Source organism: Peribacillus sp. Bi134, assembly GCF_918698065.1.
Lineage (GTDB): Bacteria > Bacillota > Bacilli > Bacillales > DSM-1321 > Peribacillus.
In genome coordinates, this window is the sequence record NZ_CAKKLN010000005.1 from 403,700 (window position 1) to 461,370 (window position 57,671).

General features: G+C 42.4%; 60 protein-coding genes and 1 other annotated feature (2 of these 61 running past the window's edge). Of the genes, 7 read left to right on the plus strand and 53 right to left on the minus strand.

Annotation, left to right across the window (positions count from 1 at the left end):
* Positions 1-33, plus strand: partial view of a DUF2624 family protein gene (locus LQ188_RS13260; RefSeq protein WP_063233031.1) — the final stretch only. It extends 228 nt beyond the left edge of the window; only the last 33 of its 261 coding nucleotides appear in the window; its start codon lies off the left edge, out of view; the stop codon is at positions 31-33.
* A gap of 89 nt (positions 34-122) precedes the next feature.
* Here the strand turns inward: LQ188_RS13260 and LQ188_RS13265 are convergent, their stop codons facing one another.
* Positions 123-1,019 (minus strand): deoxyribonuclease IV, encoded by an 897-nt coding sequence (locus LQ188_RS13265; protein WP_230177023.1) that lies wholly within the window; start codon positions 1,017-1,019, stop codon positions 123-125.
* Positions 1,020-1,031: 12 nt separating this feature from the next.
* A complete protein-coding gene (locus LQ188_RS13270; RefSeq protein ID WP_101222587.1) occupies positions 1,032-2,345 on the minus strand; it encodes a DEAD/DEAH box helicase in 1,314 nt (437 codons plus the stop codon).
* 638 nt (positions 2,346-2,983) lie between these two features.
* Here LQ188_RS13270 and LQ188_RS13275 point away from each other — a divergent pair.
* Complete coding sequence (locus LQ188_RS13275) at positions 2,984-3,670, plus strand: YqfQ family protein (protein ID WP_230177024.1); 687 nt, start codon at positions 2,984-2,986, stop codon at positions 3,668-3,670.
* 126 nt (positions 3,671-3,796) lie between these two features.
* Positions 3,797-4,741 (plus strand): 4-hydroxy-3-methylbut-2-enyl diphosphate reductase, encoded by a 945-nt coding sequence (locus LQ188_RS13280; protein ID WP_101222589.1) that lies wholly within the window; start codon positions 3,797-3,799, stop codon positions 4,739-4,741.
* 48 nt (positions 4,742-4,789) lie between these two features.
* On the opposite strand, the gene LQ188_RS13285 is transcribed toward LQ188_RS13280, so the two are convergent.
* The 26 genes from LQ188_RS13285 to rpsU all read right to left on the minus strand — a co-directional run bounded on the left by LQ188_RS13285 (position 4,790) and on the right by rpsU (position 28,997).
* On the minus strand, positions 4,790-5,908 hold the full coding sequence (locus LQ188_RS13285; RefSeq protein ID WP_101222590.1) for a Nif3-like dinuclear metal center hexameric protein: 1,119 nt from the start codon (positions 5,906-5,908) through the stop codon (positions 4,790-4,792).
* Positions 5,905-6,612: a tRNA (adenine(22)-N(1))-methyltransferase TrmK gene (locus LQ188_RS13290; protein WP_101223467.1), complete on the minus strand. Its 708-nt coding sequence runs from the start codon at positions 6,610-6,612 to the stop codon at positions 5,905-5,907. The genes LQ188_RS13285 and LQ188_RS13290 overlap by 4 nt, the downstream gene beginning before the upstream one ends.
* Before the next feature lie 214 nt (positions 6,613-6,826).
* Entirely contained in the window at positions 6,827-7,195 is a 369-nt protein-coding gene (gene cccA, locus LQ188_RS13295; RefSeq protein ID WP_101222591.1) for a cytochrome c550, read from the minus strand.
* 219 nt (positions 7,196-7,414) lie between these two features.
* On the minus strand, positions 7,415-7,951 hold the full coding sequence (locus tag LQ188_RS13300) for a hypothetical protein (RefSeq protein WP_101222592.1): 537 nt from the start codon (positions 7,949-7,951) through the stop codon (positions 7,415-7,417).
* A gap of 169 nt (positions 7,952-8,120) precedes the next feature.
* On the minus strand, positions 8,121-9,254 hold the full coding sequence (gene rpoD / locus LQ188_RS13305) for an RNA polymerase sigma factor RpoD (RefSeq protein ID WP_034308477.1): 1,134 nt from the start codon (positions 9,252-9,254) through the stop codon (positions 8,121-8,123).
* Between the two features lie 35 nt (positions 9,255-9,289).
* Positions 9,290-11,095 carry a DNA primase gene (gene dnaG, locus LQ188_RS13310; RefSeq protein ID WP_101223468.1) on the minus strand — a complete coding sequence of 602 codons (1,806 nt, stop codon included), beginning with the start codon at positions 11,093-11,095 and terminating at the stop codon, positions 9,290-9,292.
* A 51-nt stretch (positions 11,096-11,146) separates the two neighbouring features.
* On the minus strand, positions 11,147-11,602 hold the full coding sequence (locus LQ188_RS13315) for a YaiI/YqxD family protein (protein WP_101223469.1): 456 nt from the start codon (positions 11,600-11,602) through the stop codon (positions 11,147-11,149).
* A gap of 512 nt (positions 11,603-12,114) precedes the next feature.
* Positions 12,115-12,924 (minus strand): pyruvate, water dikinase regulatory protein, encoded by an 810-nt coding sequence (locus tag LQ188_RS13320; RefSeq protein ID WP_101223470.1) that lies wholly within the window; start codon positions 12,922-12,924, stop codon positions 12,115-12,117.
* Between the two features lie 28 nt (positions 12,925-12,952).
* A complete protein-coding gene (locus LQ188_RS13325) occupies positions 12,953-13,591 on the minus strand; it encodes a helix-turn-helix transcriptional regulator (RefSeq protein WP_034308483.1) in 639 nt (212 codons plus the stop codon).
* Between the two features lie 160 nt (positions 13,592-13,751).
* Entirely contained in the window at positions 13,752-15,821 is a 2,070-nt protein-coding gene (gene glyS / locus LQ188_RS13330; protein WP_230177025.1) for a glycine--tRNA ligase subunit beta, read from the minus strand.
* A complete protein-coding gene (glyQ, locus tag LQ188_RS13335) occupies positions 15,808-16,704 on the minus strand; it encodes a glycine--tRNA ligase subunit alpha (protein WP_034308488.1) in 897 nt (298 codons plus the stop codon). Before glyQ ends, glyS begins: the two co-directional genes overlap by 14 nt.
* Positions 16,705-16,801: 97 nt before the next feature.
* Positions 16,802-16,978 (minus strand) — a binding site (T-box leader).
* A 58-nt stretch (positions 16,979-17,036) separates the two neighbouring features.
* Positions 17,037-17,789, minus strand: coding sequence for a DNA repair protein RecO (gene recO, locus LQ188_RS13340; protein WP_101222595.1), 753 nt, complete (start codon positions 17,787-17,789; stop codon positions 17,037-17,039).
* A gap of 33 nt (positions 17,790-17,822) precedes the next feature.
* Entirely contained in the window at positions 17,823-17,966 is a 144-nt protein-coding gene (locus LQ188_RS13345; RefSeq protein WP_101222596.1) for a YqzL family protein, read from the minus strand.
* A 99-nt stretch (positions 17,967-18,065) separates the two neighbouring features.
* Complete coding sequence (gene era, locus LQ188_RS13350; protein ID WP_101222597.1) at positions 18,066-18,995, minus strand: GTPase Era; 930 nt, start codon at positions 18,993-18,995, stop codon at positions 18,066-18,068.
* The gene (locus LQ188_RS13355; RefSeq protein ID WP_101222598.1) at positions 18,988-19,386 is read right to left on the minus strand and encodes a cytidine deaminase; all 399 of its coding nucleotides are present in this window, start codon (positions 19,384-19,386) and stop codon (positions 18,988-18,990) included. The genes era and LQ188_RS13355 overlap by 8 nt, the downstream gene beginning before the upstream one ends.
* 39 nt (positions 19,387-19,425) lie before the next feature.
* Positions 19,426-19,803 (minus strand): diacylglycerol kinase family protein, encoded by a 378-nt coding sequence (locus LQ188_RS13360; RefSeq protein ID WP_137019114.1) that lies wholly within the window; start codon positions 19,801-19,803, stop codon positions 19,426-19,428.
* On the minus strand, positions 19,781-20,257 hold the full coding sequence (ybeY, locus tag LQ188_RS13365; RefSeq protein ID WP_101222600.1) for an rRNA maturation RNase YbeY: 477 nt from the start codon (positions 20,255-20,257) through the stop codon (positions 19,781-19,783). Before ybeY ends, LQ188_RS13360 begins: the two co-directional genes overlap by 23 nt.
* A complete protein-coding gene (locus tag LQ188_RS13370; RefSeq protein ID WP_230177026.1) occupies positions 20,254-22,428 on the minus strand; it encodes an HD family phosphohydrolase in 2,175 nt (724 codons plus the stop codon). The genes ybeY and LQ188_RS13370 overlap by 4 nt, the downstream gene beginning before the upstream one ends.
* A gap of 190 nt (positions 22,429-22,618) precedes the next feature.
* On the minus strand, positions 22,619-23,581 hold the full coding sequence (locus tag LQ188_RS13375; RefSeq protein ID WP_034308506.1) for a PhoH family protein: 963 nt from the start codon (positions 23,579-23,581) through the stop codon (positions 22,619-22,621).
* 3 nt (positions 23,582-23,584) lie between these two features.
* A complete protein-coding gene (yqfD, locus tag LQ188_RS13380) occupies positions 23,585-24,772 on the minus strand; it encodes a sporulation protein YqfD (RefSeq protein WP_230177027.1) in 1,188 nt (395 codons plus the stop codon).
* A gap of 15 nt (positions 24,773-24,787) precedes the next feature.
* Positions 24,788-25,072, minus strand: a complete 285-nt coding sequence (gene yqfC, locus LQ188_RS13385) for a sporulation protein YqfC (RefSeq protein ID WP_034308511.1) — start codon at positions 25,070-25,072, stop codon at positions 24,788-24,790.
* Between the two features lie 112 nt (positions 25,073-25,184).
* Entirely contained in the window at positions 25,185-25,679 is a 495-nt protein-coding gene (locus tag LQ188_RS13390; RefSeq protein WP_230177028.1) for a hypothetical protein, read from the minus strand.
* A gap of 22 nt (positions 25,680-25,701) precedes the next feature.
* Complete coding sequence (floA, locus tag LQ188_RS13395) at positions 25,702-26,706, minus strand: flotillin-like protein FloA (protein ID WP_202190593.1); 1,005 nt, start codon at positions 26,704-26,706, stop codon at positions 25,702-25,704.
* Between the two features lie 35 nt (positions 26,707-26,741).
* Positions 26,742-28,067 (minus strand): nodulation protein NfeD, encoded by a 1,326-nt coding sequence (locus LQ188_RS13400; protein ID WP_230177029.1) that lies wholly within the window; start codon positions 28,065-28,067, stop codon positions 26,742-26,744.
* A 298-nt stretch (positions 28,068-28,365) separates the two neighbouring features.
* Positions 28,366-28,809, minus strand: coding sequence for a GatB/YqeY domain-containing protein (locus LQ188_RS13405; protein WP_101222605.1), 444 nt, complete (start codon positions 28,807-28,809; stop codon positions 28,366-28,368).
* Positions 28,810-28,823: 14 nt separating this feature from the next.
* Positions 28,824-28,997 (minus strand): 30S ribosomal protein S21, encoded by a 174-nt coding sequence (rpsU, locus tag LQ188_RS13410; protein WP_028391853.1) that lies wholly within the window; start codon positions 28,995-28,997, stop codon positions 28,824-28,826.
* 236 nt (positions 28,998-29,233) lie between these two features.
* Here rpsU and LQ188_RS13415 point away from each other — a divergent pair, with 236 nt between their 5' ends.
* Positions 29,234-30,166 (plus strand): Na/Pi symporter, encoded by a 933-nt coding sequence (locus LQ188_RS13415; RefSeq protein ID WP_230177030.1) that lies wholly within the window; start codon positions 29,234-29,236, stop codon positions 30,164-30,166.
* A 570-nt stretch (positions 30,167-30,736) separates the two neighbouring features.
* On the opposite strand, the gene deoC is transcribed toward LQ188_RS13415, so the two are convergent.
* From deoC to gpr, 13 genes are all read right to left on the minus strand, one after another.
* Positions 30,737-31,408: a deoxyribose-phosphate aldolase gene (deoC, locus tag LQ188_RS13420; protein WP_230177031.1), complete on the minus strand. Its 672-nt coding sequence runs from the start codon at positions 31,406-31,408 to the stop codon at positions 30,737-30,739.
* Between the two features lie 162 nt (positions 31,409-31,570).
* Positions 31,571-32,908 carry a tRNA (N(6)-L-threonylcarbamoyladenosine(37)-C(2))-methylthiotransferase MtaB gene (gene mtaB, locus LQ188_RS13425; protein WP_230177032.1) on the minus strand — a complete coding sequence of 446 codons (1,338 nt, stop codon included), beginning with the start codon at positions 32,906-32,908 and terminating at the stop codon, positions 31,571-31,573.
* Between the two features lie 6 nt (positions 32,909-32,914).
* Entirely contained in the window at positions 32,915-33,667 is a 753-nt protein-coding gene (locus LQ188_RS13430; protein WP_230177033.1) for a 16S rRNA (uracil(1498)-N(3))-methyltransferase, read from the minus strand.
* A gap of 138 nt (positions 33,668-33,805) precedes the next feature.
* A complete protein-coding gene (gene prmA, locus LQ188_RS13435) occupies positions 33,806-34,747 on the minus strand; it encodes a 50S ribosomal protein L11 methyltransferase (protein WP_101222610.1) in 942 nt (313 codons plus the stop codon).
* 36 nt (positions 34,748-34,783) lie between these two features.
* Positions 34,784-35,899 carry a molecular chaperone DnaJ gene (dnaJ, locus tag LQ188_RS13440; RefSeq protein WP_101222611.1) on the minus strand — a complete coding sequence of 372 codons (1,116 nt, stop codon included), beginning with the start codon at positions 35,897-35,899 and terminating at the stop codon, positions 34,784-34,786.
* Between the two features lie 302 nt (positions 35,900-36,201).
* On the minus strand, positions 36,202-38,034 hold the full coding sequence (gene dnaK / locus LQ188_RS13445; protein ID WP_101222612.1) for a molecular chaperone DnaK: 1,833 nt from the start codon (positions 38,032-38,034) through the stop codon (positions 36,202-36,204).
* 36 nt (positions 38,035-38,070) lie between these two features.
* Positions 38,071-38,661: a nucleotide exchange factor GrpE gene (gene grpE, locus LQ188_RS13450; RefSeq protein WP_290370118.1), complete on the minus strand. Its 591-nt coding sequence runs from the start codon at positions 38,659-38,661 to the stop codon at positions 38,071-38,073.
* 99 nt (positions 38,662-38,760) lie between these two features.
* Positions 38,761-39,789, minus strand: coding sequence for a heat-inducible transcriptional repressor HrcA (gene hrcA, locus LQ188_RS13455; RefSeq protein ID WP_101222614.1), 1,029 nt, complete (start codon positions 39,787-39,789; stop codon positions 38,761-38,763).
* Positions 39,790-39,913: 124 nt separating this feature from the next.
* Positions 39,914-41,065, minus strand: a complete 1,152-nt coding sequence (hemW, locus tag LQ188_RS13460; RefSeq protein WP_101222615.1) for a radical SAM family heme chaperone HemW — start codon at positions 41,063-41,065, stop codon at positions 39,914-39,916.
* Between the two features lie 89 nt (positions 41,066-41,154).
* Positions 41,155-42,990 carry a translation elongation factor 4 gene (lepA, locus tag LQ188_RS13465; RefSeq protein WP_095389815.1) on the minus strand — a complete coding sequence of 612 codons (1,836 nt, stop codon included), beginning with the start codon at positions 42,988-42,990 and terminating at the stop codon, positions 41,155-41,157.
* A 176-nt stretch (positions 42,991-43,166) separates the two neighbouring features.
* Positions 43,167-43,490 carry a YqxA family protein gene (locus tag LQ188_RS13470; RefSeq protein ID WP_053535740.1) on the minus strand — a complete coding sequence of 108 codons (324 nt, stop codon included), beginning with the start codon at positions 43,488-43,490 and terminating at the stop codon, positions 43,167-43,169.
* 21 nt (positions 43,491-43,511) lie between these two features.
* A complete protein-coding gene (locus tag LQ188_RS13475; RefSeq protein WP_101222616.1) occupies positions 43,512-44,711 on the minus strand; it encodes a stage II sporulation protein P in 1,200 nt (399 codons plus the stop codon).
* Positions 44,712-44,797: 86 nt separating this feature from the next.
* The gene (gene gpr, locus LQ188_RS13480; protein ID WP_230177034.1) at positions 44,798-45,916 is read right to left on the minus strand and encodes a GPR endopeptidase; all 1,119 of its coding nucleotides are present in this window, start codon (positions 45,914-45,916) and stop codon (positions 44,798-44,800) included.
* Positions 45,917-46,190: 274 nt separating this feature from the next.
* Here gpr and rpsT point away from each other — a divergent pair, with 274 nt between their 5' ends.
* Entirely contained in the window at positions 46,191-46,457 is a 267-nt protein-coding gene (gene rpsT, locus LQ188_RS13485; RefSeq protein ID WP_034308554.1) for a 30S ribosomal protein S20, read from the plus strand.
* An 88-nt stretch (positions 46,458-46,545) separates the two neighbouring features.
* On the opposite strand, the gene holA is transcribed toward rpsT, so the two are convergent.
* On the minus strand, positions 46,546-47,559 hold the full coding sequence (gene holA / locus LQ188_RS13490) for a DNA polymerase III subunit delta (RefSeq protein WP_230177035.1): 1,014 nt from the start codon (positions 47,557-47,559) through the stop codon (positions 46,546-46,548).
* 343 nt (positions 47,560-47,902) lie between these two features.
* Here holA and LQ188_RS13495 point away from each other — a divergent pair, with 343 nt between their 5' ends.
* A complete protein-coding gene (locus tag LQ188_RS13495; protein WP_081108861.1) occupies positions 47,903-48,037 on the plus strand; it encodes a YqzM family protein in 135 nt (44 codons plus the stop codon).
* Between the two features lie 76 nt (positions 48,038-48,113).
* Here LQ188_RS13495 and LQ188_RS13500 read toward each other — a convergent pair whose 3' ends face one another.
* The 3 genes from LQ188_RS13500 to LQ188_RS13510 form a co-directional block, all read right to left on the minus strand.
* Positions 48,114-50,420 (minus strand): DNA internalization-related competence protein ComEC/Rec2, encoded by a 2,307-nt coding sequence (locus LQ188_RS13500; protein WP_230177036.1) that lies wholly within the window; start codon positions 50,418-50,420, stop codon positions 48,114-48,116.
* Positions 50,421-50,438: 18 nt separating this feature from the next.
* The gene (locus LQ188_RS13505) at positions 50,439-50,999 is read right to left on the minus strand and encodes a ComE operon protein 2 (RefSeq protein ID WP_230177037.1); all 561 of its coding nucleotides are present in this window, start codon (positions 50,997-50,999) and stop codon (positions 50,439-50,441) included.
* Between the two features lie 78 nt (positions 51,000-51,077).
* Positions 51,078-51,713, minus strand: a complete 636-nt coding sequence (locus tag LQ188_RS13510) for a helix-hairpin-helix domain-containing protein (RefSeq protein WP_230177038.1) — start codon at positions 51,711-51,713, stop codon at positions 51,078-51,080.
* Positions 51,714-51,824: 111 nt separating this feature from the next.
* On the opposite strand from LQ188_RS13510, the gene comER reads away from it, so the two are divergent.
* The gene (comER, locus tag LQ188_RS13515) at positions 51,825-52,655 is read left to right on the plus strand and encodes a late competence protein ComER (RefSeq protein WP_290370119.1); all 831 of its coding nucleotides are present in this window, start codon (positions 51,825-51,827) and stop codon (positions 52,653-52,655) included.
* Between the two features lie 102 nt (positions 52,656-52,757).
* Here comER and LQ188_RS13520 read toward each other — a convergent pair whose 3' ends face one another.
* The 8 genes in view from LQ188_RS13520 to LQ188_RS13555 are tightly spaced (at most 20 nt apart) and all read right to left on the minus strand, a layout consistent with a single transcriptional unit that may run on beyond the window.
* On the minus strand, positions 52,758-53,501 hold the full coding sequence (locus LQ188_RS13520) for a class I SAM-dependent methyltransferase (protein WP_230177039.1): 744 nt from the start codon (positions 53,499-53,501) through the stop codon (positions 52,758-52,760).
* Positions 53,498-53,854, minus strand: coding sequence for a ribosome silencing factor (gene rsfS / locus LQ188_RS13525; protein WP_101222622.1), 357 nt, complete (start codon positions 53,852-53,854; stop codon positions 53,498-53,500). The genes LQ188_RS13520 and rsfS overlap by 4 nt, the downstream gene beginning before the upstream one ends.
* Positions 53,854-54,426 (minus strand): bis(5'-nucleosyl)-tetraphosphatase (symmetrical) YqeK, encoded by a 573-nt coding sequence (yqeK, locus tag LQ188_RS13530; RefSeq protein ID WP_101222623.1) that lies wholly within the window; start codon positions 54,424-54,426, stop codon positions 53,854-53,856. The genes rsfS and yqeK overlap by 1 nt, the downstream gene beginning before the upstream one ends.
* Positions 54,416-54,985 (minus strand): nicotinate-nucleotide adenylyltransferase, encoded by a 570-nt coding sequence (locus LQ188_RS13535; RefSeq protein WP_101222624.1) that lies wholly within the window; start codon positions 54,983-54,985, stop codon positions 54,416-54,418. Before LQ188_RS13535 ends, yqeK begins: the two co-directional genes overlap by 11 nt.
* 11 nt (positions 54,986-54,996) lie before the next feature.
* On the minus strand, positions 54,997-55,287 hold the full coding sequence (gene yhbY, locus LQ188_RS13540; RefSeq protein WP_230177040.1) for a ribosome assembly RNA-binding protein YhbY: 291 nt from the start codon (positions 55,285-55,287) through the stop codon (positions 54,997-54,999).
* Positions 55,281-56,123: a shikimate dehydrogenase gene (gene aroE, locus LQ188_RS13545; RefSeq protein WP_101222625.1), complete on the minus strand. Its 843-nt coding sequence runs from the start codon at positions 56,121-56,123 to the stop codon at positions 55,281-55,283. The genes yhbY and aroE overlap by 7 nt, the downstream gene beginning before the upstream one ends.
* Before the next feature lie 20 nt (positions 56,124-56,143).
* Complete coding sequence (gene yqeH, locus LQ188_RS13550) at positions 56,144-57,268, minus strand: ribosome biogenesis GTPase YqeH (protein WP_101222626.1); 1,125 nt, start codon at positions 57,266-57,268, stop codon at positions 56,144-56,146.
* Positions 57,250-57,671: the 3' portion of a YqeG family HAD IIIA-type phosphatase gene (locus LQ188_RS13555; protein ID WP_101222627.1), read on the minus strand. It continues 100 nt past the right edge of the window; the window shows 422 of its 522 coding nt (coding positions 101-522); the start codon falls outside the window, past its right edge — the gene reads right to left on this strand; the stop codon is at positions 57,250-57,252. The genes yqeH and LQ188_RS13555 overlap by 19 nt, the downstream gene beginning before the upstream one ends.

Genomic DNA, 57,671 nt, shown 5'->3' on the forward strand with positions numbered 1-57,671 from the left:
TCCCTCTTCAACAACCTTACTTCCACTTTTTAGAGATCTTAAGCCAGCTGCAGCTTTATCTGAGCATACTTATGCAAATGAAAGGACGATTCATCTTTTTCGATGAATCGTCCCTATTATGATTATTGTTGAGATCTGATCTTATCCAATAAATCTTCATCAAATTGATTATTCTTGAACATATCAATTTCAAATTTATATGGTGCCTTTTTGTCTTTTTTGTCTTCCCCTACATAAGGTGTTTCCAGGATTTTCGGAACACTGCTTAATTGCGGATGGTGAACAATAGCATTCAACGCCTTAAAACCAATATGACCAAATCCAATGTTTTCATGGCGGTCCTTGCGCATGCCGCGTTCATTTTTGCTATCGTTTATGTGAAGGACCTTGATGCGGTCAACACCGACCAATTTATCAAATTCATTCAGTACGCCATCAAAATCCTCGATGATATTATATCCGGCATCGTGAGCATGGCAAGTATCGAAGCAAACCGATAGTTTTTCATTATGGGTAACACCATCAATGATCATCGCCAGCTCTTCGAAAGACCTGCCACATTCAGACCCTTTGCCTGCCATCGTTTCAAGGGCAATCTGAACTTTATCGTCGGCAGTCAGCACCTCATTCAAACCTTCGATGATTCTCTTGATACCCAGTTCACTGCCTGCACCAACATGCGCACCTGGATGTAGTACGATCTGCCTTGCGCCAATGGCTTCGGTCCGATCGATTTCGCTGCGTAAGAAGTTGACTCCAAGCTCGTATGTGGCTGGATTCGTTGTATTTCCTATATTAATGATATACGGGGCATGGACTACGATATCGCTGATTCCATTCTCCTCCATATGCAGTCTTCCGGCTTCGATATTTAAATCCTCGATTTTTTTACGTCTTGTGTTTTGAGGGGCCCCTGTATAGATCATGAATGTGTTGGAGCCATACGAAGCCGCTTCTTGACTCGCAGCAAGTAGCATACCTTTCCCGCTCATTGAAACATGCGATCCGATCTTCAGCATCTGATTTCTCCCCTATTTCTTTCTCTGTATACGACGTTCACGTTTTTTAAAGTTTTCCACATCTCGTTGAATTTTCTTCTTGTATCCTGGCTTGACTTTAGTTGGCTTCTTGACGTGCCTGCTCGCTTTAACATCGATATCAGATTTTTGTTTTTTACGGTTTTTCCGTTTATTACGTTCATCGATATCAACCCAATCACCGTTTTGGATATCCGCATCACGGAATTCAATGCCCATTTTTTCAAGGCGGTTCAGTGAATCTTCATCGGATGTATCGTAAATGGTAGTGGCAATGCCTGAATATCCGGCACGAGCCGTCCTTCCCGTCCTATGGATATAAAAATCCAAATCTGAAGGCAATTCATAGTTAATGATATGACTTACACCTTCAATATCGATTCCACGGGAAGCCAGATCTGTCGCAACGATGAATTGATACTCCAGATCATTGATTTGCTTCATCATTTTTTTACGCTCACGAGGCGATAAATCACCATGAATACGGCCGACATTCAACCCTTTTTCAATCAAGGAGTTAGCCACATGATCCGCCATTTTTTTTGTGTTTGTGAAAATAATCGCCAAATATGGATTATAACGAACGATGATATCATGAAGTAACTGCTCTCTGTTACGGTGACGAATCGGTACGAGAACATGTTCAATTTTCGAAGCGGTCGCCTGCTTGGGATTCACTTGAACATACTTTGGATTCTCCATATATTTATTTAAAAACGGCTTCAATTTTTCTGGGATGGTTGCCGAAAAGACAAGCATTTGAATTTTTTCAGCCATACGTGATGCAAATATATCGACATCTTCAATGAAGCCCATGTCTAGCATAAGGTCCGCTTCATCGACTACAAGCATTTTTGCTGTATAAACCTGTAATGCCTGAGCTGCAACCAAGTCCTTGATCCGGCCCGGTGTACCGATTACCAATTGCGGCTGTGTCTTCAATTTATCTATCATTCGCTGTTTATCAGTACCACCGATGAAACAACGGACTTGAATCTGCTCATCCTCAGGGAAATGGTCAGCAATTTTCAAAGCTTCTTTGTAGATTTGGTTCGCTAACTCACGGGTTGGTGCGGAAATAATCGCTTGAACCTCATTCTTACCGGCATCAAGCCTGTTCATGATCGGCAGCAAATAGGAATGTGTCTTCCCTGTTCCTGTCTGCGACTGTCCAATTAAGCTACTTCCCTTTAAAAGCGACGGAAGCACGCGCTCTTGAATTTCCGTCGGCTTATCGAACCCTAAAGTACGAACCGCATCTAGAATGTAGCTTTTCAAATTAAATCGTTCAAATTGATTTTGTTTCATCAAAAAACTCCTTTATCCTGTCAGTCATTAGACATGTCCTGTTATTATAATAAATTTCACACAAAAAGCGCAAGCGCCTGGGTTGCTCGTGAAGAAAATAGGGATTGACCCATAAGGCGCTTTTTGCCTTATGAGGGCGATCATCTTTTTCACAACGAGCTAGGTGCTGAAGCTGGATTACACAAAAAGCGCAAGCGCCTGGGTTGCTCGTGAAGAAAATAGGGATTGACCCATAAGGCGCTTTTTGCCTTATGAGGGCGATCATCTTTTTCACAACGAGCTAGGCGCTGAAGCTGGATTACACAAAAAGCGCAAGCGCCTGGGTTGCTCGTGAAGAAAATAGGGATTGACCCATATTGGGGCAGGCCATCTACTTTTTTCAATGTGTCCCATTTACTTAACAAAAGCGCAAGCGCTGAGGTTTTCTCTTAAAATGGACTCTTGCAAACGAAAAGCCCCTGTCCTGGTCATAGCGTATCCCCCGCAGACATGGAGCTAAAAGACTACCGTTACCATCTTACCTTCTTTCCGGTTACTTCACAACTGCCCAGTCACTCTTTCCTCAAACCTTTTTTGTCGAGTTGCATAATTTATATAGAAGATTACACCAGCATATAAAATCTGAGGAGGTGAAACCTATGTTCCCAAATAGAAATCGTCAACCCGGACCCGGTTTTCAGCCACCCAATGGCCGAAGGATGCAGCAGCACCCTGCTCCATTGAGACAGTCACCGCAAATCCCCCACCCTTATCAGCAGATGCAGCGGCCGATGGTACAAAACAGAGGGCAGATGCCACAGGGACCTCAAGGTTTCCGCGGCCCCTTCAACCAACCGCAGCGGCAGGAGATGCCGCCAGCGAAGAAAGAAGGGTTATTGTCAAAAATACTCGGTAAGTCAAAACAAAAAGCAGCTGCGCCAAATTTATTTGCGCCAGCCGGTACCTCTAATCAAAGTTCTTCAAGAAGCAGCGGAGGCGGTATACTAGAAACATTAAAAAACCCAGAGTCCCTTAATAACATGCTTTCCAACACGCAAAAAGTATTGCAAGCGGCGGAACAATTCACACCTATGGTGGAACAATACGGACCAGTGATTAAAAACCTGCCTTCCATGTGGAAAGTTTTCCGGAGCATTTCATCAGCCAGTGATAACGAGGATCAGGGAGTTTCCGTTGAAAGCGAGCCAAATGTTGAGGTACAAAAAAACAGTGTGGTACAAACGGATTCGAAGAAAAAAGAAAAAGCTAAAGAAGCTAACCCTATCGCCCAAGTCCATACCGAAACCAAAAGGGAGAGGTCATCCGGTCCAAAGCTTTATATCTAAAGGCTGCAAAAAATTTACCAATAACTGATTTTATGTAAATATGATGTTTTGTAATATCATCTATGGTCTTATATAATAGAAAGGTATAAAAAGTGAGAGTTTCTTGCCTTGAAGGAGGACACATAGATGAAAGTGATTAAAATTTCCCCGCGCGGCTATTGTTATGGCGTTGTCGATGCCATGGTCATCGCCCGTAATGCGGCTTTAGATAAAACCTTGCCACGTCCCATTTACATTTTAGGAATGATTGTGCATAACAAACATGTGACGGATGCGTTTGAAGAAGAAGGCATCATCACGCTGGACGGCAGCAACCGCAACGATATCATCGAACAGGTGGACAGCGGAACCGTCATCTTTACTGCTCACGGCGTTTCACCTGAGATCAGGAAGATCGCCGAGAAAAAAGGTCTTGTTACGCTTGATGCTACATGTCCCGATGTTACCGCAACACATGACTTAATTCGGGAAAAACAAGCGGAAGGCTATCAAATCATTTATATTGGCAAAAAAGGCCATCCGGAACCAGAGGGTGCTGTCGGAGTTGCTCCTGATGTAGTTCACCTGGTTCAAAAGGATGAAGATGTGGAAGCCTTGACTTTGAATAGTGATAAGATCATTGTTACCAATCAAACAACGATGAGCCAATGGGATGTATTGGATATCATGGATAAGGTCAAGGAAAAGTTTCCACATGCCGAAGTCCATAAGGAAATTTGTTTAGCGACACAGGTTCGCCAAGAAGCGGTTGCCGAGCAAGCTGGTGAAGCTGATGTTTTAATCGTAGTCGGAGACCCCAAGAGTAATAATTCAAACCGCCTTGCACAAGTTTCCCAAGAGATTGCCGGCACGAGCGCTTATCGGATCGCTGACATTTCCGAGTTGAATCTTGAATGGCTAAAAGATGCAGAAACGGTTGCCGTCACTTCAGGGGCTTCCACACCAACTCCGATCACGAAGGAAGTTATCGCATTTCTAGAGCAATATGAAGCAAGTGATGAATCGACTTGGAATACCGAAAAGAAAACGCCATTGCATAAAATTTTACCTAAAATTAAAGTGAAGAAATGATTTCACAAAAAAAAAGGCAGCCACTAATGGCTGCCTTTTTCGTGTTATTTAAATGAATTGGAAAGGGTCTGTATTCAGCCGGGATGGAATGAATTCCACATCGTAGCTCTTTTCGAGGCACATTTTTTCAAGGATTCGTGCCACCCCTTTTTTCATCACCTTTTCAACATTGTGGCCTGGATCCACGATATTCAATCCAAGCATCATCGCGTCATGCGCTGTATGGTAATACATGTCACCCGTAACGTATACATCAGCTCCCTTGAACTTCGCTGTTGTAAAGTATTTATTGCCGTCTCCGCCCAACACTGCCACTTTTTTGATTGGGCTTTGCAAATCTCCAACGACACGCACCTTTTCAACATCAAGTGTCCGCTTCACATGTTCGGAAAATTGTTCAAGTGTCATTTCTTCAGGAAGTACACCGATCTTCCCTAAGCCAAGAGACTCCCCTTTATTCTCCAGTTTATATATATCATGAGCAACTTCCTCATATGGATGGGCTTTGATCATCGCAGATAGCACTTTCTTTTCGATATTTTCCGGGAATATCGTTTCGACTCGCATTTCAGCTACTTCTTCAAGCTTTCCTTGGGAGCCAATTACCGGCTCACTGCCATCACCTGGCAAGAAGCGTCCGGTACCTTCCCCGGAAAACGAACAATTGCTGTAATTCCCGATCGCTCCGGCCCCTGCCTTACCTAGGGCTTCCCTCACCTTTTGTGCATCGGTCTTTGGAACATATACGACCAATTTCTTTAGAGTTGTCTCGGTAGTTGGAATCAATACTTCTGTGTCCTGCAATTGCAGCGCTTCGGCAAGTAAATCATTTACTCCGCCCCTAGCGACATCCAAATTGGTATGCGCAGCATAAACAGCGATATCATGTTTGATCAGCTTTTCGATGATGCGGCCTCCAGCAGTGTTTGTATCGATCCTTTTCAATGGTCGGTAGATAAGCGGATGATGGGCGATGATCAATTCCGCGCCATGTTCTATCGCTTCGTCTACAACCTCTTCCAGCACATCAAGGGCAATCAGCACTTTAGTAACCGGCTTATTGAGCTGACCGACATGCAGCCCGATCGGATCTCCCTCCATCGCATAATGCTTTGGGGAGAATTGTTCAAACGTTTCAATGATTTTGTGACCATTCACTGTCTTCACCCTTTAAGCACCTCCTCAATTACGGAAATTTGGGATTTTAATTCATTGCGCTTCGTTTCCAGTCCGCTTCTTCCGCTTTCATCCAATTGTTCGATGATTCTCTCCAAATGTTTTTTCTCTAGCTGCCATTTTTTTATGAAAATGTCACTGAATTGCTCTCTTAAGTATGGACCGAACGTGAGGCCTGCTTGCTTGTTTATCAGATAAGGGCGGAGCGGGTCCCCTTTTTCGGCAATTAAGATTTCATAGATTTTCCCATCTTCTTCAAGGATTTCCTCTCCAATAAGTTCCCAGCCGTTTTCCATTAGCCAGCTGCGAACATTCGCTGCACCGACATTTGGCTGAAGGATAAGCCTTTCTGCCCTGCCAAGTTTCCCTTTTCCGCTTTCCAATATACTTGATATTAAAGTCCCTCCCATGCCTGCAATCGTAATGCAAGTCGCTTCATCAGGCTTCAATACTTCAAGCCCGTCTCCTTTACGGACCTCTATCTTGTCCCCAAGCCCCGTCATTGCAACTTGCTTGCGTGCTGACTGATATGGCCCTTCTACAACTTCGCCGGCTATTGCACTGTCACACAAGCCGTTAGTCACAGCATAGCACGGCAAATAAGCATGATCGGAACCTATATCTGCAAGGATGCTTCCTTTTGGTATATGTATGGCAACACGTTCTAATCTCATCGATAGTTTTTCATGATTCATATTTATCAACTCTCTTAATTCAAATAATTTCTTACTATAATTAGTTTCCCATTCGATTATACCAAGTTCAATCGAAAAATTACAGAAAGGAGAAAGGACTCTTTCAATCAGTGGGCAGAAGAAACTTTCCATCTGGAATCTTCCTTTTCTGAATAAATGAAAAACTGACTCAAAAAGTTCGCTTTCCAACGATTTCTTGAGTCAGTTTCATGAATTATTTCAGTCCATGAATATATTCGGCCATGGCGTCAATGTTCTGTTCTTCGACTAAACCTGGTGGCATTGCACCTCGTCCATTCGTGATCACTTCTTTGACCTCGTCCACCGATAGACGATCGCCAACACCTTTTAGGGCAGGCCCGACGCCGCCTTGATAGGCGTCACCATGACATGAGATACAGTTTTGCTTATAGATGTCCTCAGGTGATGCTGAGGCACTTTCTGTTTCTTCTGTCTTTTCGCCGCCCTCTTTTTCCTTAGCAAGATCTTTGGCATCACCCAAACCTTTAAACGAAAGTAAAAACATAAGTCCAATACCAAAAACCATGATAATAATAAAAGGCATTACTGGATTGCGATTCATAGTATTTCCTCCCCTATGTAGAACCTAAACTTACCATATTTAATATTATATACAAACAGCTATATATTATTTTACTTGAAAAGAGTTTCAAGTAAAAGCCCAAAAATAGAAGATATTATATAATTTCTTAAAATTGTCAAAAACTTATGTATATTTCCAAACAGTTTTACTTTTTCTTACATATATTTCATAATACCCTAAAATCACTAATTAAAACCGCTAGAATGTCCTAAAAAAAAAGTAAAGAGTGACCATTGCTCCCAGGCCTCCCCCTATGGAAAAATGGAGCAGCTTCAGTTTTTTGCCCATTAAAATCCAAAGTCCGCAATTAATGAACAGGAAAATATAAAGGATACTCACTTGACCAGGTGCCATGAATTCGGCAAAACTGACTGTTAATAAAAGCAAAGATAGCGCCATTCCCATCAAGGCCATTTGAAAAATGATTTTCCTGCCGGCAAAGTGGCGGGCCGCCAGCCCAAAGACAAGAATTGAAATTGTTGTGATAAGCATTTGCATTCTTATGGGTATTTCAGTAAAATAATTCAAAAATACAATAAATGAAAAAAGGGCCCCAATCAACAACCCGGAAAAGATGTCGTTTTTTACGCTCCCGGATTTAGCCGAATTGGGTGGCGGCAGTTCGCCTTGACAGTATAATGCAAGCAGATAATTACAATATTGCTCCGGAAGCATACGACTTTCCTTCCAGGAGTTTATTTCTTGAATGATGATTTTCTTTCTCATCTCATCCATGAATCTCACATCCTCATGATGATCATTTCTTTTTATGACTTAGCTTTCAAATTTTTTTACAGTGTATTGGTAATTATTGTTTTTATAGGATATTTTTACATCGGAACTAAAAAAAGAGCCGCTCCCGAACGCTGGGCATTCAAAGAGGGCTCTGTGAAGGGCATATATTCTATTCCAGGAAATCTTTCAAGCGTTTGCTGCGGCTTGGATGTCTCAGTTTACGAAGCGCCTTCGCTTCGATTTGACGGATACGCTCGCGGGTGACCCCAAATACTTTCCCTACCTCTTCAAGAGTGCGGGTGCGGCCATCATCAAGTCCAAAGCGGAGTCTCAAGACGTTCTCTTCACGGTCAGTAAGAGTATCCAATACATCTTCAAGCTGTTCTTTCAATAGTTCATATGCTGCATGCTCCGATGGAGAAGTTGCATCCTGATCTTCAATGAAATCACCTAAATGTGAATCGTCTTCTTCTCCTATTGGCGTTTCCAATGAAACCGGTTCCTGAGCTATTTTCAAGATTTCACGAACTTTTTCAGGTGTTAAGTCCATATCCTCCGCAATTTCTTCCGGAGAAGGTTCACGTCCTAAATCCTGAAGAAGCTGTCTTTGGACACGGATCAATTTATTGATGGTTTCCACCATATGCACCGGTATCCGGATCGTCCTTGCTTGGTCGGCAATCGCACGGGTTATCGCTTGGCGAATCCACCATGTTGCATACGTACTGAATTTGAATCCCTTGCGGTAATCAAATTTCTCGACTGCTTTGATAAGTCCCATATTACCTTCCTGAATCAAATCCAGGAAAAGCATTCCGCGTCCGACATAGCGCTTGGCGATACTGACAACAAGACGAAGGTTAGCTTCTGCCAAACGGCGTTTCGCTTCTTCATCCCCATCTTCGATTCTCGTCGCCAGAGAGATTTCCTCTTCTGCCGATAAAAGGTCTACCCGACCAATTTCCTTTAAGTACATGCGTACTGGGTCATTGATTTTAACGCCAGGAGGAACACTTAAATCATTTAAGTCAAACTCTTCTTCTTTTGCAAGCTTCTTCTCATCCGGATCATCTTCATCCTCGTCCTCCTCACCATCAGTGAGTATTTCGACGCCGTTTTCTGCTAACACCTCATAGAACTCATCCATTTGATCGGAATCCAATTCAAAACCGCCAATCATTTCAGCGATTTTTTCTAAAGTCAAAGAGCCTCGTTTTTTACCTAGCTCTAGTAATTTTTCTTTCACCTGTTCAAGGCTAAATTCATTATCAACTTGTTTGGAACGTGCTGGTTTTTCAGCCATTAGTTCCCCTCCTTCCAGGACTTACACCTAAACGACTACAACATTTTACGCAATTTAATGATTTCCATGGCAATTTTTGCAGCAGTGACATAATCACTTCGCCTAACTGCATCTTTTTCTTCAACTTGTTTTTCTTTTATCTTTAACAATTTTTCATATTTCAACACTTGATTTATGCAATCGGTCAGTTCTTTATCGGTAACTTCCTCATTCACTGACATCATTTCTATTTCCGAAACGATCCTTCTCAAGTTTGGATCCGGTAAATAAGTAAGGAAAAAGCTTGTATCCGGTTCGTGTCCATCTTCATAGAACGCATATAAATAGGTGATGATTGCCTGATGTTCATCTACATGAAAAACCGTTTGTCCAAGCAATTGCTGAATTTTGAAGGTCATATCCCTGCTTTTTAGCATATGGGCGATCAACTTCATTTCAGCATTATGGTGAGCAGGCTTTAACTTATGCTCATATTGCAGGGACATTTGCTTTTGGGCTGCTGGCTGCGGCAGTGTCCCCTTCTTGCGTTCCGTAAAGAACACCTGACGCTGCTGCTGTTCCAGCGCATCCAATGATAGGGAAAATTCAGAGGATAGCTGCCGAAGATAATGATCCCTCTCCACTGCATTGGGCAATCGTGAAATTTCTTTAAGGACTTCTTCGATATATTGAATTCGATCTCCTTCATTATTTACATTTTTCCCTCGACGCAAATAATGCATTTTGAATGCCATGTAGGTTAAACTGGCCCCTATTACTTCAGAAACAAAGCTTTTTTCACCGAATTCCTTTATGTAGTCATCGGGGTCCAAGTTATCAGGCATGAGAGCGACTTTCACGGAAAACTCATGGTCCTGTAGCATATTAACTGCACGATTGGCAGCGTTTAATCCCGCTGAGTCCGAATCGTAGCATATAAGTATCTGGTCAGTATTTCTTTTTAAAAGCTGGATATGCTGGTCCGTCAGGGCAGTACCCATTGTAGCGACCGCATTCTCCACACCTGCGCCAACAGCTGAAATGCAATCGGCAAAGCCTTCAAAAATGACTGCTTGTTCTTTCTTTCGTATGTGTGGTCTTGCATGATGGAAATTATATAAAGTTTTACTTTTATTAAAGATTGGCGTTTCAGGACTATTCAAATATTTGGGCTCATCGTCCCCCATCGCTCTTCCTGAAAATGCAATCGTATTTCCTTGATGATCCATAATTGGAAACATGACTCTATTTCTGAAACGGTCAAAATATGACTCGTCTTTTTCCCTGTAAATAATAAGCCCTGCCTGCTCCATGTATTCCGCTGGAAAACCGCGTTTTAAAAGAAACTTGGACACGAAATCCCATGAATCCAAAGAGTAGCCAATTTGGAACTTTTCTATCGTCTCTTCAGTAAACCCGCGTTTAAGTAAATATTCGAGAGCATCCTGCCCCTCTTTCGTATTAACGAGGAGATGATGATAAAACTTCCTCAGCAGGTCATGTGCCTCGACCATTTGCTGCGAGCCTGCCGGCATGTTAGAACGCTTGGAATCCTTATTGATTTCAACATCCAAAGGAACATTTCCTTTTTCGGCTAAAACTTTTGCAGATTCCACAAAGCTGTAGCCTTCTATATCCATTAAGAAGGTAAAGATATTTCCCCCTGCCCCGCAACCAAAACAGTGAAAGATTTGTTTTTCCGTTGAAACGGAAAACGAGGGCGAGTTTTCACCATGAAAAGGACATAGGCCAAAGTAATTGCGCCCCTGCTTCTTTAACTGGACATACTCCCCAATTAAATCAACAATGTCAACAGCTTCGCGAATTTGATTAATTTTCTCATCTTCTATACGGCCATTTATCATTTTTCCACCTTGCAATATTGGTGATAGTTTTTAATTCGATACTGTTTTCTAATTCCCTGCAAAGTTCGACAATGTTTTCAAAAGTTTATTTGTGAAACATGCACGATCTTCCTTCGTGAATGCTTTCGGCCCTTTTGTATGCTTACCCTGCCTGCGGAGTTTCGCCGACTGATAGCGCATATCCAAGAGCATGAAAATATTCTCGTCAGTGTATTCTTTTCCCCTTGGCGAAAGGACATAAACGTTTTTAGGAAGCAGGGTCCCAGCTAAACCAATATCTGCAGTAACGACAATATCACCCTTTTTTACTGAGTTTACTATATAAAGATCTGCCGCTTCTTTGTCTGCATCGACATATACCCATTTACCTTCAGGGTTATTCATCATATTTTTGTATGATGCAACAAAACAGACTTCAACATCGTGCAAACTTGCACAATGAAGGATTTCGTCTTTCACCGGGCATGCATCGGCATCGACGTGTATCGTGGGTTTATTATTCATACCTTCTAATTCTACATCTTTCTGCATAATCCTTTTTCTCCCCTAAACTTTATGAAGATATGGTGAATTTTCAGCATTGATCCAGAGGGTTTCCTCTAAAAGAGCACACATAATTCTTCAAGGAATACCTGTTCATTTAAGTGAAAGCGGATCTTTTGCCTTGAAAAAGACCAGCCCCTCCTGAATTATACGGAACATGTCGAATTATTTTTATGATAAAAACCTTGACATCTCATTAACCTTTAGTTTATTCCTTATTAATTAAGTCTAAACCTTAAGATTACTTTTTTCTCACAATTTTTTATTATAGTCTATTTGATTAGAAGATGCCAACATTTAAATTCCGAATTTGTTTTCATGCAAATCAAAGGATTTACAGTTGGAAACAAGGAGAAATTTTATGTAATTATTTTGAACTTATTCTTTTTATTCCCTATTGAACCTTGGCATTAAAATGTGAGCTGACACATAAAGTGCCTAGCTCACATTTTGATTTGCCTTAATTATAAGGATTAACGGTTTTTGTTTTGAAGGATATTGATTATCAAATTGGCTGTTTCTTCAACAGCTTTATTGGTTACATCAATAATAGGACAGTTCAACCTTGATATGATTGTATCAAAGTATGTCAATTCTTCTTTTATACGCTCCACATTTGCATAAATCGCATGATCATTAAGCCCAAGCGACTTTAATCGTTCTTTACGAATATGGTTCAGTTTTTCCGGACTGATCTTTAATCCAATGCATTTTTCAGGAGGTACCAGGAACAGCTCTTCTGGAGGTTCCACTTCAGGCACTAAAGGTACGTTAGCCACCTTATAGCGTTTGTGGGCTAAATACTGTGATAACGGCGTTTTTGAAGTGCGTGAAACACCGACAAGGACGATATCAGCACGTAATATGCCCCGAGGGTCACGTCCATCATCATATTTTACAGCAAATTCAATGGCTTCCACACGCTTGAAATAGTCATCATCCAGCTTTCTTACAAGACCAGGTTCATTAAGCGGCCCTTTTGGCGCCCTTTCCTCAAGGATGTCCATGAGCGGCCCTAAAATGTCATAAGCAGACAGGTTTTCTTTCTCGACCTGTGCTTTCATATACGCTCTAATAGCTGGCTTCACAAGAGTATAAGCAATGATTGCCCCATCCAACTTAGCCAGTGATATCACTTCATCCACGTTTTGTTCATCTTCAATATACGGAATTCTCTTTATGGAAAATGCAGATCCCGAGAACTGGCTTGCAGCGGCTTTTGTAACCAATTCCGCTGTTTCCCCTACCGAATCCGATACAACATATATAATAGAACCGTTCATATTCTCCGTCATTCCTTTTGCAAGCCCCCTAATAGCCTTCATCAGCCAAAGCTACGAATGCTTTCGTAATATTGGTTTTTGTAATTCTTCCAATTACTTCATAGCCTTTTTCTGTGTCTTTGACGACCGGTAATGAGTCGATTTGTTTATCAATCAATTTCTTGGCCACATCAATCAAAAGGTCTTCTTTTGAACACATTGTAATATTGGGCATCCTAGTCATGATGATATTGACTGGAATGGAGTTAAGCTCTTGTTTCCCAATACTCGCACGCAACAAGTCTTTCCTTGATAAGACACCAACAAGCAATGCATGCTTATCGACCACGAACATTGTTCCGACATCTTCCAAAAACATCATGACGATTGCATCATATACGGAAATGCCCTCGTCAACAACGACGGGTATCGATTGGTAGTCTCGTACATAAAGATGGTTAAGGCTATCGGTCAAAAGCTGTGTACCTGACCTGCCTGTATAAAAATACCCCACTCGCGGCCTGGCATCAAGAAAACCCGCCATCGTTAAAATGGCTAGATCTGGACGAAGTGTCGCCCTGGTAAGGTTCAATCTATCCGCAATATGTTCTCCAGTAATCGGTCCGTTTTCTTTTACAATTTGTAAAATTTGCTCCTGACGCTTATTCAATTGGATTATAATCACCACCCCACTGCTTTCGCAGAGTAAAGTAACAAAAGTTATTCATTTAATAATTATATACTAAATTATTTAATAAGGGCATTTTTGTCCTATTTATTGACCATTATCTTTTTAAGAAATCGGAAACCCTATTTAAAGTGTTTCCGATTTCCATACATCCCTTCGATCATGTAAGGATGATTTTATTCATGGCAGCAAAACCTGCAACCAAATCACTGATTTCCTTCATTAAGGATAAACGGTTATTACGGATTGCTTCATCATCTGCCATGACCATTGTATTCTCGAAATACGACTCTATTTCCGATTGAAGCGAAACAAGCTGTTCAAACCGCTCATTCTCATCTCTAGATTCCATATAACGGATTGCCACTTTTTTATATTTTACATATAACGCATTTTCTTGATCATTTTCAAAGGCAGAAGGATCAACTGTCACCTTATTGTCACATTTAACGGCAATGTTCATGACCCGACTTAATGCTTCCAGGCTTTCTTTAAACCCTGCTTCGTCCTTTTTAGCATCCAAGACATGTGCACGTTCCACGATAGAGTGGATATAACCGATCTCATTGAACAGAACTGCATCAATCAAATCGTAACGGATTTGCTGTTCTTGAAGCAGGTGTTTGACACGCGCTTTAAAGAACGTGAACATATCCGCTTTAACTTCTTCAAGATCACGATTTAAGATGCCTTTTGATTCCAGTCCTTTAAGGCCTAAAACAATAAGCTCATCTAGTGAAATATTCCATTTCTTCTCCGCTAGGATTTGGACGACACCGCTCGCCTGCCTTCTTAATGCGTAAGGATCCTGGGAACCGGTCGGAATGACGCCAATAGCGAAGAATGAAGACAAAGTATCAATTTTTTCAGCTAAACTCACAACCGCACCAATGACTGAAGGCGGTACATTGTCATCCGCATGTCTTGGCATATAATGTTCATTGATAGCCGCGGCCACTTCTTTGGCTTCACCTTTTAAGAGCGCATATTTTTCACCCATATACCCTTGCAATTCAGGGAATTCATAAACCATTTGACTCACCAAATCGAACTTGGCAATTGCCGCTGTCCGAAGCGCCATTTCTTTTTCCGCCTTTAAATTCAAAGCATCCGCAAGGTCACCCGTCAGAGCAGTTACCCGTGCAGTTTTCTCGGCTAATGTACCGATCTCTTCATGATAAACGATGCTGTCAAGCTTTTTCAAAGCATCCGAAATCTCTTTTTTCTGATCCTCTTTATAGAAGAATGCTGCATCAGATAGGCGGGCACGCAATACTTTTTCATTACCTTTAGAAACCTTATCCAAATGGCGGTCATCGCCGTTACGCACGGTTACAAAGTGAGCAAGCAGTTTCCCGTCCTGATCTTTAACAGGGAAATAACGTTGATGTTCCTTCATCGATGTGATAAGCACCTCAGCTGGAAGCTCAAGGAATTCTTCTTCAAAATTTCCAAATAACACCGTTGGATACTCTACCAAATTATTGACTTCTTCAAGCAGATCTTCATCGACTGGGATGATCCAGCCTTTCTCCTGCTCAAGCTCTTTAATCTGATCCAATATAACTTGCCGGCGTTTATCTGGATTCGCCATAACAAATTGTTCTTTTAGCGTATCTTCGTACAGTTCCGGCAGTTCGATGCTAGCGCTATCGCCCAAGAAACGGTGTCCTTTTGTTTCACGGCCCGTTTCCACATCAGCAATGCTGAATGGCACAATGTCATTGCCGAATAAGGCAATCAGCCATTTAATCGGACGGACGAAGCGGAGCTCCTGATTGGCCCAACGCATATTTTTCGGAAACGTCATGCCGCTGATGATTTCAGCAAGCTCAGATAAAAGCTGAACGGTCTGCTGTCCTTTTATGAATTTATTCACATGGACATATTCCACACCCTTGAGTTCTTTAAAATAAATGTCCTCTGAAGTCATTCCTTGACCCCTGACGAATCCCAATGCCGCTTTAGACCAGTTGCCTTCACTGTCCAAAGCGATTTTCTTAGCCGGACCTTTTGCTTCTTCTTCGATATCCTTTTGGGACTCTTCCACGTCTTTCACCAGTACGGCCAAACGTCTTGGTGTGGAAAAAGCTTCAACCGTTCCGAATTCAATCGCTTTTTCCTTTAGCCATTGCTGCACCTTATCTGACAACTGTTTCATTGATGCTGTCACAAAACGGGCAGGCAGCTCTTCCAATCCAATCTCCAATAACAAATCACGCTTGCTCATTTGTATTCTCCCCTTTCACTTTCAGAATCGGGAAGCCTAATTTTTCCCGCTCTTCATAGAAGGTCTTGGCAACCTTGCGCGCTAGGTTACGGCACCGGGCAATATAACCCGTTCTTTCCGTCACCGAGATGGCACCTTTGGCATCCAAAAGGTTAAATGTATGTGAACATTTCAAAACATAATCATATGCGGGATGTACAAGACCTTCTTCCATTTGGCGATGCGCTTCCTTTTCATACATCGTGAAAAGCTGAAACAGCATATCAAGGTCGGAGGTTTCGAACGTATATTTCGAATGTTCGTATTCCGGCTGTCCAAATATATCCCGAACTGTGAATCCATCTGTCCATTCCAGGTCAAATACGTTTTCCTTATCTTGAATGTATGAAGCGAGACGTTCGATCCCGTATGTAATTTCCACGGAAACCGGCTTGCACTCAAGACCGCCCACTTGTTGGAAATATGTAAATTGCGTTATTTCCATTCCATCAAGCCAAACTTCCCAACCGAGACCGGCACACCCTAGTGATGGGTTTTCCCAGTTGTCCTCCACAAAGCGAATATCATGCTCAAGCGGATTTATCCCTAAAGCGCGTAAAGAATCCAAATATAACTCTTGGATATTGTCAGGCGACGGCTTCATGATCACTTGGAACTGATGGTGCTGATACAGTCGGTTAGGGTTCTCACCATAACGACCGTCAGCAGGACGGCGTGATGGCTCCACGTAAGCAACGCTCCAAGGCTCAGGTCCAATGGCTCTCAGGAACGTGTATGGGCTCATCGTTCCTGCCCCTTTCTCGACATCATAAGCATTCATCAATATGCAGCCTTGTTCAGACCAATGCTTTTGTAACGTTAAAATCATATTTTGAATATTCATCGTACACCTCCAGGTTATTTAAAACGGCTCTTTTTAAAATCAGGTCGGAACCCATCACATTTGGGCAAACAAAAAACTCTCGTCCCTATGCGAAATGCATAGGGACGAGAGTATACCCGCGGTTCCACCCTAATTGCCGTTTATAAAACGGCCTCTTTTCAAAGCAACATGCTCCGGAAACGCCCTTCCCTGTAAATCCATATCCCGGCTTCCACCGTCCCGGGTTCGCTTTTTATGGAGAATGACAGATACTCTTTTCCATCAACGCAATCTTCTTATTTTGATGTTTAGAATTTTATACAAACTAACAAGGAATGTCAATAGGTCAGATCCTAAAACATATCTTTCATCGTATCAATCTGATTCAGGAACTTTTTTGATTTCAAGTTCAGACCTGAATATTCCTCATAATAAGCATCGATGATCTTTCGCAGTTCTTTTTTCGTTTCAGGCTTGACGGAAATGTTTCCGAGCCTTGATAAATCGAAATAATAAAAGATTCGCAGCAATTTGACGGCTGCAGCTGAAATTTTATAATGATAAGGGTCTTTCCCCAGGCAGCGGTGACAGATAAAGCCCGCTTCCCGAAGCGAGAAGGAGAATTCCCCTTCCGTTTCACCACATACAGCACATTGATTCAGCACTGGGTTAATCCCATTGACGGGCAGCATCTTCATTTCAAAAATGAATTTCAATACCTCTGCGTCATATTCTTCGTTTATGTAATGCAAGGTTTGCGAAAGCAACTCATACAAATATGGATTCGGTTTCTTATCCTCGACACTTTTATCAAGCAATTCAACAATATAAGAAGCATAAGCAGTGGCAAAAAGATCCTCCCTTATGAAACGGAGTGAATCGACCATTTCGCCTTGCTGAAGACTTCCGAGTCCGGTTGATGTAGTTACAAGAAAATACCCGGAGCAAAAAAGCTGTGTGACGGCAGAAAGCCTGCTGTTAGGTTTACTGGCCCCTCTAGCCATAACGCCGATTTTTCCTAGCTCACGGGTATATATAGTAATGATTTTGTTATTTTCTCCATATGCAGTTCGCCTTATGACAATGCCCTCACATTTTTGGAGCATACCAAGACACCACCCATGCTCGCCAAGGCTAACCTATGAAACAGGAAAATCAATTTCTGCTAGCTCATCATTCAATACCAAGTGTCTTTCCTGTCTTTCGACTTCTATCTCCTTAAACAGCAAATAGGTGTCCACATTACCTGTTTCAGAGAATAATTCCCAGGTAAAATCCAACATATAAAGCCCACCTTTCATTTTTAACTAGCAATATGAATATCCGACCATATGATTAGCTTGACCGTTTTCCAAACTTTCATGACGCGTAAATTTTGTTAATTAATACTCGCTCTCATTGAAGCCATAATCACGAAGCTGGCTTGCTTTATTACGCCAATCTTTCTGCACCTTCACCCACAGTTCCAGGAAAACCTTTGAGCCCAATAAGTTTTCGATATCCACCCTGGCACGGCTACCGACTTCTTTAAGCATTTTCCCTTGCTTTCCGATGACAATGCCTTTTTGTGAATCACGTTCGACAACGATCGTCGCCATGACATTAATGGTGTCGCTGTTATCCATTTTTTTAATCGAATCGATGACAACAGCCACCGAATGCGGAATTTCTTCCCGTGTAAGGTGCAGCACCTTCTCGCGGACCAATTCGGAAATGATAAAACGTTCCGGGTGGTCGGTCACTTGGTCAGCAGGATAAAACTGGGGACCTTCAGGCAGATGTTCCTTGATTTGCTCAAGCAGTGTATCAACGTTATTTCCTTCAAGCGCAGAAATCGGAACGACTGCCGCAAAAGGGTAAAGCTGTTGGTATTTTTCAATGATCGGAAGTAAATCATCCGGATGCATCGCATCGATTTTGTTTACAACCAGGAAAACAGGCGTTTTTACGGATTGAAGTTTTTCAATGATAAACTCGTCACCGCGTCCGTATCCTTCAGTCGCATTGATCATGAAGAGAATCAAATCGACTTCCTTCAATGTATTCGTGGCCACTTTCATCATGAAATCACCAAGCTTATGCTTTGGTTTATGAATGCCGGGTGTATCGATGAAAATCATTTGTGAATCGTTTTGTGTAAGTACACCTTGGACCTTATTTCTTGTAGTTTGCGGTTTATCGCTCATAATGGCGATCTTTTGGCCGATGACCCGATTCAGAAATGTACTCTTCCCAACATTAGGTCGTCCAATAATCGAAATGAAACCTGATTTGTAATCTTTTACTTGTGTATCATTAAATAATTTATCCATTCAAATCCTCCGGTGAAAAAGCTCCTGGAAGCAATTCCTGTACTGTTAATTCTTTTATATCCCCATTTAAGTTGGTCAAAACAACCGGCATATCCTTTTCGCACAGTTCTGAAATAACCTGCCTGCATGCCCCGCATGGAGCAACGGGACCGTCGGTATCTGCCACGACTGCAAGTTTAACGAATTTTTTATCGTCATGTGCATAAGCGCTGAATAAAGCTGTCCTTTCGGCGCAATTACACATGCTGTATGCTGCATTTTCTATATTACAACCATGATAGACCTTTCCATCAGCGGTTAAAAGGGCTGCCCCAACCTTAAATTTGGAGTAAGGCACATAAGCTTTATCCCTTGCTTTTTTAGCTTCCTCAATCAATTCCTTTGTATTCAATTCACATCTTCCTTTCAAATTGAGTACCATTTCGGCAACCTACAGGCCAAACTTGGGCAAAAATATAATCAATCCAACTATTATAGAAAATATAGCATATATGAATACAGCTCCGGCTGCAATATCTTTTGCCTGCTTGGCAAGCGGATGGATTTGATCCGTTACCAGGTCCACTACCCTTTCAATCGCTGAATTAACGAGCTCCAAGGTAATCGTGCCGGCTATGGCCGCTAAAATGAAAAGCCACTCCATCCCATTCAATGAGAAGTACCAACCAAAGAATACGACGATGACCGTTAACACGAAATGAATCTTGATATTGCGTTCAGTCCGAACAGCCTCCAAAATTCCCTGACAGGCAAAAGAGAAACTTTTTAATAAAGGATACCTTTTTTTACCCTTCTCTTGAAAGTCCATATTCTTCCAAGATCTCCTTTTGTTTTGTGAACATCACTTTTTCATCTTCTTCATTCATATGGTCAAATCCTAATAAGTGAAGAAAACCATGCAGAGCTAAAAATCCAAGTTCCCGGTCAAATGAATGACCATATTCTTCAGCCTGTTCTTTCGTGCGTTCAATGGAAATGATGATATCCCCTAACATGCGGGGCATTTCGGCCCCGACAATTTCCACTTCATCTTCTCCCATTTCTTCAAGTGCAAAAGAAATGACATCTGTAGCTGAATCTTTATTACGATATTCTTTATTGATTTCCCGAATCCTATCATTGTCAACAAATGTAACAGACAGCTCGGTGTCTTTTTCAATGTTTTCTTTTCTTGCCGCAAATTGCAGAATGCTTTCAACAAGATGCTGAGCTTCCTCCGTTACTTCATTCGTTTCATCCATTAAATCGATAGCTAAAATCATTCTTTCACCTTCTGTCCTAATTTATCCGACTCCGGATATTCAATCCTGGAGTGGAAGATACCATTAAGCGATTCACATAAGGAATGCTTCACGATACTCAATTCTCTCATAGTAATGTCACATTCATCAAATTGACCATCAGAAATCCTGTCCTGAATGATGAAACTTACCAGTTCTTCAATCTTCTCCGGCGTTGGGTGCTTCATCGATCTCACTGCAGCTTCCACACTATCGGCTATGCCGATGACGGCTACTTCCTTCATTACCGCCCTCGGTCCGGGATACCGGTAGTCCGCTTCGAGTGTGGACTCATCCTGTTTTTTTGCCTTATGGTAGAAAAATTTCAATAAAGTGGTCCCATGATGCTGCTCTGCAATATCCACAATCTCTTTCGGGAATTTGTGACTGCGAAGCATCTCCCCGCCGTCTACGGCATGGGCAATGATGATATCCCTGCTCGTTTCCGGCTGCAGCCGATCATGCGGGTTCTCTTCATTCATCTGATTTTCGATGAAGAAATGCGGCCGCTTCGTTTTACCGATATCATGATAATAACTGCCGACCCTTGCCAGCAATCCATTCGACCCGATGGCTTCACAAGCCGATTCCGCCAAATTGGCGACCATCACGCTATGATGATATGTCCCGGGAGCCTCTATCAAGATCCTTCGAAGTAATGGATGATTGGGATTCGCTAGCTCGATAAGCTTAATCGATGATAAAATCCCGAAACCAGCCTCGAAAAACGGCAACAGGCCCATTGTCAAAACGGCTGCACCCACTCCAGAACCCATCGCAGCAGCAGCATAATACAAGTACTCCATTCTAGTATATTGGCTGTCCATAATGAAGATGAGCGAAAAAACAAATGCCATATTGATTAAAGCCAATAGCAGCCCTGCTACCAGCACCTTTGATTTGAAATTTGGCCTGGATAAAATGATGATTGCCGTCAATCCCCCGAAAATGATATAAAGCCCCATCGAGAAATCCAGATTTCCAGGTGTATCACCATTGAATATAATCGTACCATACGAACCTAACAATATGATCATCGCTACCGCTAACCTATCATTCAATAATATCTTGATGAGCATCGCCGCCATGGCACCCGGGAAAATGTATTCCAAGTTCGAGTTTTTCAGGTCTGCGAGAATGCTGACTGTTTTCATGGTAGCCATTGAAAGGATGAAGACAAGACTGAAGATCAATAACTGATTGTACTTGTTATCCTTTTTGGAAATGGAATAGTAGAAAAAGTAATAAAAAGCGGCAAAAGTCAGGACTATGAATAACAGCAGGCCGATATACGGGTAAATGGTAGACTCCGTATTTAAGAAGCCCGCCAATTCAAGCTGCCTATAAACATCCCTGTCCACTAATTGATTTTCTTCAACGATGATCTGACCTTGAAGGATCCTGATCGGCTCTACGCTTTCAACCGCTTTCCTACGCTGTTCCTCGGTTTTGTCCTTATCGAAAAATACATTCTGAATGATTGCCGTACGCGCAAGGGAAGTGGAGGCTTTTTTCATATCGCCGCTGATGCTCATATAGCCCAATTCCTCTACAACCTTTTTCTTGGCATTTTCGACGTCACTTGCTGCGATTCGGGAGCTCATCACATTATTCACGGCTGTAATGGTTGAATCCTTCGCTATTTTCAACTCATCTTCATCAGCCTGCACTAATGCAAGGAAAACGGATTCCTCGATATTTTTATTCACTTCATCGGTCAATTTTTCTTTTAATATGGAAACTTTTTGAGCATCCGTCTTTATTGTCTCTTTTTTATCCCCTTTTTCCTCATCTTCTTTATGATCTTCATCGGGTTGCGTTTCTTTATTCACCTCTATCGCTGAATCGAAAATGGATGAAATCAGATCGACTTTATTTTTTGCATATTCTTTTTTTAGAGAATAAACATCCGCCACCTGTTTTGAAATCTCTTCTTTTTCCTGTTCCGTCTTATAGGTATCTTCCACAGTCTTGGTTGAACGGATCGTTTGTTCAGCAGGCTTAAACAGCTCTACCTGGACCCTTTCCGGCTTAACATTGGAGAACATTAACACATAAGCAAACAAACCAAGAATGATGAACAATAGCACTTGAAAAAAGCGATGGACCAACAGCCCTTTTATTTGAGTGAAAAATTTCTGGATACGATTCAAGGAAGGTCCTCCTAATAAAAATGATGTTTATTATTCTAGATATGTAAAATCATAACAGTTTTTATGTGAATTTTCACCTTCGTATTGATAAATGTAAAGCTTCCTTCATTCCATATCCACTTTTTTACCATAAAGTTTGTAATTTAGACACATCAAGAAAAATCCGCCGATTGAAATGGCGGATTTCTTCTTATGACTTCGCCTGCTCGTAAGCAGTAATGATTTTGGCGACAAGCGGATGTCTTACAACATCACTTTGTTCAAAATAAACAAAGGAAAGGCCTTTAACATTCTTCAAGATCTCTTCTACCCTGACAAGACCTGACTTCATGCCTTTTGGAAGGTCAATTTGGGTCCGATCTCCCGTAATGACCATTTTCGATCCGAAACCAAGCCTGGTCAAGAACATCTTCATTTGGGCTTCCGTCGTATTCTGGGCTTCATCCAATATGACAAAGGCATCTTCAAGCGTACGGCCCCTCATATAAGCCAGAGGAGCTATTTCGATCGTTCCGCGCTCTATCATCCTCTGCGTCTGTTCCATCCCTAGAAGGTCATGGAGAGCGTCATACAGCGGACGTAGATAAGGATCTACCTTTTCCTTCAGATCACCAGGCAGAAAACCAAGGCTTTCCCCTGCTTCGACGGCAGGCCGTGTCAGGATGATCCGTTTAACATGTCCATTTTTCAATGCATTGATGGCCATCACTACAGCTAGATAGGTCTTCCCGGTTCCGGCAGGCCCAATTCCAAATACAAGGTCTTGTTTCTTTATTGCCTGGATATAGTATCTCTGCCCGATTGTTTTGACTTTAATGGATTTCCCCTTAGCCGTTTTTGCGATTTCCTCATCATATAATTCGCCGAAATACTCCAATGTGCCTTTTCTTGCCAATTCAATTGCATAAAGCACATCTCTGGAACTGATTGCAATTCCTTTTCTGACCACTGTCAATAACGCCTTGAGGATTTCCTCCCCCATCGTTACCCGCTCGATATCCCCGGCAACACTCACCGCTTCACCTCGGGTTATGACGGAAATGCCCAGCTCCTCTTCGAGCACTTTTACATTTGAATCTCCATTGCCCAATAAAGCGATCGCTTCATTAGGTGATTCTATTTCTAGCTTAATTACTTTCACATCATCTGCCATTCGTTAGTCTCCTTGAATGATTGGCTGTCCAATCGCTATATCTTCAATAACTTGGTAATGTATAGATAATTTTACTTTACCATTCTCCATGCTTTCGTGCAAAATTTTTTCTTCGACGATTTCATCTTCCTCTTCCAAATGCTTTTTCAATTCAGCTTTAGCCATTTTCCTGCCTTCCTCCACGGCTTCTTTCTCCGTATAACTTCGTACAATATCTTCCTTGCTCCTAAAGGTCACTTGTTTATAGGAAATGGGCAGTTCCCATTGAAGAAAGTGAAACGGCCTCATTGTCGTTTCTTTTTCCTGTTTTTCATATCCCGGATCCTTGAAACCCCATACCGGAAGGGAAAAGCCCCCCATTTTTAAAAAGTGCCTGCTCGCTTCATCTCCGTTAAAAACAGAAAACTTGGTTTTTAACGGTACTTCCACTTTCGCTTTATACCACGTTTTCCCTTTTATTACTCCTTGTGCGGATACAATTTCCTGTTTATCCTCTTTTCCAATCCATCCTGAAACAAGAAGCTGTCCCTTTCCTACATAATCATTCACATTAACAATAGATTGTCCTTTTTCAACGAACATATCAGTGATGATCGCTTTTTTAGAAGCTACCAAATTCTGCGGAGATGTTTTCTCGACCTCTTTAGGCTGCCGTTTTTCTACAACCCGAAAATGGTATGTCGTTCCCTTCAGCTCTACCCCTACCCATGTCAATGCACCGATCCGGTCCGACAGCTTACGCTGAATCGTATCCACATCATCAACAAAGAATTGCACTTTACCGATCTTCACGCCCATCTTGTCCAATTCTTTCCGGATGGCATGCTCGGTTGCCGGTTTGGCATCTTGAACCTCGATGCCCCATACCATATTGGAAAGTACGAATATGCATAGCAGAAAAGCGATCATCCCCGCTAAAAACCCGCTGTTTTTCATGACTCTCTTCAATAGGAAAGGGAAACCCTTTCCCTGCATGAACTTTACTTTACAATCGCTCTTACGCATGACCTGACGGAGTTTTGGGATATCCCTGATATCCATATGGAAAATCAGGGATTCACTTCCGACACGCTTCACTTCCCAGATATGAAGCCCCCTTCTCGTCAGCATATTGATCAGCCGTTCTGCACCTTTGCCATAAGCCTTCACCTTTACATAGCCTGTATAATAGTTTGTCCATTGGTTTTTCATGGAGACCTCCCGGGATCATTCATTGATAAAATAAACCTTATCAATTTTGCCTTCGAGCATGATTTCTTCCGGCAAAATCGTCTTTATGACAAAGGCATTTCCCTTTATCAGCAACTGCCCATTTTTCAGCATCAATCGCACTTCGCTGTCTGTAAAAGCCAATAAGCCACGATGGTTTTCAATATAAATATGTAATTGTCCGATCATTGTAATTCGCGGCAGGTCCATCATGACATCTTGCGGAAGGTCCATTGTTTTGGTCATAAGCTGTTTCACTTTTTTTCCCCAATTGCGTGCCATAAAAAAGAACCCCCTTTCATCTCAATGTATGAAATGAAAGAGGGTTCTAGCACAAAATTATAAGGGAATAAAAGTCTATTTTTTCAGGCTTTAAAAAAGCCAAGGCTCCGAATCACCTTCTGGACCTATGAAGACTTCTCTTCGCCCTTGGCGGTCCCAGCACTTCTGACATGATGATGCCATCAATCAGCTGTTTTTTGCCAAAAGACGGTCCTTTGCGATAGACCGGACTGTTTTTATCAGAAATCGTTGATGTAAGTTGATCTGCTTTCGCTTTTTGATATAAACGCTCTTGATCGTACTTCTGCTGAAGCCGTCTAAGCTCGGTAATCCTTTTGTTCGCTTCGTTCTTCGTCTCATCGATCACTTCAACAGCCTGTGCTGCCTGCTGTTCGACTTTCCTTACGGGAGGAGGTGCATGCTTTTGCTGCTGATTCGCTTGCGGCATTTCACCTTGAAGCTCCCGCATGACCTCCTGCCATTTCTTTTTCGGAGGCGTGCCAGGATCTTGAGTCTGCTTTTTCTTTCCTAACATGGACGTTAAAACACCGATCAAGACAATGATAAGGAATGGGTTCTCGAGAAAGAAATCAATAAAACCTCCCATTTAAAGACCTTCCTTCCCTGACCTAATTATTATTATGGTTATTGTTGTTATCTTTTGGATTTTCGGATATTTTACTGATGGAATCGCGCATATCCGTATCAGCCGTGATATTTTGGATATTCATATAATCCATCACTCCAAGGTTTCCGCTTTTCAGTGCATCAGCCATGGCCAACGGAACTTCGGCTTCGGATTGAACAACCTTCGCTCTCATTTCCTGAACACGGGCAACCATTTCCTGTTCAAGCGCAACAGCCATCGCACGGCGTTCCTCGGCCTTTGCCTGGGCTATCTTTTTATCGGCTTCGGCTTGGTCAGTCTGTAATATGGCCCCGATATTTTTACCGATATCCACTTCAGCGATATCAATGGAAAGTATTTCGAATGCCGTTCCTGAATCCAACCCTTTTGATAAAACCGTTCGTGAAATCAAATCGGGGTGTTCCAGTACATCCGTATGCATTTTCGAAGCACCGATTGTCGATACGATCCCTTCGCCTACACGGGCAATGATCGTCTCTTCACCGGCACCACCGACCAAGCGTTCAATATTGGCTCGCACCGTAATCCTTGCCTTCGCTTTCACTTCAATACCATTCATCGCCACACCAGAGATGAACGGGGTTTCAATCACTTTCGGGTTAACACTCATTTGAACGGCTTCCAATACATCACGGCCGGCAAGGTCAATAGCTGCACCCCGTTCGAAAGGTAACGTGATATTGGCTCGTTCTGCAGCAATTAATGCATTCACCACTCGATCGACATTACCGCCTGCAAGGTAATGGCTCTCCAATTGATTCGTTGAAACATTGATTCCAGCCTTATGGGCCTTGATAAGAGGATTGACGACCCTGCTTGGTATAACACGGCGAAGCCTCATTCCAACTAATGTAAATATGCTGATTTTGACTCCTGCCGCTAATGCGGAAATCCATAGCATTACTGGTACGAATGTGAAAAATACTGCCAATACGATGATAGCAGCAATCACTGCCAGTACAATAAATATCGTTCCTGAAGTTATCACTTAATGATTCATCCTTCCTGTATCTTTTAATTTTAATTTGAATCCGGTATTTCCCGGACGACTACCCTTGATCCTTCTACTTTCACGATAACGATTGATGAACCTTTGGAAATAAAGCTTCCTTCGGTCACGACATCCACTCTTTCTTCTTTGACCAAAGCAGTTCCTGAAGGCCTCAAATCTGTAAGGGCCTTCCCTTCAACACCTAATAAATCCAAACGATTCGGATTGCTGACATACCCTTGTTCCGTTTTTGTTGCATCGGTTAATATCATTTTCCTGAAAAATTTCATCTGTTTTCCAAACACCTTTACAAGTAGGATGAATACCAAAATGGATACGGTGACCGCAATTAGCAAGGATATCGTCATATGGACCGGATCTCCTGTCGCGAGGAATAGACTCCCCACTATCGCTGTAAATCCGAGCAGCCCGATAATCCCCCCTGGGATAAAAAATTCAATGAGTACGAGAATGACCCCAATGATGAACATCGCTAACGATTCGTATCCGGTGATACCGGCGACAAGATGACCATAGAAGAATAAAACAAGACTGGTGATTCCAATGACCCCCGGAATTCCAAAACCGGGTGAAAACAATTCCATCACAATCCCGATTCCCGCTATCGTTAATAAAATGGGTACGACGATCGGGTTGGTCAAAAAGCGGGCAAGTTTCTCAGGAAAGCTTTCTTCGATTGACCGAATATCAGCATCCTCAACTCCAAGTATACTATACAGCTCCGCTTTCCCAGAGACGGTGCCTTCACTATATCCAGCCTTTTTTGCCTGTTCGGCTGTAAATGTCAGCAACTTTCCTTTTTCCGCTCCATATTCGGGTAGATCGATGTCAACATCCGCCATCGCCTGGGCGTAAATGGGATCACGTCCATTTTGTTCTGCAGCAGTCTTCATGGCTGCTAACCAATAAGATTGCGCTTTCTTACCTGCAGCGTTCCCTGTAGAATCAATTACAGCGGCAGATCCCATGGTGGCACTCGGAACCATATAGATCTCATCTGCACTTAGAGAAATGTATGCCCCTGCAGATAAGGCCCTGTTATTGACGTAGGCAACTGTCTTGATTGGTGAATCGGACAGTAACTTTGCAATTTCCCCTGCTGCATCCACAGCACCTCCAGGAGTATTCACCTCGAAAACGACAAGGTCTGCATCAGCTGCTTCAGCAGTGGTAAGCGCGCGTTCCAAAAATGCCGAGAGTCCCTTTTCCACCGTTTCTTCTATTGGTACATGGTAAACGATCTTCTCGTTTGCAGATACCGTCGATCCCCCAAAAGAAGACATGGTGAACAGCAATCCAAATAAGAGTACAGATAAATAACGCCAAATTTTCAACGGAACGCCCCCTTTCCCGCATTAAACGCGGTAAGTGCCTCCAATATTCAGGAGGAAAACCTACCAGTAAATTCAGCACTCAACTAAATTCGAATAAGGAGCAAATGAAGCAACCCTTTACTCTGTTCTTTAGTTATTACGTATGTATATGAAAAAGGTTTCAAAAAAAGCAAATAAAATTAAAAATGCCCCTATTATCTTGGGCATCGTTTCAATAATATACGCATAAAATTCATGAAATACACAAAAACCACAGGCAAATTGCCTGCGGTTAGGTTTCGAGTTTTAAGTTTAGAGTTTAAGATAGATGTTGTTGTACTAATTTGTTTACTAGAGAACCATCCGCTTTACCTTTAACTTTAGGCATTAAAGCTCCCATAACTCGCCCCATATCTGCTTTGGATGTTGCATTGACTTCTTCAATCGTTTGTTTAACGATATTAGAAATGTCTTCTTCTGAAAGTTGCTCAGGCATATATGCCTCTACGTATACTAGTTCGGTGCGGACTTTATCCACGAGATCTGAACGACCTGCGTTTTCAAACTCCTGGAGGGAGTCTTTGCGTTGTTTTAATTCGCGAGAGAGCACTGTCAATTCTTCATCATCTGTTAAATCTTGCCTCTGCTTCAATGCTTCGTTTTGAATGGAAGCCTTCAGCATCCGAATAACAGATAGTTTGTCCTTTTCCTTGTTCTTCATCGCTTGTTTCATATCATTATTTAAACGCTCGAGAAGACTCATCTTTCCACCCTCTCTTAGAATTTACGTTTTCTTGCAGCTTCAGACTTTTTCTTACGTTTTACGCTTGGTTTTTCATAAAATTCACGCTTCCTAGCTTCCTGAAGCGATCCTGCTTTAGATACAGTACGTTTGAAACGACGAAGAGCATCTTCAAGCGATTCGTTTTTACGAACGACGGTTTTAGACATCTCTTTCCCTCCCTCCGAAAACAACACACTAACTCAAGTTGTCAACATGTTATACATGTACTAAACAATTATAATATATCATCTTTAGCAGGTCAACCAATAAAATCAAACTTATTTTGAATATCATCATGTTATTATCATAATTTTTCACTAAACAATCATTCAACTTGCATGAAAATCCAATTTATAGCATGTCTCCCGTTAATGGGCCATAAGCTTACTAAGAGGTGACAGTCATGCATGAGCTATTTTTATTCTTATTATTCATCGCGATATTTTTGGCGGGTATGTCAGTTTTACGCATCGGACTGTTCAATATGTCCGGTGCTGCATTAAAAAATTTTCTCTCGAAGGTAACGGATAAGCCATGGAAAGGCTTCATGGCCGGAACCATCTTTACGGGGATCCTGCAGAGCAGCTCGGCGGTCATGGTCATGACGGTCGGCCTCGTTTCCGCAGGAAGCTTAACGTTCCCGCAAACAATCGGGATTATTCTTGGAACGAATATCGGATCCACCTTTACAGCAGAGTTCATGACCTTTTCCTTGGATCGATGGATCATTCCCGGTGTCGTAAGCGGCGCTTTTCTTTGCTTCATGCCAAATGCATTACCGAGAAGCATAGGGATGTCCCTGATTGGAATCTCGGCCATCTTCGCGGCGATGAGCGGTTTTAAAATGCTTTCGACACCGATTGCAGCCTATTCTTCGATACAAACGCTCATCCATTACATAGAGGGCCATATGAGTTACGCCCTATTAGCCGGGATATTATTGACCGCACTCATTCACTCCAGTTCGGCAACCATCGGGATAGCCATGAGCTTTTTGATGAACGGGGAGTTATCCGTCTCCTCCGCAATCATTATCATGCTCGGATCGAATATTGGCACTTGCATCACCGGATACATGGCCAGCATCGGTTCTGGCAGACAAGCTGCCTTCACAGCTTATGCACATATTTGGCTAAACGTCATCGGGGTTGCCGCATTCCTGCCTTTTGTGGACATTCTGGAAAGCGCCGCTGCCTTTTTCACCGAAAATAAGGGGACACAGCTCGCCCATGCCAGTGTGATTTTCAATATCTTGACTTCTTTGGCCGTCTTGCCATGCTCACGGCAATTCTCCAACCTCATTCTTTTGGTGCATCGGCAACACTTAAAGAAATAAGGAGCTGTCCAAAACTCATTAGAGACTTTCTTATGGGCAGCTTCAGGGGAAGATGGACATAATATGTAGCTGTAATAGATATAAAAGGATAAATGATTACCGGGAGGTTTTTAGCTAATCTTTTTATAATTAACTTTATGGTTTATTAAGCTCAAACCACTCAATATAACAGCAGCTAATATCTAAATCCACAACCTATATTAGGTAGATGAAAAACGATTACTGCCATTATATATAAAAGAAAGTAAATCCCGTTTTTTCATTTTCCTCCCCATGTTCATGCATTTAATATAAGTCTGTTTACTCCCTGTTTGATACCCCTAATATCCATTGAATCCACAATAAACTTTTTTCTGAATTTATAGGTTCCAAAAATGACAAGTAAAAGTCCAAAATTGAAACGTTTCTTCTTTTTCAAGGAAATAAGCGCAATGCAATGCACTGCACAAAGGCATGGGCACTCGATTTATAATCCGTTTTATGGAAGTAATAAAAAACAGGCGGAGAAAAATAATTCATTTTTCTCCGCCTGTTTTATTTTAAGGACTTATTATACGGTCCCTTACAAAATCAATAATCGGAATCAGCCGTTAAGCCCTTTACGATGGAAACACCTGCACTCGCACCAATTCTTGTTGCACCAGCTTCAATCACTTTCTGGGCATCGCTCGTGTTGCGGACTCCGCCTGAAGCTTTGACACCGATATCCGGGCCAACTGTTTTTCTCATAAGCGTGATATCTTCAACAGTCGCTCCGCCGGTCGAGAAACCAGTTGATGTTTTCACAAAATCCGATCCGGCTTTTACGGCCAATTCACATGCACGGACTTTTTCTTCATCAGTCAATAAAGAAGTTTCAATGATCACTTTTGACAGAGCCTTACCAGTGGATGCCGCTACAACAGCACGAATATCCCGCTCTACCAACTCATCATCCTTGTCCTTCAATGCGCCGATATTGATCACCATATCGACTTCGTGAGCGCCATTGGAGATGGCGTCTTTCGTTTCAAAAGCTTTGGTTTCCGGTGTGGTTGCACCTAGAGGGAAGCCGATAACGGTACAAACTTTCACTTCTGAACCTTCCAAAAGTTCGCTTGCATATTTCACCCAAGTTGGGTTCACGCATACGGAAGCAAAGTTATACTCTCTAGCTTCTTCGCATAATACCTTTATTTGCTCTTTGGTTGCATCTGCTTTTAATAACGTGTGGTCAATTAAACCTGCTACATTTTGTGACATTAATAAATCCTCCTCAAAAACAATCTATACCTAGTTGTACGTACCTCTCATAATACCATAGTTTATCCACTTTGACGATATATATAGTCTTTACCCGAAAGTGCCAAGATAACACATCTAAAAGAGGATAAAAAAAAGACAGCGATTTACCGCTGTCTTAGATTAAATATTGGATGCTTGTTGCAACGGAAAATCCTTCACGACCGTCACGAACTGACCTTCACTAAATGGATAGCCAGACTTCGTAATCTTCACTTTGACGATTTCACCGACCATTTCTTCCGAAGCCGGGAAGACGACTTTCATGTAATTATCGGAATAGCCCTCATAAAGGCCATTTTCCAACTTCGTTTCAGGAATGACTTCAAGAACTTCCCCCTCGAATCGGGAGGCATACTCTTTTGCCAGCTGATCCGACAACGTGATAAGGCGATGTACGCGCTCATTCTTGACATCTTCATCGACTTGATCTTCCATACGGGCAGCCGGAGTCCCTGTCCGTTTTGAATAAGGGAAAACATGAAGTTCGGAGAATTTATATTTTTCTATAAAGTTAAATGTCTCCATGAATTCTTCTTCTGTTTCACCTGGGAAACCTACGATGACATCAGAGGTAACAGCAAGACCCGGAAGCGCAATTTTCAACTTCTCGATCCGATCCCCGAAGAAATCCATTGTATATTTACGTCTCATCCGTTTTAGAACTGTATCGGAACCCGATTGGATTGGTATATGCAAATGACGTACCACTTTTTTCGAATTCGTCAGCACTTCAATGATCTCATCTGTAATCTGGCTGGCTTCGATGGATGAAATACGGATACGCTTCAATCCATCGACTTTTTCCAAGTCACGCAGCAGCATCGCCAAATTATAGTCTTTCAAATCGTCTCCGTAGCCGCCAGTATGAATTCCGGTGAGGACTAGCTCTTTATAGCCTGCCTCGACAAGCTGTTCAGCTTGGTTAACGACTTCCTTTGGATCGCGGGAACGCATCAAGCCACGGGCCCAAGGGATGATGCAGAAAGTGCAGAAATTATTGCAACCTTCCTGAATCTTAAGTGAAGCTCGTGTACGGTCTGTAAAAGCAGGTACATCCAATTCTTCGTAGACACGGTTTTTCATGATATTCCCTACGGCATTGATTGGCTCACGCTCAACCTTGAATTGCTCGATGTAATCAAGAAGTTTAACCCTGTCCTGTGTTCCTACAACAATATCCACACCTGGTATGGCCATGATTTCTGCCGGTGAAGTCTGTGCGTAACATCCCGTTACCGCTATGACGGCATTCGGATTTTTACGAATGGCACGACGGATGACCTGACGGCTCTTCTTATCGCCAGTGTTTGTCACCGTGCATGTGTTGATGACATATACATCGGATGTATTTTCAAACTCAACACGATCATATCCTCCAGTTTTGAATAATTGCCATATGGCCTCTGTTTCATAATGATTCACTTTACAGCCTAATGTATGGAAAGCGACCGTTGCCATTTTTCATCACCTCAAAAGTTCTACATGATAAGAAACAGCGGAAAGTGCATATAAAGGTGCTGTTTCAGTTCTTAATATTCTTGGTCCAAGACCGCAAGCCATAAAACCGGCATCAGTCAGTTTTTCTATTTCCTTATCTGCTAAACCACCTTCAGGCCCAAAAACGAATAAGATGGATTGCCCAGCGGTGATATCTTTCAAGACAGAAGCGAGCACAGAAGTTTCCCCCCGTTTTGCCACTTCTTCAAAAGCGATTAATTTATGATCGAAACCTGAAGCATAACCAGCTAGCTGATCTGCCGTCATCGGTTCCTTGATGGCAGGGATAACCGTGCGGTGAGATTGCTCAGCCGCCTCTTTTGAAATCTTCTGGAGTCTCTCCAATTTCTTACCTACCTTTTTGTGGTCCCATTTTACCACCGAACGAGCAGCAATAAAAGGGATAAATTCAACGGCACCAAGTTCAGTACCCTTTTGAACGATATATTCCAACTTATCCCCTTTAGGCAGACCGCTCGCTATCACAACCCTTACAGGAAGTTCCTTTTCTTCATTCTTCCATTCGGAAACGGTCCCTATAACAGCATCATCAGTAATTTCCGAAATTTCCGCGACAGCTGTCATACCATTAGTTTTTACCGTAATGATCCGCTCCCCTGGTCCCATCCTCATCACCCTGGCGATATGGTGAAAATCATCGCCTGATATCGTCACCGTGTTTCCATTGATGTCTACATCGTTAAGAAAATACCGTTGCACACTGCCACCCACTTCGTCTAGTCTAAAAAACTCACAGGCTAACAGTCAGGAATCCAGAATGCAAGCCATGCAAAGATTCAAGCTAAAAAAAGGTACTCTGACTATCAAAATACCCGATAATCAGAGTAACTTTTTCAATTAATCATTTCTTTTCGCGATTATTGCCACCCAATCTTCCATCAAGATCGTTTCCTCAATGGTGAAACCAGATGCAATAATCGCATCCTTCACATCTTGTTTCTTAGTTTGAATGATTCCGGAAGCGATGAAATGTCCGCCAGGTTTAACGACTTTCGCTACATCATCCGTAAAACGCATGATCACCTCGGCAAGAATATTAGCCACGACGATATCCGCTTGTTCATTCACACCGTCCAGCAAATTGCCTTGTGAAACGGACACTTTATCCTGCACGTTATTTATTTCCACGTTTTGTATGGCTGACTGTACTGCCACTTCATCCAAATCAAGGGACTGGATTCGTTTTGCGTCCAATAATGCAGCTGCAATGCTTAGAACACCAGAACCCGTTCCTACATCAACGACTAAATCCCCAGGCTGTACTGTACGCTCCAGCGCTTGGATGCACATGACCGTCGTCGGGTGTGTACCCGTTCCGAAAGCCATGCCTGGATCAAGTTCAATGATCAATTCGTCACTGCTAACTGGAGTGTAGTCTTCCCATGTTGGCACGATGGTAAAACGTTCGGATATCTTGACGGGGTTATAATATTTTTTCCAAGCCGTCGCCCACTCTTCCTCATTCACTTCACTAATTGAAACAACATTTTTCCCAAGGTCTATATCAAAAAGAAGGAGATTATTGATTGATTCCTTAATAGCATCAACGGTATCGTTAAGAAAGCTGTTAACGGGCAGATAAGCCTTAATGACTACACCTTCATCCGGATAATCATCTGGGTTTAAGTGGTAGATTTCGCCAAAAACATTTTCACGTTCCTTGACTAATTCTAGAGGATCCTCAATGACAACACCGCTCGCACCTGCCTCATGAAGAATATTCGAAACAGGTTCAACCGCTTCATTTGTTGTTTGGATTGCAAATTCAGACCACTTCATAATCTACCAACTCCCAATTTGTTCTTTTACTTTTATTCACCTATCTTTAAAAGCACGCTTTACTTTTGAGAAAAAGCCATCATCTTGTTCATCTACGCCTTGTCCGCTGATATCACTGAACTCACGAAGCAAGTCCTTTTGTTTTTCCGTTAATTTCTTAGGGGTGACCACTAATACGACCACATGCTGATCTCCTTGGCCATACCCTCTTACATTCGGAACACCTTTGCCTTTTAAACGGAAACGAGTGCTTGTTTGTGTACCTGCTGGAATCTTCAGCTTCACTTTTCCATGCAGCGTCGGAACTTCTATTTCATCACCCAATGCTGCCTGGGCAAACGTAACCGGCATTTCACAATAAATATCATCGCCATCCCGCTCAAAGAATTCATGGCTGCGTACATGGAAGACTACATACAGGTCTCCCGCCGGACCGCCATTTATTCCTGGCTCTCCTTGGCCGGTTACACGCAACTGCTGGCCATCATCAATTCCTGCTGGCACCTTGACTTGGATCTTTTTACGTTTTTGGACTTTTCCGTCGCCGCCGCATGTTGAACATTTATTAGGAATGATTTTTCCTGTACCTTGACAATGGTGACATGCTCTCCGGTTCACAATCCTTCCGAACGCTGTGTTTTGTTCAACATTCAATTGACCGGTTCCATGACAATGTGAACAGTTTTCCACTTTTGTACCAGGTTTGGCACCGGATCCTTTACATGTATCACAATTCTCTTCACGCGGAATTTCAATCTCAGTTTCTTTTCCGAATGCAGCCTCTTCAAAAGAAAGCGTCATCGTATACTGTAGGTCCGCCCCTTGACGCGGTGCATTAGGATCTCTCCTGCGACCGCCGCCGCCAAAGAAGCTACTGAAAATATCTTCAAAACCGCCGAAACCGCCAAAGTCCTGACCGCCAAAGCCTTGATTGGGATCTGTATGTCCGAATTGGTCATAATGGGCCTTTTTCTGTTCGTCACTCAATACTTCGTAAGCTTCCTTGATTTCCTTGAATTTATCCGCAGCATCGTCCGCTTTATTAATATCAGGGTGATATTGTTTGGAGAGCTTTCGATACGCTTTTTTGATTTCATCCTTCGAAGCACTTTTCGAAAGGCCTAACACCTCATAATAATCGCGTTTACTCATATCTAAAATCCACTCCCGATTCGATTCACATAAAGGTAATATTATCACTGAACGAAGATAATAATCAACTAGAAAAGTACAAACGGCTTTGACACATTTTTGTAATTGGTACTGCCAGCCCCGATTTGCACATCTTTTTCTCTAAAATCCCATGATTCCCCACCAGCGATTGAAACACTTCCTGACAATGATTCCATCCATTGTAAAAAAAGCCAAAGTCAAGATAACCTGACTTTGACTTTTTTACAATGGCAGGCAGAAACTAACTGCCCAATATTTCAGTGCCCCGATTGGGCCACTTTTTATTTTTTCTCTTCTTCGTTAACTTCAGTGTATTCAGCATCAACCACATTATCGTCTTGAGCTGATTCGCCAGCACCGGCTTCTCCAGCTTGCTGAGCTTTTGCCGCTTCTTCATAAAGCTTCATTGTCAAAGCTTGAACGATTTCGTTAAGCGCATCTTTTTTCACGCGGATTTCTTCAAGCTCATTTTTCTCGATTGCAGCTTTCAGTTCATCCTTCGCTTCATTCGCTTTTGTTACTTCCGCTTCGTCCACTTTACCTTCTAGATCTTTCAGCGTTTTTTCCGTTTGGAAAACTAATTGATCAGCTTCGTTACGAAGTTCAACTTCTTCTTTACGTTGTTTATCGCTATCGGCATTTTCTTCTGCTTCACGTACCATGCGTTCGATCTCTTCATCAGAAAGTCCTGAAGACGATTTGATTGTGATCGCTTGTTCTTTGTTCGTGCCAAGATCTTTCGCACGAACGTTCACGATACCGTTTTTATCAATATCGAATGTCACTTCAACTTGCGGAACTCCACGCGGTGCCGGTGGAATGTCACTCAATTGGAAACGGCCAAGAGTTTTGTTATCCGCAGACATTGGACGCTCACCTTGAAGGACATGGATATCAACTGCCGTTTGATTATCAGCCGCTGTCGAGAACACTTGTGATTTACTTGTCGGAATCGTAGTATTACGGTCAATCAGTTTCGTGAATACTCCGCCCATCGTTTCAATTCCAAGTGAAAGTGGAGTTACATCAAGAAGGACAACGTCTTTAACATCCCCTGTTAATACGCCACCTTGAATTGCTGCACCCATTGCCACCACTTCATCAGGGTTTACACCTTTGCTTGGTTCTTGACCGATTTCCTTTTTGATTGCTTCAACAACCGCAGGAATACGTGTAGATCCACCAACAAGGATTACTTTGTCGATTTCAGATGCTGAAAGACCAGCATCTTTCAATGCTTGACGAGTTGGTCCCATAGTGCGTTCCACAAGACCTGTAGAAAGCTCATCGAATTTAGCTCTAGTCATTGTTACGTCCAAGTGAAGCGGTCCAGCTTCTCCAGCAGTGATGAATGGTAAAGAAATTTGAGTTGACGTTACGCCGGAAAGATCTTTTTTCGCTTTTTCAGCTGCATCTTTCAAACGTTGAACCGCCATTTTATCTTTTGAAAGGTCGATTCCGTTTTCTTTCTTGAATGCTTCAACCAGGTAATCGATGATGACTTGGTCGAAATCATCCCCACCTAGACGGTTGTCGCCAGCTGTGGACTTAACTTCGAAAACGCCGTCTCCAAGTTCCATGATCGACACGTCAAATGTACCGCCGCCAAGGTCGAATACAAGGATCGTTTGATCTTCTTCCGTTTTATCCAAACCGTATGCAAGTGCTGCAGCTGTCGGTTCGTTGATGATACGTTCCACTTCAAGGCCTGCAATTTGCCCAGCATCCTTAGTTGCTTGGCGTTCTGCATCATTGAAGTAAGCAGGTACAGTGATAACCGCTTTAGTCACTTTTTCGCCAAGATACTCTTCAGCGTATGATTTCAAGTATTGAAGGATGATTGCAGAAACTTCTTGAGGTGAGTATTCTTTTCCTTCAATTACTTCTTTATGGTCAGTACCCATATGGCGTTTAATGGAGATGATCGTATTAGGGTTTGTAATCGCTTGGCGTTTTGCCACTTCCCCTACTTGCCTTTCTCCATTTTTGAATGCCACTACGGATGGAGTTGTACGGTTTCCTTCTGGATTCGGGATTACTTTTGGTTCCCCGCCTTCAAGTACAGATACACAAGAGTTTGTTGTACCTAAGTCAATACCAATAATCTTGCTCATAGTTTCACTACCTCCCAATTATTTATATGTAAAAATCTATTCGTTCACTTTTACCATTGCAGGTCGAATCACACGGTCTTTAAGAAGGTATCCTTTTTGGAATTCCTCGACGACGATGTTCGAACCGAAGTTTTCATCCTGAACTTGCATGACCGCTTGATGCAAACGCGGATCGAACTCTTCGCCAACCGAACTGATCGGTTCGATGCCTTCTTTAGACAATGCATCAGTAATCGCTTTATAGACCATTTCCATGCCTGATAGCAAGGATTTCGTCTGTTCATTTTCCGCTTCGATTTTTGTAGCTCTTTCAAAATTATCAAGAGCCTCCACTAAATCACTAGCAATGCTTTGAACTCTATATTTTTGAGCCGCCTCCATATCAAGCTTGGCACGGCGTCTTGAATTATCAAAATCGGCCTGCAGACGAAGATAACGATTATCCATTTCCTCGATTTTCGCCTCAAGTTCAGCAATCTTTTCATGAGCCAATTGAAGTTCATCTTTTTCAACCGGACCTTGGTTTTCTTCCGCTGGAATTTCTTCTTCAGCGAAAACTGCTTCTGCAGAACTTTCCTCGATTGTTTCATTATCCAATGTTTGTTCTTCGTTTTTATTTTCTGTCACAATCTCACCTCCCTAAAAGGGTTATACAATTTATGCTAAAGTAATATGCCAGGCCGCGGAATATGCTTCTCCGCCACCTTAACAATATTACCTTTGCTACTATTTTTGATACAGTTTTGTCATCAGGGCCGTTAAATCTTTCGAGAAGAACGAAAGCAAACTGATCACTCTCGAATATTCCATTCTCGTTGGACCCAATATGGCCAATGTGCCAACTTGCTCCTGCCCGATTGAGTAGGTCGCCGTAATCAAACTGCAGTCATCGAGCACTGTGTTTTGATTTTCACGGCCGATCTTGACGTGGATGCCCGATGGATTTTGAGTAATTAGTTCATAAAATCCCTGTTCCTGCTCAATCATCGATAAAAGCGTACTTACTTTAGCAATATCATGGAACTCCGGCTGCCTCAGCATATTCGTTTTCCCGCCAAAAAATATTTTTTCGGGCTTTGTGTCCGTCAGGGTCTCCGCAAGGGTCGAGACCATCGATCCATAGTTATGAATGTGGCGGCTCAATAGAACTGCCACTTCCTTATAGATCTTATCCTTTAGATCAACTAGCGGAACATCGACCAAACGGGAATTCAATATGTTCACCATCTTCTCGATTTCGTTTATATCAAAAGAAGGCGGTAAGGAAATCATTCGATTTTCCACATGACCTGTATCTGTAATGATGATGGCTATTGCCGTTTCAGGACTTAAAGGAATGATCTGGATTTTTTTCAGCTTATGCTCATTCACTTTTGGCCCCAGTACAATCGCCGTATAATTCGTCAGTTCCGAAAGTATTTTCGCTGACTTCTGTACGATCTTTTCCAATTCATAAATTCGTTCTACAAAAACGGATTTTAATATCTTCACTTCATTCTTTTTCGGAGCTTGAGGAGAAAGTAAATGATCCACATAATATCTATACCCTTTTTCAGAAGGGATCCTACCGGAAGAAGTATGGGTTTTTTCTAAAAATCCCATTTCTTCAAGATCGGACATTTCGTTGCGAATTGTGGCAGAGCTGAACGTAATTTCATCTTTCTTCGACAAGCTTCGTGACCCGACTGGCTGGGCAGAATGGATGAAATCCTCGATTATCACTTGTAGAATCAATAATTGACGATCAGTTAGCATGTATGATCACCTCTGTTAGCACTCTGTCTCATCGAGTGCTAATATACTAATAAATTATCAAATGAAGCTTATGATGTCAACAATGAAAACCGCTAATTCACCGTTAAAATAACTTGAGTTTCCTTCAGTCGGAATCAATAACGCCCAAAAATGATTGGAACACTTCATTTCCAAGCAGTTTGCCCTGCTCAGTCAAGCGCACGAACCCGCCTTCCACCTTAAGCAGACCCTTTGCCGATCCTTCTTCGAGCGGTTTCCTGAAAATCTCCGTCATTTCAACAAAAAATTTATTCTTGAAGATTTCCAATGAAACTCCTTCCGTTTTCCGGAGCCCCAAAAACATCTCCTCTTCCATCCGTTCATGAAGCGGTACTGGGTGCTCTTCCAATACAGGCAGCTCGTTCGCCAGCAATGGCGTGATATATTTCTTCACAGGTCCATGATTGGCAACCCTTTTACCTCCAGTATAGCCATGTGCACCGGCACCAATCCCATAATACTCCACATTATCCCAATATGTCAGGTTGTGCCTGCTTTCAAACCCAGTTCGGGCAAAATTACTGATTTCATATTGATGCAGACCATGCTTCTCCATCTCTTCCATCAGTTTCTCATACATCGAAGCCTCGAGCTCCTGAGGCGGCAGGTTCAATTTACCCCTTCGCATCTGGTTATAAAAAACAGTCTTCGGCTCAACGATCAATGAGTAGCTGGAATAGTGCGGCAATTGAAGGGCAATCGCTTTATCCAGCGTATCCTTGAAATCTTCCATCGTTTGGCCCGGCAATCCATATATCAAGTCGATGCTGATATTCGTAAAGCCAACCTCTTGAGCCAAATGAATCGTTTCATATACTTCTAGAGCCCGGTGAGTCCGGCCGATTCGTTTTAACAATTCATCATTGAAGCTTTGCACTCCAAAGCTAAGTCTATTGACCCCTGAGTCATAAAGTATCTTCAGTTTTTCCCTCGAAAGGTCTCCTGGATTGGCTTCGAATGTATATTCAGCCTTTTTGGGATCAAAGGGCAGGGTTTCATTGATCGCTTCACATAAGAATGCAAGCTGCTTTTCATCAAGAGAGGTCGGTGTCCCTCCACCGACGAAAACCGTATCCAAACCGGCAGTCGGGTATTTAGAAAGCTGCATCACCATTTCCCTTTTCATCATCTGTAAATATTCTTCGACCGGCTGTCCCTGCAAAAATACTTTATTGAAATCACAATAGTGACAAATATGTTCACAAAATGGTATATGGAGGTAGGCGCTTTTAATCATTGTGTTCACAACCTTTTAATCGAATGAGTCGATAGAAAAAGAGGCTAGATTTCCTCTACCCTCTTTTTACTATCTATCGTTTATTTTATTTATTTCTTTGGTGTCGTATCATCCATTTTCAAAACAGCCATGAAAGCTTCTTGCGGCACTTCAACGGAACCTACCTGTTTCATCCGCTTTTTACCTTCTTTCTGTTTTTCGAGCAACTTACGTTTACGGGAAATATCGCCGCCGTAACATTTAGCCAATACGTTTTTGCGCATTGCACTAATTGAGGAACGGGCGATGATTTTTTGCCCGATTGCTGCTTGGATCGGCACTTCAAATTGTTGTCTTGGAATCAATTTCTTCAATTTTTCAACGATGACTTTACCGCGCTCATAAGCAAAGTCCTTATGAACGATGAAACTTAAAGCATCGACAGTTTCAGCATTCAGCAAGATATCCATTTTCACAAGCTTGGACGGTTTATAGCCGATCAGCTCATAATCGAATGAAGCATAGCCTCTTGTATTGGATTTCAATTGATCGAAGAAATCATACACGATTTCCGATAATGGTATTTCGTAGTGAATGCTTACACGGGTCTCATCGATATATTCCATATCAATGAAGTTTCCGCGTTTATTTTGACAAATTTCCATGATCGCCCCGACAAACTCCGTCGGCGCCATCATCGTCGCTTTGACATATGGCTCCTCGACCCGTTCGATCTTTTGAGCATCAGGCATATTAGACGGGTTATCCACTTTCAGGACCGTTCCGTCCGTTTGGACCACATCATAAATAACACTCGGTGCAGTGGTGATCAGGTCGATTTTGAATTCACGTTCAATCCGTTCCTGGATAATTTCCATATGAAGGAGTCCAAGGAATCCGCAACGGAAACCGAAGCCCAATGCTTGCGATGATTCCGCCTCGAACTGCAGCGCTGAATCGTTCAATTCCAATTTCTCCAATGCATCCCTTAAATCATTGAATTTCGATGCGTCAATTGGGTATAGGCCGCAATATACCATCGGGTTCATCTTCCGGTAACCCGGCAATGGTTCTGTCGCACTGTTCACGGCACTTGTAATCGTGTCACCAACAGTCGTATCACCAACGTTTTTAATGGCTGCCGTAAGGAAACCTACATCACCTACGTTCAGTTCATCCAACAGCTGGGTTTTAGGGTTGAAGACACCCAATTCGGTAACATCGAATTCCTTGCCAGTGGACATCATTTTGATTTTATCGCCCACTTTAATGGAACCCTCAACAACACGGATATAGGCAACTACACCTCGGTACGCATCAAATAGTGAATCGAAAATAAGCGCCTTGAAAGGAGCATCCGGATCACCTTGTGGAGCTGGAACCAATTCAACGACCTGTTCCAGAATCTCCTCGATTCCGATTCCCGCCTTAGCAGAAGCCAAGACTGCATCGGAAGCATCCAACCCGATCACTTCCTCGATTTCTCCACGCACACGTTCCGGATCTGCACTCGGCAAATCGATTTTATTGATGACCGGAATGATTTCCAGATTGTTGTCCAATGCTAAATAAACGTTTGCAAGCGTTTGGGCCTCAATACCCTGTGCCGCATCGACAACAAGGACAGCTCCTTCACAAGCTGCAAGGCTTCGTGACACTTCATACGTAAAATCGACATGTCCCGGTGTATCAATAAGATGGAAGATATATTCTTCTCCATCTTTCGCGTTATATTTCAATTGAATCGCATTCAATTTAATCGTAATTCCACGCTCACGCTCTAAATCCATGGAATCCAACAGCTGACTCTTCATTTCACGCTGAGTCATGGCGTTCGTTTTTTCAATGATACGATCCGCCAATGTAGATTTACCATGATCAATATGAGCGATGATGGAAAAGTTACGAATTTTTGATTGTCTTTTTAATTTTTCTTCTCTATTCATGACGTTCACTCCCACTTGTCGACACAATACACTATTTTTTATTATATCAATAGAAAATGCAAGATTCAACAGAATAGTTACAAAAGAAGCCTCATTGCAGGGCATCGGATAAAAAAAGGCTGCATTCCGGATTCGGATGCAGCCTTTTGGCAGGGCACACTCAACTTACTTCATACCTAAATCATATCAATAAGTGCTTGAAAGGCCCCTGATATGGTCTCCCCAAGCGTTTTGCCGATCGATGAGAAAAAGTTGAAGGCCTTCATTTCTTCAAGCTTTTCTTTTTTCGTCTCCAAATCATGACTGGTTACTTTTTCGCCAAGGATATCCGCTTCCATCTCCCCTTGGTCCGATTGGTTAATAATGAATGCACTATTCAAAGAGGGATCTTCATACCCCTTCATTTTTTTCATCCCGTCGTTCGCTTGCTGCATCCCGATTAGAACACCTAAAAATAATACGAGCACAATCCCTGTACATTTCAACCAAAATCGAACCATGATAAGAGAACTCCTTTCAAATTACTGCGCTTCCGAATCCCCGGTCGGGTTATCCACTGCTTTGGCATCCCAGTAAAATTCACTGAAAACCTCGGTAAAGGCATCAACGGTCAAGTACATTTCCTCGAAAGTATTATCAACACCGCCAATTTCCAAGAGCATGGCGTTGCCTGACAAATCCTGATTGTATACTCCATTATGTCCCGCTCCGCCTTGTTTCATAACCCCTCGTGAAATGCCAGGGTATTTTTTCTCCAAAGCTTTATGAAGCTTATTGGCAAGCGCTGCATTTTTTTCGAAGTTCGGATTATTGCCCCCGACCACGAAGGCAATCTTGGCATAATCTTTACCGTTAATGTTAATGGTCGTATGTTTTTTTCGTTTAGAATCACGATGGATATCAATGATATATTCTAAATCCTTGTTATTGGCCAATGCCGTCTGGACGGATTTTCGTGATTCTTGATAGGATCTGGCATAATTCAATCCTTTATTATTCAGATTTCCCATGATATCCGTTTTATCGAGCGAGGAGCCTATCCCCTTATCAGCCATATCTTCAACCATCCGCTCCCCGAGTTTCGTAATATTGATTTTCGAATGATAGGCTAGATCCGGGTTAGTCACTCCTTTTAAATATGGAAGATATGACTCCCTGTTATGGCTATGGTATATCTCGACCACTTTCCGTCCATTTGTCGTTTGTTTCGGCTGATCGGCCACTCCTTTTTCTGGTTCTTCAATCTCATCCAGGTTTTGCAGGGATGCATCCCTTTCTTCATTCAGGACGTCCACTGGCGGCGAGGATTCGTATGGCATATTCGTATAATTCGTTCCTTCCCCGGCAACGAGGATCTCATTATCAAAAATCGAAAAGCCAGGAAGTTCCCTGCCAAGTAAGCTCCGCGGGTCCTCCAGCGAAATGTTGGTCGAAACTTTTATCAATTGATTCGTGATCATCGATTCCTGCTTACCTTCCGGCAGGGCATTAAAAAGATAATGGTTTTCATTGGCCAGCATCGAGAACAGCATTTTCCCCGAGAATTGGTTGGCTACAGTATGTACGGAATTAGAAGATATCCGATACTCCGGTCTTAGGGAAGTCATGACCCCACTGACTGAAAAAACAAAAAGAAGCAAGGCGAGAATACCTAGAAAAGTTTTTATTATTGTTGATCCGTGAACGGCTGTTATGATTCCTGGGGAATTTCTTCTTTTCATCCTTCCACCCTCTCTATAGCTTGTCTATTAATACCTATGACTTTGCTAGAAAGGGTAGAACACCATTTTTGGGCACTAAAAATGATTTAACGGGTGTAGTAGCCGGTATTATCTTGATTTATTGAATGATGCAAGGCTGCATTTAACCCATTGGCTATTAAATTGGCCATATCCTCAATGAAAACATCGACTTCTTTCGGTGTAACCATTAAATTTTGACCAAGCGGTGACAGTACCTCATAAATCAATTTCCGTTTCTCTTCATCAGGGAGGACACCTATCATTCCCAAGAAGGTTTGGCGCTCCTTTTCACCTGGCATATCCTCTTCTGTCAGCTTTGTGCGCTTTCCAAAACTGAATCCAGCGGGCGCCAGCGAACGTGATGGTCTGTCCCCTTCATTCAGTTCCTTGCCAAAGTGCTTCAAAATATAATCTATCGTATCGCTGGCAATTGATACGGCATCCACGACGGTAGGTATACCAATCGCTATAACAGGAACACCCAATGTAGCCTGGCTCAATTCTTTTCGTTTATTCCCAACACCAGACCCAGGATGGATGCCTGTATCCGTTATTTGAATCGTCGAATTCACTCGATCGATCGAACGGGCAGCCAATGCGTCAACGACGATCAGGAAATCAGGATTACTTTTTTCGATGACTCCTTTTATGATGTCACTCGTCTCGATTCCCGTAATCCCCATCACCCCGGGGGAAATCGCACTTACCGGCCGATAGCCTTCCTTGACGGACTCCGGCTGCAATTCGAACAAATGTCTTGTGACCACAAGGTTCTCAACGACTGCAGGCCCAAGAGCATCGGGAGTAACATTCCAATTACCAAGACCGACAACCAAACAACTGCTTTCTTTGGTGATTTTATTCCGTTTCAAAAAGGAAGCCAGTTCGTTGGCGAACACCTTTTCCACCCGTTGCTGCGTATCCGTATCCTGCTGGCGGATCCCCTGCACTTCGATGGTCAAATAGCTGCCCTGCTTCTTCCCGATTTCTTTTTCACCCTCAGCCGTGACCTCGACTAAGGATACCTTCAGATCATCCACATCTTTTTCTTTAATAATGACCCCTTCGATACGGGATACATCCACTTCCTCTACAACACCTTTATGTTCAAGGGCAATTTCCTTTGCTTCAATCGCCAAATCTGTACGAATTCCGTATTCACTAAGGTCCAAATTATTTTCCATAACGGCCTCCTGATGTTTGAATTGAATCTAATCTAGTATTTTCAATAGTCTCTCTTAAACATTCTGTCGTTTTTGCTTTTTTATTATTCATTTTTTTGGTACAATGAGTGATGACGAGATGAATTTATTCCCGAAATTATAATTCCTTTTCGATTCTCAATCTGAAGTATTGCATATTTATGGGCAGTCTGATAGAATATCACTTGTGCTATTTGATATGGATTTGAAAAGTCGAGTTCATATAATCTCGATTTCTTTGTAGGAGGTGAACGGAATGCCAAACATTAAATCTGCTATTAAACGTGTAAAAATCAACGACAAAAAACGCGTTCATAACATTACTGTTAGATCAACTATGCGTACTACAGTGAAAAACGCTGAAGTTGCATTAGCTGGTGAAAACGTTGAAGCTGCTAAAGAAGCTCTTTTAACAGCTGCTGTGAAATTAGACAAAGCTGCATCTAAAGGATTAATCCATAAAAATGCGGCAGCCCGTAAAAAATCTCGTTTAGCGAAAAGACTTAACGCTCTTAACGCATAATGACAAAAAATTAAACGATCCAACCGGATCGTTTTTTTTGTGCCGTTTTTTGCATAAAAAAGGTGACAGGATATCTGCCACCTTTTTATCATCTAATTTTTAAAAGCAGCAACTCAAGCGTGATTGCCTTATCGGCTTGGCCGGTCTTCATTTTATAATCCGCTTCCGCTAAGTCGTTAATGATACTCAACAGCTCGCGTTCCTGGAATCTCCCCGTCTTTTCAAGTGCCAGCTTTACCCTGTAAGGGTGCACCTTCAATTGACCTGCAATTTTTTGCTGGCTGTAGCCCTGGCGGGAAAGCTCCTTCACTTGATACATGAGCCTTACCTGACCCGCCATGACGCTCAAGATTTTGATCGGCTCTTCATTCTGCCTGAGTAGATCGTGCAGTATCGTCATCGCACTCTCCATCTTTCGCTGTAACACATGATCGACAAGCGTAAAAATATTCTGTTCAAGGGATTTAGCAACCAGCTTTTCCACTACCTCGACCGTAATGTGTTTATCAGCTTCTGCATAAAGCACCATTTTATCCAATTCATTCGTAAGCATCATCAGATTCGTTCCTGCAAGTTCAAGTAAAAGCTCTGTAGCCTGCTCATCTATTTGGACTGAAGAAGCTTCGACCCTCTCCTTCACCCATCCTTTTAACTCATGATCACCAAGCTTCTTCGCTTCAACAAGAACCGCCTTACGCTTCAGTTCCTTGGTGATTTTTTTCCGTTCATCCAGTTTCTCATAAGGTGCGGTCAATACGACAATAGAATAAGGAACCGGGTCAGCTAAATACGCTTCCAGTCTTTTCACATTATGTTCAACTCTTGATTTCGTTTTTTCAGCTGTCAAAAAAAATGGGTTTTGCATGAAAACAAGGCGCCTTTCCCCAATAAACGGGAGGGTTTCAACATCTTCAAGTGCAGTTTCAACAGGCGTCTCTTCTAAATCAAATTGAGAAAAGTTAAAATCCATCTCATCCTCGTGAAGGACATTCTCGATCAATAGCTGCTTCGTTTCATTAATTAGATAGGCTTCCGACCCATATAACAAGTATACCGGCGCGAATTGCCCTTTTTTTATACTTTTCCAAACATCTAATACCAATAGAATCCGCCTCTTTACTATGTATTCTTCTCTAATGGTATAGGTGGATGGACCATTTGACAAGCTATAAAGGGAACTAGCCCTATAAAAGGGCTAATTCCGGATCTATATGAACACTTTCAAGAAAGGCCCGGGTAATCTCCCTTGAAAGCGGGTAGAGTATTCATGTAGAACAAAAATTGAGCTTTTCTTTTTCGCTTGCTTTGTTTGTACTGTTATTTTGACCTCAAAACCCCAAACTATTTGTGACAACTCTTGTCAGTAAAGGAAATGAAGGAATGAAGCCTGTAGATTTTTTTTTGGTAATGTTTTATACTATTAGCAGAAATAGGAGGGGTAAACAATGAACGAATTCGAAAAGAATGTTCAATCAAAGACAGATGACGTCGCTGATTCCGCTATGGGATTCATCGGTTCTTTTGTATTTTTCGCTGCCATGTTCACCATAGCTGTCGTCATTAAAGCTGTCGGATCCTGATTTCATTTACTACATGCACTTATTTTTCCTGATGGAGGCTGCTGCTGCAGTCTCTTTCTTTTTGATTTTCTACATACTATGGGAGAGTCTTCCGAAAGGTTCCACTGCTTTTGTAATACTTGTAAATAATAGAACCATCCTCGTCGGTCCTGAACACCTTTATGCCATTTCTCTCCAGATTCCCAATTACGTCTCGATGAGGGTGACCGTAGCCATTATCTTTTCCAACTGAAATAAGCGCCGCTTTCGGCTGCAGCTGTTCAAGGAAGGGCGTGGAAGAAGAAGTTTTACTGCCATGGTGACCGACCTTCAAGATATCCGCCTGCAACTGCGGAAATGCTCTCAAAAGTTCACTTTCCCCTTCTTCTCCCATATCGCCGGTCAATAACCATGACAATCCCCCAAGCTCCGTGAATAGAACTATGGATGAATCATTCTTATTTTCTTCTTTCTCATATGGACTTAGCACAGCAAACGGCGCTCCTCCCGCCACCCAATGGTCCCCCCTTTTCAGGACAGTCATTTTCATTTGTTTATCTATTGCCACAGTCACAAAATCCATATCCCTGTATTGCTCTTCACTCCAGCCTCCAATGATGATCTCCCCAACTGTAAAATTTTCTATTAATTCTTTTGCACTTCCCATATGATCTGCGTCCGGATGAGTTAAAATCAGCTTGTCCAATTGGTGGATTCCCTTACTTTTCAATAATGGAATTATGATATCATCCGCGGTGTTGAACTTCTTTCGCTTTTTTGCCCACATGTCGATTGGAAATGTAATTTGCCCTCCCGTATCAATCAAATAGTTACCGCGATTGAAAGGCAGGATAATTAAAATGGAGTCACCTTGCCCAACGTCGATGATCTGCACTTCACCAAAAGGGGAGAACCTTTGTAAGTTATATTGCAAAAGTAAAAGGACAATGATTATTACGCACCATATTTTACATTTTTCAAAGGATACTTCCCAAGTCAGGTATAATCCTAAAAGTGAAATAACAAGTAATAACATCATGATGAAAGGTGGTTTTCCAAACGGAATGGAGGCAAGCGGCAAATCCGATGCACCATCCGCAGCTTTATTGCAGAGTATGAAGGTATAATTCAATAATGAGATGAGGGGTTGCCCCAAGGAAGGCAGTAATAGATGAATGAAGAGGGAAATCAGTGAAAATGGCAGCAATATGATGGAATAAAGCGGAACATACAATACGTTCAGAAACACACCAAGAATGGATGCTTCATAAAAGTGAAAAAGCAAAATCGGAAGGGCTGCCAATTGGCAGATGGAACTGACGATGAATAGCTGCGTTGTTTTCTTCGGGTATTGCAAGAAAATGCTTGAAGACATGATAATGGAGAAAGTGACCGCGAATGAAAGCTGAAAACCTATATCATAGAGCATATTAGGCCGAAAAAACAAAAGTGCCATATAAGCCGATCCGATTGCGGCACCCGCCGAGATCCGCTTCTTGAATAGCAGAAGTAGAAAGAAAAGCATAGCCATCAAACAGGATCTCACCACTGATGGACTGGCACCTGAAAGTAACATGTAAACCGGAAGGAAGATTAAGATTGCCATCATCATTCTTTCCCGTGTAATCCCCACCCTGATGCCGAAGTAAAATAACAGCCCCGTTAAAAAACTGACATGAAGACCGGAAATAGCCAGTAAATGAACCAGACCGAGCCGCTGATAATTAGTAAGGTCGCCTTCATCTATATATGTCTGGTCGCCGAATATGAGGGCAGTGACAAAACCGCTCGATTCTTCTGGAAAGTGTTCTCTAATATACGTAATCCCCTTTAGGCGCAAATTACGTATCGAAACAAGAATCGGATTTCCAACGACTTTACATTCCTGAAATGAAATGGAATCCGCTTTGAAAATCCAATGGGTGCCTTGACGCAAAAGATAACGCTGATAATCGAAACTGTTTTCATTTCTGTTTTTGTCGGGAATTTGCAATGTCCCTTCGGCCGGACATGATAAACCGATCCGCAGAAACCGACCCAGCTTTTCCTGTTCCAGTTCAGTGGTGATTTTATAACGAAGCACTAACCGTTCGCCTTTCTCACTGGAAACGAATCCTTTTAAAGAATTTCCATCTATATTCGGTTGATCCGTAAATGTAATGATAAATTGGCTTTCCGTTCCATGATAGGCAGTTTTGTTGCGGTGATCGGTGAAGGAGGCGGCCCCTAAAAACATCCCCATGATAACCAAATGAAAACTAAGGGCCTTCACACTTAATCCCACCAAAAAGTAAAGTAAACAGAGAAAAATAAGGATGATGATCAGCAGCCTTACATTAAAAAAAGAATGGGCCGTAACACCAAATGTGGCCGAAACGGCTAATAAGATAAGGTGTCGAGCCATGCCTGCCCCCCGTCCTATTTAATTTTCAAATATCTGATTGGCCTGCTTTTCCAGCTCCGATACAGCTTCTTTTCCCATGCCTGATCGTTCAAGTTGAGCTAACAATGAGAATACAAAGTCCTTTTTTTGTTTTCCATTAACATCGATGGCCCCTTTTGCTTCAACCTTCTCGGTCTTGACACCAGCCTGTTTAAATAATTCCAGGGCATATGGATGATTTTTGTAATCTTCCGCATAATAAACAGCCTTGATGCCAGCTTGGATGAGTGATTTACAGCACTGAAGACACGGAAAATGCGTCACATATATTTCCGCCCCATCAGTAGGCACCCCAAATTTCGCACATTGTAAAAGTGCATTCATTTCTGCATGTATCGTTCTGACACAATGATTATCAATTACATAGCAGCCGTCATCAATACAATGCGTCCCTCCCGCAATGGACCCATTATATCCCCCCGCAATGATTCTGTTGTCCCTTACGATGGTCGCCCCTACAGTGAGGCGTGTACATGTGCTTCTTAAGGCTAATAAATGGCTTTGCGCCATGAAATATTGATCCCAACTAATTCTGTTCATGTTGTATCCCCTTACCACTAGAATGATTTTCTTCAATTTTACCCTCTTCCTGTCCATTTGTGTAGCATATTCAATCATTCATTTCACCGAAATGGAATCCCGTAACCTTTCAAACGTTTTATCGCCGATTCCCGTTACCTTCTTCAATTCATCGACCTCATTGAATTTCCCTACCGTTTCCCTGTATTCCAGGATCGCATTCGCTTTGGATGGTCCAATACCCGTCAAGGTTTCCAAATCTTCCTGTGTAGCTGTATTCAAGTTCACCAGTCCTCCTGACGCCCCCTTAGTGGCGGCATCACCAGACGACCCGACTTGTATATTCTCCAAGTCCCCCGTGACTTCTTCACCTATTTCCGGAACATAAATGACCATTTGGTCTTCGACGATTTGGGCAAAATTCACTTTATTTTTATCGGCCTTGTCCGTAAAGCTGCCTGCAGCCGAAATTAAATCAATCACCCGTTCACCTGCCTGTGCAGTAAAAATGCCTGGGGACTTGACCGCTCCTTTAACGTCCACTTTAATGATTACAGGTTCGGCAGCCGTTTCATTTTCACTTTGTTCGATTTCAGCTTCCTTTTCAGAAATGGAAAATATATCTTCCGTATCCGCCGAATCCGCCCCTTGTTGCAAAAAAAAGTAAATGCCCGCTGCAACAAATGCCACCGCAACGGTAATCTTGGTCATTTTCCTTTTTAAAATTTCATCCATTTTCTTTGCCTCCTTATTGGATTTCGCACGATACATTGTCATAGGACAGATTAAAAATACATAGTGTTTTTAGGAGAATCAATCGCTTTAAGTGAGAGGAGTTGATCGGAATTGAAGAAAATCGGTGTTATCGGAACCGGAAATATGGGTACCATTTTAATCGAGGCATGGCTGGAGGCAAAAATATTGAATCCGGCAGATCTAGTCATTACAAATCGCACGCTTTCCAAGGCATTGGTGCTGAAAGATAAACACCCTGGCATCAAGGTTGCGGAAACCGCAGCCGAAATCGCCCAACAAGCCGACTTTATCTTTCTCTGTGTAAAACCATTACAAATTAACAGCCTATTACAAGGCATCAAACATCATATAAAAAGGGATCATCTGGTCATTTCCATCACAAGCCCGCTTTCAGTCTCCCAGCTGGAATCGGCAGTGAATGCCCCCTGTGCCCGTTTTATACCGAGCATAACGAACCGTGTCGGTTCAGGGGTATCGTTACTGAGTTTCAGCAAGAGCTGCAGTAAGGAGAAAGTATCAGCTTTATATGATTTGGCCTCTGCCATATCGGCACCGGTCATCATTGAAAATGATATCACCCGGGTAGCTTCCGATATCGTCAGCTGCGGACCTGCCTTCTTCAGCTATTTAGCACAAGCTTTTATTGATGCGGCCTGCCAAACGACGAAGATAGATAAAGAAACGGCTACGACTTTGACTGAGAATATGCTGGTTGGCTTAGGGGAATTGCTCGGTAAAGGGGTTTATACATTGCCGACCTTGCAGGAAAAGGTTTGTGTAAAGGGTGGAATAACGGGTGAGGGGATCAAGGTTTTAGAAGCTGAAACAGGGGAAATGTTCCATCATCTTTTTCAAGCGACACACGAAAAGTTTGCAGAGGACCTTCACGAAGTTGAAAAGCAGTTCGGCCATCCTTATTAATATTCGTAATTTATATCTCAATTCCTTCTTAAAATAAAAAAAGAAGAGGTCAGACCCCCGCTCGTACAGGATGATGTACGAACGGGGATTCTTACCTCTTTATTATTTACTGGCTACAAACAAGATTCTTTCGGTTTCCGTTACAAGCGGTGCTTCTTCAAGATCCGCCAGAATTTCAGAAACCGTAAAACCTGCTTGCTCCAACCACTTTTTATATTGTTCAACCGGATAGGTCCGTTGATAATGCAACTCATCAAAACGGTCATACAGTCCGCTTTCATCGTCTCTTACGAAAAAACTTAAATCATGCTCAACACTGTATGGTTCTTCACCCGGGAAGCAGTCCCATATATAGGATACTTCTTCACCGTTGACAGCAAAGGTATTATCGCCAAAGATTTCTTCCATTTTATAAATGGAATGGATATCAAACAAGAATAATCCGCCATCCTTCAAATGCTCATGAACCCGGCTGAACGTCTTGACTATATCCTCCTCATCGCGAAGGTAGTTCAGCGAATCACAAAAAATCGTGACACAATCAAATTGGCCAAGTCCCTCGAGCTCTGCCATATTCTGCTGGAAAAGCGGAATAGATAATCCAAGCTTAACCGCCTTTTCATTGGCAACAAGAAGCATTTTATCAGATAAATCCACGCCGGTGACTTCGAATCCGTGTTGCGCCAATTCAACGGTCATTTCCCCGGTTCCACACGCTAAATCCAGGACTTTCCTTCCACCAATTCCATACTGTTCCAGCTTCGCCGTAAGGATCATCAGCCATTTTTCATAAGGTGCGTCCTTCATCAATTCATCGTATACATAGGCAAAGCGTTCATAAGTCATGTAGTCAGTTCACTCTCTAGATCTTCAAAAGGTGCATCTCCCCATAAACGTTCAAGATTATAGTAGTTTCTTTCATCTTTATGGAAAATATGGGCCACTACATCGCCAAGATCCACAAGCACCCATTTCGCCTCGTCAAATCCTTCAAGACGTTTTACATTGATTCCTGATTCATCAGCTTTGCTCTTCATTTCACGAGCTATTGCTTGTACTTGTTTTTCAGAATTACCGTGGCAGATCAAAAAGTAATCCGCTACAAGGGAAATACCTTGCATGTTCAATGCCACGATATCCTCCGCTCTTTTATCATCCGCCGCTTTTGCTGCAATTACAAGAAGTTCACGTTCAGTCATTACATCTTCTCCTTCAAATTCATGATCAAGTCATTATATGTCTTAAATGTGTCAGGGTAAATTGCCTGATTTCTTTTCATTAAAAAAACAACTGTATTCCTTAACGCCTGGATGACAGCATGATCCAAATTTTGCTTTGCTGTCTGCCTGACTTCGTCGACACCGGGAAAAGAACGTCCCGGCTCAATATAGTCGGCAAGGTATACGACTTTATCCAAAAGGCTCATGCCAACCCTGCCAGACGTGTGATAGGCAATCGCATCCAAGATTTCAGCGTCCTGAATGCCAGCTTCCTTTTTCACCAGATAAGCCCCGACAGGAGCGTGCCATAGCTCCATATTGTATTCAAGTAACGCCGGGTCCATTTTTTCAGCGATTATAATTTGCTCCATTTCCTCTTTTGGACGGAATTTTGCATAATCATGGAAAATGGCTGCCAGTTCCGCTTTTTTGACGTCGGCACCATACCGTTCAGCAAGTTCAACCGCTGACTCGACCACACCCAAGGTATGAATGTACCTGCGCTCAGTGATTTGTTCTTTGACCAGTGCCAATGCTTCCTCACGATTCATATAAACCATTCCCTTTAATATACTTCACCACTGGATCTGCTATTAAATATTTCACGGTTTTCCCCGTTCTTAACTTCCTTCTTATCATGGAAGACGAAATGAACATCTGGGGGACTTTCACCATCGTGATTGGGTATACGGTCTTTTCATCATATCCAGGGCGCTTCACCCCGACGAAATTGACCATATGCACCAGCTCGTCGATACGGTGCCAATTCGGTAAGTACTCAATCATATCTGCGCCAATTATGAAATAGAACTCATTGGTTGGCTCAAGCTCTTTCAGCAATTTTATCGTGTCATACGTATAAGATGTGCCTTTTCTTTCTATTTCAATACCCTCAATATAAAAAGATGGGTTTCCGGCTATCGCGTTTTCCAACATAGCCAGCCTGTCCATATCGGTTACTTCCTCCGATTTTTCCTTATGTGGAGGAACGTGATTTGGCATGAACCTGATTTCATCTAGCTCAAGGGCATCAAGCACTTCATTCGCTATAATCAAATGCCCGATATGCGGAGGATTGAATGTACCGCCAAGAATTCCAATTTTTTTCATAGATAGGTTCCTTAAGGTAATTTAAGTTGTTTGTTTTCTTTTGATTCTTTATACAGCACAATTGTGTTGCCGATAATCTGAACCAATTCCGCCCGTGCACCCTTTGATAAAGAACGACCCACATCATCACGGTCCTCTTCACAGTTTTGCAGGATGCTGACCTTGATTAATTCACGTACTTCAAGCGCCTCACCAATTTGCTTGATGAGATTATCATTGACGCCGCCTTTACCAACTTGAAAAATTGGATTGAGGTGATGGGCCTTTGATCGTAAAAATCTTTTCTGTTTACCTGTTAACATGTGTTACCTCCTAGTTTGTTCAAGACAATATCTGTCATTCTTGCTGTATCCGGCATAATGCCTGTCCATATCTCAAAAGCGAGCGCGGCCTGGTTGATGAACATCCCTAGCCCATTTTGTGTTTCCGCCCCTTTTTCCCCCGCTTCACGCAGCAGCTTGGTTTGCAGAGGGTTATAAATGATATCACTGACAATGGCACCGGTTTTAAGCTGGTCGACCTTTAACGGTGAATGATCCAATTCAGGACTCATTCCAGAAGAAGTCGTTTGGATGATTAAATCATATTGTGATAAGCTTTCTTCCGCTTCGATAATCGAGAGTGCCTTCGATACTTTATCATATGGGCAATCAGAAACAAGCTGGGCCGCCCTTTCCTTTGTCCGGTTTGCAATATCAACTTGCTTTACCCCTTCTTTCACGAGGGTAAAATAAATCGCACGCGCAGCACCGCCCGCTCCGATCACTAACGTTTTTTTAGCCTTGATGTCACCTGATATTTCATCGCATAAAGATTTGAAAAATCCATTTCCGTCTGTATTATACCCTATAAACCGACCATTTTTGTTAACAACCGTATTTACAGCCCCGATTGCAAGGGCCAGTTCATCCACTTCATCAAGGAAAGGGATGATTGAAGTCTTATGAGGAATCGTGATGTTAAACCCTTCTATACCAAGGGCCTTCATGCCTTTTACGGCATCGTTCAAACGCTCAGGTGTCACATGAAAATGATGATAAACCGCTTCTATATTTTCTTTTTCAAATGCATCATTATGAATGTCCGGTGACATCGAATGTGCAATTGGATCTCCCATTACCCCATATATCTTTTTCATAGACTAGACGACCCCTATATTTAGATTAATGATTTGCGAACGATCACATTGACGCCCTTTGGAACATGTGCAACGATTTTCGCTCCTGGCTCATTGACCGTCACCCAGCCAAGACCAGAAAACACAATATCCATTTTACCATCTTTCAAGGAGAATTCATGTGGAATCAGCTTCGGAAACTCCTCGATTTGTTCAGGCCGTGGGGGCGTCAATAATTCCCCGGCATGGTTTTTATACAATTCATCGGCATTTTCCAGTTTCGTACGGTGAATATTCAATTCATTCGAAAGGTAGCAAGTCAGTGAACGCCTTCCGCCTGAGACATAGTCCAGTCGGGCCAACCCTCCGAAAAATAGCGTCTGTCCTTCATTCAGTTGGTAAACTCTCGGCTTGATTTCCTTTTTCGGCATGATCACCTTGAAGTCCCGTTTGTCCACATAGTGAGCCATTTGATGATGATTAATGATTCCTGGTGTATCGATCAATGCCTGTTCATCATCCAAAGGAATTTCGATCATATCCAAGGTAGTCCCAGGGAAGTGGGAAGTCGTTATGATATCGTCTTCACCGCTCAATTCTTTTATAAGGCGGTTGATGAAAGTGGATTTACCTACATTCGTACAGCCCACCACATAGACATCTTTACCTTTGCGGTACCGCTCAATCGCATCAGCAGCTTCCAGTATGTGCTTTCCCTTTTCCGCACTGACAAGCAGGACATCAACCGGGTTAAGACCCAATTCCTTGGACGATTGCTTCATCCAATTGATCAACTTGTTCGTTTTTACGGATTTAGGCAATAAATCGACCTTATTTCCGATCAAAAGAACATCATTTCTTCCTACAAATCGATGAAGGCCAGGCAGCCAGCTTCCATTGAAATCAAAAATATCGACGATTTTGACGATTAAAGAGTCGGTTTCGCCTACTTTATTCAAGATTTTCAAGAAGTCATCGTCTGTTAAGGATACATCCTGAACTTCGTTATAATGTTTCAATTTAAAGCAGCGCTGACAGACGATCGTTTCTTTTTCCAGGGCTGATTTAGGGGCATAGCCCAACTCTTTCGGATCTTCAGTCTGGACCTTCACACCGCAGCCGATGCACACTAATTCTTGATGATTGTTCAATTGTGATCCTCCCATTCTATCATTCCTTTTCGTTTAAAAAACGCCATGATCTTTCTTTCAAAATAACGATTGATCCTTGTTCTGAATTCGTCGGTTTGTGCTACAGGGAGCACTAAGATCGTATGAAACCCGCCTCTGTTCCCTCCCAATACATCCGTCAATAGCTGATCGCCGATTACCACCGTTTCTTCCAATTTCAATCCCATTGACTTACGGGCTTTATTGAAAGCTCTTACCATCGGTTTTCTGGCCTGGAAGATAAACGGAATGTGAAGCGGATCGGAAAAAGCTCGAACTCGATTTTCATTATTATTGGACACGATCGTCACTAAAATCCCATGATCCCGCAAATTGTCGAACCATTTGATTAAATCGGGGGTGGCAGTTGGCCTGTCCCATTCAACGAGAGTATTATCCA

Bases quoted from the DNA above. Each gene is read 5' to 3' on its own strand.
- LQ188_RS13265 (WP_230177023.1), bottom strand. From the start codon at position 1,019: ATGCTGAAGATCGGATCGCATGTTTCAATGAGCGGGAAAGGTATGCTA.
- LQ188_RS13270 (WP_101222587.1), bottom strand. From the start codon at position 2,345: ATGAAACAAAATCAATTTGAACGATTTAATTTGAAAAGCTACATTCTA.
- LQ188_RS13275 (WP_230177024.1), top strand. From the start codon at position 2,984: ATGTTCCCAAATAGAAATCGTCAACCCGGACCCGGTTTTCAGCCACCC.
- LQ188_RS13280 (WP_101222589.1), top strand. From the start codon at position 3,797: ATGAAAGTGATTAAAATTTCCCCGCGCGGCTATTGTTATGGCGTTGTC.
- LQ188_RS13290 (WP_101223467.1), bottom strand. From the start codon at position 6,612: ATGAATCATGAAAAACTATCGATGAGATTAGAACGTGTTGCCATACAT.
- cccA (WP_101222591.1), bottom strand. From the start codon at position 7,195: ATGAATCGCAATCCAGTAATGCCTTTTATTATTATCATGGTTTTTGGT.
- LQ188_RS13300 (WP_101222592.1), bottom strand. From the start codon at position 7,951: ATGGATGAGATGAGAAAGAAAATCATCATTCAAGAAATAAACTCCTGG.
- rpoD (WP_034308477.1), bottom strand. From the start codon at position 9,254: ATGGCTGAAAAACCAGCACGTTCCAAACAAGTTGATAATGAATTTAGC.
- LQ188_RS13315 (WP_101223469.1), bottom strand. From the start codon at position 11,602: ATGAATAATAAACCCACGATACACGTCGATGCCGATGCATGCCCGGTG.
- LQ188_RS13320 (WP_101223470.1), bottom strand. From the start codon at position 12,924: ATGAACGGTTCTATTATATATGTTGTATCGGATTCGGTAGGGGAAACA.
- glyS (WP_230177025.1), bottom strand. From the start codon at position 15,821: ATGAGCAAGCGTGATTTGTTATTGGAGATTGGATTGGAAGAGCTGCCT.
- glyQ (WP_034308488.1), bottom strand. From the start codon at position 16,704: ATGAATATTCAAAATATGATTTTAACGTTACAAAAGCATTGGTCTGAA.
- recO (WP_101222595.1), bottom strand. From the start codon at position 17,789: ATGCTCCAAAAATGTGAGGGCATTGTCATAAGGCGAACTGCATATGGA.
- LQ188_RS13345 (WP_101222596.1), bottom strand. From the start codon at position 17,966: ATGTTGGATTTTACCTGGGAATTATTCTCTGAAACAGGTAATGTGGAC.
- era (WP_101222597.1), bottom strand. From the start codon at position 18,995: ATGGATAAATTATTTAATGATACACAAGTAAAAGATTACAAATCAGGT.
- LQ188_RS13360 (WP_137019114.1), bottom strand. From the start codon at position 19,803: ATGGACTTTCAAGAGAAGGGTAAAAAAAGGTATCCTTTATTAAAAAGT.
- ybeY (WP_101222600.1), bottom strand. From the start codon at position 20,257: ATGATTTTAGCTATCGATTTAATGGATGAAACGAATGAAGTAACGGAG.
- LQ188_RS13375 (WP_034308506.1), bottom strand. From the start codon at position 23,581: ATGGCAGATGATGTGAAAGTAATTAAGCTAGAAATAGAATCACCTAAT.
- yqfD (WP_230177027.1), bottom strand. From the start codon at position 24,772: ATGAAAAACCAATGGACAAACTATTATACAGGCTATGTAAAGGTGAAG.
- yqfC (WP_034308511.1), bottom strand. From the start codon at position 25,072: ATGGCACGCAATTGGGGAAAAAAAGTGAAACAGCTTATGACCAAAACA.
- LQ188_RS13390 (WP_230177028.1), bottom strand. From the start codon at position 25,679: ATGGGAGGTTTTATTGATTTCTTTCTCGAGAACCCATTCCTTATCATT.
- LQ188_RS13405 (WP_101222605.1), bottom strand. From the start codon at position 28,809: ATGAGTCTTCTCGAGCGTTTAAATAATGATATGAAACAAGCGATGAAG.
- rpsU (WP_028391853.1), bottom strand. From the start codon at position 28,997: ATGTCTAAAACCGTCGTTCGTAAAAACGAATCGCTTGAAGATGCTCTT.
- LQ188_RS13415 (WP_230177030.1), top strand. From the start codon at position 29,234: ATGCATGAGCTATTTTTATTCTTATTATTCATCGCGATATTTTTGGCG.
- deoC (WP_230177031.1), bottom strand. From the start codon at position 31,408: ATGTCACAAAATGTAGCAGGTTTAATTGACCACACGTTATTAAAAGCA.
- mtaB (WP_230177032.1), bottom strand. From the start codon at position 32,908: ATGGCAACGGTCGCTTTCCATACATTAGGCTGTAAAGTGAATCATTAT.
- prmA (WP_101222610.1), bottom strand. From the start codon at position 34,747: ATGAAGTGGTCTGAATTTGCAATCCAAACAACAAATGAAGCGGTTGAA.
- dnaJ (WP_101222611.1), bottom strand. From the start codon at position 35,899: ATGAGTAAACGCGATTATTATGAGGTGTTAGGCCTTTCGAAAAGTGCT.
- dnaK (WP_101222612.1), bottom strand. From the start codon at position 38,034: ATGAGCAAGATTATTGGTATTGACTTAGGTACAACAAACTCTTGTGTA.
- hrcA (WP_101222614.1), bottom strand. From the start codon at position 39,789: ATGCTAACTGATCGTCAATTATTGATTCTACAAGTGATAATCGAGGAT.
- hemW (WP_101222615.1), bottom strand. From the start codon at position 41,065: ATGATTAAAAGCGCCTACCTCCATATACCATTTTGTGAACATATTTGT.
- lepA (WP_095389815.1), bottom strand. From the start codon at position 42,990: ATGAATAGAGAAGAAAAATTAAAAAGACAATCAAAAATTCGTAACTTT.
- LQ188_RS13470 (WP_053535740.1), bottom strand. From the start codon at position 43,490: ATGGTTCGATTTTGGTTGAAATGTACAGGGATTGTGCTCGTATTATTT.
- LQ188_RS13475 (WP_101222616.1), bottom strand. From the start codon at position 44,711: ATGAAAAGAAGAAATTCCCCAGGAATCATAACAGCCGTTCACGGATCA.
- gpr (WP_230177034.1), bottom strand. From the start codon at position 45,916: ATGGAAAATAATTTGGACCTTAGTGAATACGGAATTCGTACAGATTTG.
- rpsT (WP_034308554.1), top strand. From the start codon at position 46,191: ATGCCAAACATTAAATCTGCTATTAAACGTGTAAAAATCAACGACAAA.
- LQ188_RS13495 (WP_081108861.1), top strand. From the start codon at position 47,903: ATGAACGAATTCGAAAAGAATGTTCAATCAAAGACAGATGACGTCGCT.
- LQ188_RS13500 (WP_230177036.1), bottom strand. From the start codon at position 50,420: ATGGCTCGACACCTTATCTTATTAGCCGTTTCGGCCACATTTGGTGTT.
- LQ188_RS13505 (WP_230177037.1), bottom strand. From the start codon at position 50,999: ATGAACAGAATTAGTTGGGATCAATATTTCATGGCGCAAAGCCATTTA.
- LQ188_RS13510 (WP_230177038.1), bottom strand. From the start codon at position 51,713: ATGGATGAAATTTTAAAAAGGAAAATGACCAAGATTACCGTTGCGGTG.
- LQ188_RS13520 (WP_230177039.1), bottom strand. From the start codon at position 53,501: ATGACTTATGAACGCTTTGCCTATGTATACGATGAATTGATGAAGGAC.
- rsfS (WP_101222622.1), bottom strand. From the start codon at position 53,854: ATGACTGAACGTGAACTTCTTGTAATTGCAGCAAAAGCGGCGGATGAT.
- yqeK (WP_101222623.1), bottom strand. From the start codon at position 54,426: ATGAATCGTGAGGAAGCATTGGCACTGGTCAAAGAACAAATCACTGAG.
- LQ188_RS13535 (WP_101222624.1), bottom strand. From the start codon at position 54,985: ATGAAAAAAATTGGAATTCTTGGCGGTACATTCAATCCTCCGCATATC.
- yhbY (WP_230177040.1), bottom strand. From the start codon at position 55,287: ATGTTAACAGGTAAACAGAAAAGATTTTTACGATCAAAGGCCCATCAC.
- aroE (WP_101222625.1), bottom strand. From the start codon at position 56,123: ATGAAAAAGATATATGGGGTAATGGGAGATCCAATTGCACATTCGATG.
- yqeH (WP_101222626.1), bottom strand. From the start codon at position 57,268: ATGGGAGGATCACAATTGAACAATCATCAAGAATTAGTGTGCATCGGC.